Origin of the sequence: Asticcacaulis sp. YBE204 (genome assembly GCF_000495855.1) — a bacterium.
Classification (GTDB): Bacteria; Pseudomonadota; Alphaproteobacteria; order Caulobacterales; family Caulobacteraceae; genus Asticcacaulis.
The window spans coordinates 687,502-730,164 of sequence record NZ_AWGF01000001.1; the positions used below are offsets into that span (position 1 = coordinate 687,502).

39 protein-coding genes and 1 tRNA gene (1 of these 40 only partly in view) are annotated in these 42,663 nt (G+C 61.6%); 28 read left to right on the forward strand and 12 right to left on the reverse strand.

Translation table 11 applies throughout. The annotated features are described in order from the left end of the window. Both AEYBE204_RS23965 and AEYBE204_RS23970 read left to right on the forward strand, forming a co-directional pair. Window positions 1–1,767, forward strand: partial view of a sialate O-acetylesterase gene (locus tag AEYBE204_RS23965; protein ID WP_023460939.1) — the 3' portion only. Its footprint begins 183 nt before the window's first position; 1,767 of the gene's 1,950 nt are visible here — the last part of the coding sequence; its start codon lies beyond the left edge, outside the window; it ends in the stop codon at window positions 1,765–1,767. A 58-nt stretch (window positions 1,768–1,825) separates the two neighbouring features. Then, window positions 1,826–3,055, forward strand: coding sequence for an MFS transporter (locus tag AEYBE204_RS23970; protein WP_023460940.1), 1,230 nt, complete (start codon window positions 1,826–1,828; stop codon window positions 3,053–3,055). A gap of 133 nt (window positions 3,056–3,188) precedes the next feature. On the opposite strand, the gene AEYBE204_RS23975 is transcribed toward AEYBE204_RS23970, so the two are convergent. Continuing rightward, window positions 3,189–3,265: transfer RNA gene (locus AEYBE204_RS23975), tRNA-Met, on the reverse strand. Between the two features lie 90 nt (window positions 3,266–3,355). Beyond that, entirely contained in the window at window positions 3,356–4,405 is a 1,050-nt protein-coding gene (locus AEYBE204_RS23980; protein WP_023460941.1) for a glycosyltransferase, read from the reverse strand. Between the two features lie 166 nt (window positions 4,406–4,571). Between AEYBE204_RS23980 and AEYBE204_RS23985 the strand changes: the two genes are divergently transcribed. From AEYBE204_RS23985 to AEYBE204_RS24000, 5 genes are all read left to right on the forward strand, one after another. Beyond that, window positions 4,572–5,063: an Lrp/AsnC family transcriptional regulator gene (locus tag AEYBE204_RS23985; protein WP_023460942.1), complete on the forward strand. Its 492-nt coding sequence runs from the start codon at window positions 4,572–4,574 to the stop codon at window positions 5,061–5,063. Window positions 5,064–5,147: 84 nt separating this feature from the next. Then, window positions 5,148–6,407 carry a hypothetical protein gene (locus AEYBE204_RS23990; protein WP_023460943.1) on the forward strand — a complete coding sequence of 420 codons (1,260 nt, stop codon included), beginning with the start codon at window positions 5,148–5,150 and terminating at the stop codon, window positions 6,405–6,407. Window positions 6,408–6,756: 349 nt separating this feature from the next. Beyond that, window positions 6,757–6,906, forward strand: coding sequence for a hypothetical protein (locus tag AEYBE204_RS40220; protein WP_023460944.1), 150 nt, complete (start codon window positions 6,757–6,759; stop codon window positions 6,904–6,906). A 197-nt stretch (window positions 6,907–7,103) separates the two neighbouring features. Then, window positions 7,104–7,604 carry a hypothetical protein gene (locus AEYBE204_RS23995; RefSeq protein ID WP_023460945.1) on the forward strand — a complete coding sequence of 167 codons (501 nt, stop codon included), beginning with the start codon at window positions 7,104–7,106 and terminating at the stop codon, window positions 7,602–7,604. A 238-nt stretch (window positions 7,605–7,842) separates the two neighbouring features. Continuing rightward, on the forward strand, window positions 7,843–8,337 hold the full coding sequence (locus tag AEYBE204_RS24000) for a helix-turn-helix domain-containing protein (protein WP_023460946.1): 495 nt from the start codon (window positions 7,843–7,845) through the stop codon (window positions 8,335–8,337). On the opposite strand, the gene mnmA is transcribed toward AEYBE204_RS24000, so the two are convergent. From mnmA to flgK, 3 genes are all read right to left on the reverse strand, one after another. Next, window positions 8,334–9,533, reverse strand: a complete 1,200-nt coding sequence (gene mnmA, locus AEYBE204_RS24005) for a tRNA 2-thiouridine(34) synthase MnmA (RefSeq protein ID WP_023460947.1) — start codon at window positions 9,531–9,533, stop codon at window positions 8,334–8,336. The two genes, AEYBE204_RS24000 and mnmA, sit on opposite strands and share 4 nt — an antisense overlap. Before the next feature lie 509 nt (window positions 9,534–10,042). Continuing rightward, window positions 10,043–10,960, reverse strand: coding sequence for a flagellin (locus tag AEYBE204_RS24010; protein WP_023460948.1), 918 nt, complete (start codon window positions 10,958–10,960; stop codon window positions 10,043–10,045). A 9-nt stretch (window positions 10,961–10,969) separates the two neighbouring features. Then, a complete protein-coding gene (flgK, locus tag AEYBE204_RS24015) occupies window positions 10,970–13,093 on the reverse strand; it encodes a flagellar hook-associated protein FlgK (protein WP_023460949.1) in 2,124 nt (707 codons plus the stop codon). A 458-nt stretch (window positions 13,094–13,551) separates the two neighbouring features. Between flgK and AEYBE204_RS39335 the strand changes: the two genes are divergently transcribed. The 9 genes from AEYBE204_RS39335 to AEYBE204_RS24055 all read left to right on the forward strand — a co-directional run bounded on the left by AEYBE204_RS39335 (window position 13,552) and on the right by AEYBE204_RS24055 (window position 23,473). After that, window positions 13,552–15,213: a flagellar hook-length control protein FliK gene (locus tag AEYBE204_RS39335; protein WP_155908218.1), complete on the forward strand. Its 1,662-nt coding sequence runs from the start codon at window positions 13,552–13,554 to the stop codon at window positions 15,211–15,213. 9 nt (window positions 15,214–15,222) lie between these two features. Then, the gene (locus tag AEYBE204_RS24020) at window positions 15,223–15,897 is read left to right on the forward strand and encodes a flagellar hook assembly protein FlgD (protein WP_023460951.1); all 675 of its coding nucleotides are present in this window, start codon (window positions 15,223–15,225) and stop codon (window positions 15,895–15,897) included. Window positions 15,898–15,955: 58 nt separating this feature from the next. Next, complete coding sequence (locus tag AEYBE204_RS24025; protein WP_023460952.1) at window positions 15,956–17,371, forward strand: flagellar hook protein FlgE; 1,416 nt, start codon at window positions 15,956–15,958, stop codon at window positions 17,369–17,371. Between the two features lie 167 nt (window positions 17,372–17,538). Beyond that, on the forward strand, window positions 17,539–17,820 hold the full coding sequence (locus AEYBE204_RS24030) for a DUF1153 domain-containing protein (RefSeq protein ID WP_023460953.1): 282 nt from the start codon (window positions 17,539–17,541) through the stop codon (window positions 17,818–17,820). Between the two features lie 434 nt (window positions 17,821–18,254). Beyond that, complete coding sequence (gene fliF / locus AEYBE204_RS24035) at window positions 18,255–19,889, forward strand: flagellar basal-body MS-ring/collar protein FliF (protein WP_023460954.1); 1,635 nt, start codon at window positions 18,255–18,257, stop codon at window positions 19,887–19,889. A 12-nt stretch (window positions 19,890–19,901) separates the two neighbouring features. Further along, window positions 19,902–20,921, forward strand: a complete 1,020-nt coding sequence (fliG, locus tag AEYBE204_RS24040) for a flagellar motor switch protein FliG (protein WP_023460955.1) — start codon at window positions 19,902–19,904, stop codon at window positions 20,919–20,921. Between the two features lie 180 nt (window positions 20,922–21,101). Continuing rightward, a complete protein-coding gene (locus tag AEYBE204_RS24045; RefSeq protein WP_023460956.1) occupies window positions 21,102–21,737 on the forward strand; it encodes a flagellar assembly protein FliH in 636 nt (211 codons plus the stop codon). A 24-nt stretch (window positions 21,738–21,761) separates the two neighbouring features. Then, window positions 21,762–22,091, forward strand: a complete 330-nt coding sequence (fliN, locus tag AEYBE204_RS24050) for a flagellar motor switch protein FliN (protein ID WP_023460957.1) — start codon at window positions 21,762–21,764, stop codon at window positions 22,089–22,091. A gap of 11 nt (window positions 22,092–22,102) precedes the next feature. Beyond that, window positions 22,103–23,473 (forward strand): sigma-54 dependent transcriptional regulator, encoded by a 1,371-nt coding sequence (locus AEYBE204_RS24055; RefSeq protein WP_031229737.1) that lies wholly within the window; start codon window positions 22,103–22,105, stop codon window positions 23,471–23,473. A gap of 147 nt (window positions 23,474–23,620) precedes the next feature. On the opposite strand, the gene AEYBE204_RS24060 is transcribed toward AEYBE204_RS24055, so the two are convergent. Further along, window positions 23,621–25,066: a Gfo/Idh/MocA family protein gene (locus tag AEYBE204_RS24060; protein ID WP_023460959.1), complete on the reverse strand. Its 1,446-nt coding sequence runs from the start codon at window positions 25,064–25,066 to the stop codon at window positions 23,621–23,623. A gap of 169 nt (window positions 25,067–25,235) precedes the next feature. Here AEYBE204_RS24060 and flhA point away from each other — a divergent pair, with 169 nt between their 5' ends. The 3 genes from flhA to AEYBE204_RS24070 all read left to right on the forward strand — a co-directional run bounded on the left by flhA (window position 25,236) and on the right by AEYBE204_RS24070 (window position 28,273). Continuing rightward, window positions 25,236–27,350 carry a flagellar biosynthesis protein FlhA gene (gene flhA / locus AEYBE204_RS24065; protein WP_031229740.1) on the forward strand — a complete coding sequence of 705 codons (2,115 nt, stop codon included), beginning with the start codon at window positions 25,236–25,238 and terminating at the stop codon, window positions 27,348–27,350. A gap of 11 nt (window positions 27,351–27,361) precedes the next feature. After that, window positions 27,362–27,667, forward strand: coding sequence for a hypothetical protein (locus AEYBE204_RS40225; protein WP_155908220.1), 306 nt, complete (start codon window positions 27,362–27,364; stop codon window positions 27,665–27,667). A 108-nt stretch (window positions 27,668–27,775) separates the two neighbouring features. Beyond that, a complete protein-coding gene (locus AEYBE204_RS24070) occupies window positions 27,776–28,273 on the forward strand; it encodes a DUF4282 domain-containing protein (RefSeq protein WP_023460961.1) in 498 nt (165 codons plus the stop codon). Window positions 28,274–28,471: 198 nt separating this feature from the next. Here the strand turns inward: AEYBE204_RS24070 and AEYBE204_RS24075 are convergent, their stop codons facing one another. The 3 genes from AEYBE204_RS24075 to fliI are packed head-to-tail and all read right to left on the reverse strand — an operon-like array spanning window position 28,472 to window position 31,282. After that, window positions 28,472–29,518, reverse strand: a complete 1,047-nt coding sequence (locus tag AEYBE204_RS24075) for an endo-1,4-beta-xylanase (protein WP_023460962.1) — start codon at window positions 29,516–29,518, stop codon at window positions 28,472–28,474. 3 nt (window positions 29,519–29,521) lie between these two features. Continuing rightward, window positions 29,522–29,935, reverse strand: coding sequence for a flagellar export protein FliJ (locus tag AEYBE204_RS24080; protein WP_023460963.1), 414 nt, complete (start codon window positions 29,933–29,935; stop codon window positions 29,522–29,524). A gap of 15 nt (window positions 29,936–29,950) precedes the next feature. Further along, entirely contained in the window at window positions 29,951–31,282 is a 1,332-nt protein-coding gene (fliI, locus tag AEYBE204_RS24085; protein ID WP_023460964.1) for a flagellar protein export ATPase FliI, read from the reverse strand. Between the two features lie 114 nt (window positions 31,283–31,396). Between fliI and AEYBE204_RS24090 the strand changes: the two genes are divergently transcribed. The 6 genes from AEYBE204_RS24090 to AEYBE204_RS24115 all read left to right on the forward strand — a co-directional run bounded on the left by AEYBE204_RS24090 (window position 31,397) and on the right by AEYBE204_RS24115 (window position 39,065). Then, on the forward strand, window positions 31,397–31,990 hold the full coding sequence (locus AEYBE204_RS24090; protein WP_023460965.1) for a YfbM family protein: 594 nt from the start codon (window positions 31,397–31,399) through the stop codon (window positions 31,988–31,990). Continuing rightward, window positions 31,987–32,949 carry a phosphodiester glycosidase family protein gene (locus tag AEYBE204_RS24095; RefSeq protein ID WP_031229744.1) on the forward strand — a complete coding sequence of 321 codons (963 nt, stop codon included), beginning with the start codon at window positions 31,987–31,989 and terminating at the stop codon, window positions 32,947–32,949. Before AEYBE204_RS24090 ends, AEYBE204_RS24095 begins: the two co-directional genes overlap by 4 nt. Then, window positions 32,949–34,910, forward strand: coding sequence for a DUF2075 domain-containing protein (locus AEYBE204_RS24100; protein ID WP_023460967.1), 1,962 nt, complete (start codon window positions 32,949–32,951; stop codon window positions 34,908–34,910). The genes AEYBE204_RS24095 and AEYBE204_RS24100 overlap by 1 nt, the downstream gene beginning before the upstream one ends. Window positions 34,911–34,936: 26 nt before the next feature. Then, entirely contained in the window at window positions 34,937–36,352 is a 1,416-nt protein-coding gene (locus AEYBE204_RS24105; protein WP_023460968.1) for a glycoside hydrolase family 28 protein, read from the forward strand. 469 nt (window positions 36,353–36,821) lie between these two features. Continuing rightward, window positions 36,822–37,529 carry a response regulator transcription factor CtrA gene (gene ctrA / locus AEYBE204_RS24110; protein WP_023460969.1) on the forward strand — a complete coding sequence of 236 codons (708 nt, stop codon included), beginning with the start codon at window positions 36,822–36,824 and terminating at the stop codon, window positions 37,527–37,529. Window positions 37,530–37,700: 171 nt separating this feature from the next. Next, complete coding sequence (locus AEYBE204_RS24115; RefSeq protein WP_023460970.1) at window positions 37,701–39,065, forward strand: DUF4861 family protein; 1,365 nt, start codon at window positions 37,701–37,703, stop codon at window positions 39,063–39,065. Between the two features lie 3 nt (window positions 39,066–39,068). Here AEYBE204_RS24115 and AEYBE204_RS24120 read toward each other — a convergent pair whose 3' ends face one another. Further along, window positions 39,069–39,425, reverse strand: a complete 357-nt coding sequence (locus tag AEYBE204_RS24120; RefSeq protein ID WP_023460971.1) for an MliC family protein — start codon at window positions 39,423–39,425, stop codon at window positions 39,069–39,071. A 216-nt stretch (window positions 39,426–39,641) separates the two neighbouring features. Here AEYBE204_RS24120 and AEYBE204_RS24125 point away from each other — a divergent pair, with 216 nt between their 5' ends. The 3 genes from AEYBE204_RS24125 (at window position 39,642) to arsC (ending at window position 40,991) form a co-directional block, all read left to right on the forward strand. Beyond that, window positions 39,642–40,142: a hypothetical protein gene (locus AEYBE204_RS24125; protein WP_023460972.1), complete on the forward strand. Its 501-nt coding sequence runs from the start codon at window positions 39,642–39,644 to the stop codon at window positions 40,140–40,142. A gap of 125 nt (window positions 40,143–40,267) precedes the next feature. Beyond that, the gene (locus tag AEYBE204_RS24130) at window positions 40,268–40,606 is read left to right on the forward strand and encodes a helix-turn-helix transcriptional regulator (protein WP_023460973.1); all 339 of its coding nucleotides are present in this window, start codon (window positions 40,268–40,270) and stop codon (window positions 40,604–40,606) included. Between the two features lie 16 nt (window positions 40,607–40,622). Then, entirely contained in the window at window positions 40,623–40,991 is a 369-nt protein-coding gene (gene arsC, locus AEYBE204_RS24135) for an arsenate reductase (glutaredoxin) (protein WP_023460974.1), read from the forward strand. A 201-nt stretch (window positions 40,992–41,192) separates the two neighbouring features. Here the strand turns inward: arsC and AEYBE204_RS24140 are convergent, their stop codons facing one another. Together AEYBE204_RS24140 and AEYBE204_RS24145 are read right to left on the reverse strand one after the other, a co-directional pair. Beyond that, window positions 41,193–42,038 (reverse strand): protein-glutamate O-methyltransferase CheR, encoded by an 846-nt coding sequence (locus AEYBE204_RS24140; RefSeq protein WP_023460975.1) that lies wholly within the window; start codon window positions 42,036–42,038, stop codon window positions 41,193–41,195. Next, window positions 42,035–42,663, reverse strand: a 629-nt coding sequence (locus AEYBE204_RS24145; protein ID WP_023460976.1) for a CheB methylesterase domain-containing protein, incomplete at its 5' end; no start/stop codon positions are given. The genes AEYBE204_RS24140 and AEYBE204_RS24145, both read right to left, overlap by 4 nt.

The window sequence follows — 42,663 nt, forward strand, 5'->3', positions numbered from 1 at the left end:
ACCTTAACCGTTAGCGCCAAGGCGGGGCCGGACGGACGCTGGACGGCCACCCTGCCGCCGGTGCCCGACGGGGCGCGCGGGACGCTTGAGGTCGCTCTCGCGGGCGGTGCGCCGTTGCGGCTGGACGATGTCGTGGCGGGCGATGTGTTTCTGTGTTCGGGGCAGTCCAATATGGACCTGTCGGTGAACGACACATCCTACCCCAAGCGCACCGCCGAAGAAGGCGAGGGCAAGCCGGTGCGGCTGTTCAAGGTCAAACGCACCGCCAGTGCCCGCGCCGACCGCTTTGTGACGCCGGAACTCGGCTGGGCTCTGGCCGGAGCCGACAGTTTGCCGGACTTTTCCGCGGCCTGCTGGCATATGGCGAAGACGATGGCCGCGTCCAATACCGGCGCGCCGATCGGTCTCATTCAGGCCTCGTGGGGCGGCACCTCGCTCGAAGACTGGATGTCGCCGGACGCCTTGCAGACCCTGCCCGCCTATAGCGCGGACGTGAAGCGTCTGGGGCGCTATGCCGACGATCCCAAGGCCGCGACGGCCGAGTTGATCACGGCGACCGACGCCTGGGCGCAGGCGGTCGATCCCGGCGTAGCCTATGCCGCCGCCGGGTTCGACGATAGCGCGTGGCCGGAAATCCCGCTGCCGGGGGTGTGGGAACGCTCGGGCATTGCGGCCCTGCGCAGTTTCGACGGCCTGATGTGGTTCCGCCGCAGCCTCGACCTGACGGCGGATCAGGCATCCAAACCCGCGATTTTGAAACTGGGGCGCATCGACGAGCGCGATCAGGTGTGGATCAATGGCACCGTCGTCGGCGCGACCCTGCTGGGCAGCGAGGCCCGCGCCTATGCGATACCCGCCGGTGTCCTGAAGGCCGGGCGCAACGTCATCGCCATCCGCGTGCTGGACGAACGCGGGGCGGGCGGGCTGATGGGCAAGGCCGGTGACGTGCGGCTGGAGTTGTCAGGCGCGCCCGCCATCGATCTCAGCGGCCCGTGGCGCTACCGGACCGGAACGGCGCGCCGCGACTGGAAAACCGAGCCGCCCTTCGTGCCGTGGGCCGCACCGCGCGGCGTCAGCATGTTGTGGAACGGCATGGTCGCGCCGCTGGGCGGCTTTCCGATCAAAGGCGTCGCCTGGTATCAGGGCGAGACCAATACCAGCGACGCTGGGCGCTATGGCGAGCTTCTAACCCTTTGGGCGGCGTCGTGGCGGCGCTTTTTCAACGATCCCGATCTGCCGATCGTCATCGCGCAATTGCCCGGTTATGGACCGCGCGCCGCCGTGCCGTCGGACGGCGACTGGCCGAAACTGCGCGAGGCCCAGCGTCTGACGGTGGCCAAAGACCCGCACATGGCGCTGAGCGTGCTGATCGATCTGGGGGTGTCCTACGACATCCATCCGGCACATAAGGACGAGGTGGGCGCGCGTCTAGGCAACGACATGCTGCGTCTGGCCTATGGGCGCCAGATTCTGCCCGCGCCGTCACCCGTCGCCATCGAAACGACCGCCGACGGCATCCGGGTGCGTTTCGGCTCGACCGGCGGCAGCCTGATCGCCTACGGATCGCACGACGCCACGGCGTTCGAGCTGTGCGACGGGGCAGGGGTCTGTCGTTTCGTGCCCGCGCGCGTCGAAGGTGAGAGCATCGTCCTACCCGCAGATGCCAAGGCGCGTCAGGTTCGTTACGCGTGGCAAGGCTCGCCGCCGGTCAATCTCTACGGCAAAAGCGGCCTGCCGGTCGTGCCGTTTGCGATGGCCATACCATAGACAAGGCCTGTGCCTTGCGCCATGATCGCCGCATAAAAAAGAAAACGGGGCGGTATCGATGACGGAAGCGGGCCAGCACCGCGCGCGATGGTGGGTCGTGGGCCTGATATTCATGGCCTGCTGCCTGACCTATATGGACCGTCAGATGTTCGGCCTGCTCAAACCGATGATGCAGGCGGAACTCGGCTGGTCGGAGCTCGACTATTCCGGTGTGGTCATCGCCTTTCATGCGGCCTTCGTCATCGGCTTCCTGACCTTCGGGCCGGTGATGGACCGCTTCGGCGCGCGCCGGGGCTATGCCGTCGCCTTTACGGTGTGGGCGCTGGCGCATACGGCGCTGGGGCTCGCCAGTACCGTCGCGCAGTTCGGCCTGGTCCGTTTCATTCTGGGGGTCGGAGAGTCCGGGACGTTCCCGGCGCGCCTCAAGGCCATTTCGGGATGGTTTCAGCCGCAGGAACGCGCCCTGGCCATCGGGCTGTTCAATGCCGGAGCCTCGTGCGGGGCATTGCTGACCTTGGCGCTGGTGCCCTATCTCACACAGGCGTTCGGCTGGCGCGGCGCGTTTATCGTCACGGGCGCGCTGAGCTTTCTGTGGCTCGGCCTGTGGCTTCTGATCTACCGCCGCCCGCCCGTCGTGGATGCCGAAGCCCCCGCGCCGCGCCTGACCTTTGCGATGTTTCTCAGCCTGATGCACGACCGGCGCGCCTGGGCCTATATCGTCGTCAAGTTCCTGACGGTGCCGGTGTGGTGGCTGTATCTGTTCTGGCTGCCCGACTTCCTTTACCGCAATCACAAGCTGGACCTCGGCGTGTTCGGCCTGCCGCTGCTCCTGATCTTTGTCGTGGCCGATATTGGGAGCATCGCGGGCGGATGGGCATCTTCGGCGCTGATCGGTAAAGGCTTTTCGGTCGGTCGCGCCCGCCTGTCGGTCATGGCGGTGTGTGCGGTGCTGATCCTGCCGCTGGTGGTGGTGCCGTTCAGCCCGTGGTTATGGCTGTCGGTGGCGATCGTCGCCGTGGCCGCCGCCGCGCATCAGGCCTTTTCCGCCAACCTGCTCGCCCTGCCGTCGGACCTGTTCCCGAAAACGGTCGTCGGCAGCGTCGTCGGCATCGGCGGTGCCGCCGGTGCGGTGGGCGCGATCCTGATGGCCTTGTTTTCGGGCGTGATACTGGAGTTCACGCAGTCCTATGTCGCCATCTTCTGGGTGTCGGGGACGATCTATGTGGTGGCGACTCTCTGCCTGCATTTCAGCCGGGTCTATAGCACATCGCGGTCTGAAACGATCTAAGGGCGAGGCGCTTTAAGAGAGAAGTGGTGGTTGGAGGCGGGATCGAACCCCCGTTTGCGTCAGCAAACAAGCCAAAAATGTTTGCGTCAGCAAACAAGCCAAATATCGGCGGTTCGTTGTAAACTGGGGGAATTGGTGGTTGGAGGCGGGATCGAACCGCCGACCTGTGGGTTATGAATCCACCGCTCTAACCATCTGAGCTACCCAACCGTTTTCACGTCCGCAGCGGCTTAAAGCGACGCTCCGATATGAAGAGGCCCGCCTATATCCAAATTGCGCAGCCCGTTCAAGCCCGCTTTTTCAGTTTTGCCCACCAAATGCGTTGATAAGCGCGCTCAAACGCGCCCGACCGGCGATCAGGCCATAGGTTTCCAGCGCGTGGGCCTGCGCATGATAGGCGCGATCGAGGACCGGCATCCAGTCGGCCAGAACCGTTTCGATGGCATCGGCCAGAGCCTCAGGGCTTTCCGGCGGGACAAGCTGCGCCAGTTCGCCGTCCTTCAGGATATGGCGCGGGCCGTCGATGCCGGTGGAAATTACCGGCACGCCCGCCGCCATGGCTTCGGCCAGCACCAGCCCGAACGGCTCGACCCGAGACGACAGGACGAACAGGTCGCACGTCGCCATGAAGCCGTCCGCCGGTTCGATCCAGCCGGGAAAACCGACGAGAGCCTGTAAGCCCAGCTGATCGACCAGCTTATGCAGATTGTCTTTTTCCGGCCCGTCCCCGGCGATGCTCAGATGCACGTCGACGTCGCGGTCGCGCAACAGGCCCACCGCTCGGATCAGCACGTCGAAACCCTTGTTGACGTGCAATCGCCCCAGCGCGCCGATGACGGGTATATCGAGCGGGAACGGTTTGACCGGATGCATGGTCAGGGGCGTGAAGTTTTCCAGCTCGTGTACGTGCAGTTTCGGTTGACGCGTTTTAAGCGCTTCGGCGACGGCGGGCGAGACGGCGATGGCGGCAGCGACCTTGGCAATGTCGGGTTTGAAGCGGAAATTATGCACCACGGCCACGGTTTCTGGGGCCAGATCGGCCCAGCCATGCACGGCCAGGGTGATGGCGCGGTTGCCGTGCGCCAGCACGATATCGGGTTTGAAGGTTTTGGCGATGGCTTTCAGTTTCAGCGCCGCCAGTGGCGAGCCGGTGAATTTCGTATTGAGAACCCTGACCTGATCGCGCGGCAGTTTATCGCACAAAACGCCGTCCGAATGGCCGACACTGAGGATCTCGAACCCTTCGCCTTTCAGCGCCTGATGGTAGCGCAGCGACATGGTTTCCAGACCACCGCGGCCCTTGGCCAGCATGAGATTGAGTACGCGCATATAGGCTCCCGCCGTGTTCATGTTTGATCTAGCCGGTATTTCACAGCACGGAAAGCCTGCGATCTGTGACTTTTGAGACGATTTTTAGGATTTGTGACAGTTTATAGTAAGGTTGGGGTGGATTTTTTTGAAAAATGCGCCTTTATGGAAAAGGTTTTGCGTAAATGTGGTGTGAGGGGAAACGACTGTGTCCGCGGATATTGACGAACTCGATGCGCGTATCCTGACTCTGGTGCAGGAAAACGCCAGCCTGTCGGTCGCCGAGATCGCGGAAAAGGTCAATCTGTCGCCATCGCCGTGCTGGCGCCGCCTGAAGCGACTGGAGGATATCGGCGTCATTCGGAAGCGCGTGACGATCCTCGATCCCGACCTTCTGGGGCTGGGCTTCGAGGTCTATGCGGCCGTCAAGCTGTCCCTGCCGTCGCGCGAAAACCTTGAGGCCTTCGAGGCGCGGCTGGCCGAATGGCCGGAGATCGTCTCGTGCGCCACGGTGACCGGACGCGAGGACTATATGCTGCGTATCGTGACGCGCGACATGCACGCCTATGACGACTTCATGCGCGACAAGCTGCTGGCGTCCGACCTCGTTTCGGCGATCGAGAGTCGCATCGTCATCCGCTCGGTCAAGACGACCTCGGCCCTGCCGTTGAAACTGGTCGTACCTGAGGCGGATGCTTAACGAGCGAAAGTGCGGTGCGCGCCATAATCCAGTCATAATCGGCGGCTTTTTTGCATATGCACATTCACTGCAAAAGGCTCGACGATGAAGGTCTGGACCCCCGTACTGGCGTCATTGGTATTGCTGGCCACCACGGCTCAGGCTCAGAACGTCGATCCGGCCTCCGATCTCGGCAAGTTTCGCGCCCTGCGCGCCGAAGGCATAGCGGCTTTGCAGAAGAACGAACGCCAAAAGGCGCTCGACCTGATCACTCAGGCCGGTGACATTCTGCCGGATTCGCCGTCGATCCTGCTGCTCAAGGCGCAGGTCGAACTGGAAATGAAGCGCAAGACTCTGGCGCGGGCGCATCTGGTCACCTATCTGCGGCGCGGTATGGTCGTCGATCTCAAGCGCTATACGGAATTCGAGGCCGTCTGGGACGCCGAACTGGAATCGATGCAGGTCGAAAACGCGTCAAAAAAAGGCGCCTTGACCATGCGAACAGAAATCGGCGACCTGAACCTGATCGAGGGCGTGGCGGTGGCCGAAGACGGCACGCTGTTCGCCACGGCGCTCCGCATGGGTATCGTCGGCACAGTAGGGACGGGCGGGATCGAAAAGCGGCTGGGCCTGCGCGCCGGGGTCGCCGCCAATGCCATCGGTTTGCGCGACGGCGTCCTGTGGGCTTCGACGGCCCCGTCGCGCCAGACAATCGGTTATAAGGCCGATGCCAAGCTGGCCTCGAAGATCGTCAAGGTCGATCCGTCCAATGGAAAGATACTTGGGCAATATGAGAACAAACGACCCGACCGTCGCCTGTCGGACATGCTGCTCGGTAAAGAGGATTTGTATGTCTCTGACGGCAATACGGGTGAAGTTTTGCGTCTGACCGGTTATCAGGGCACGCTCGATGTCCTGATCCCCGAAGGCTATCTCGGCTCGCCACAGGGGCTGGCGGAAAACGAGGGCGCCACCGCGCTGATCGTGGCGGACTATAGCTCCGGCCTTTATCGCGTCGATCTGGCGGCCGGGACGATCAAGCGCCTGCGTGCCCCGCAAAACGCCGTGCTGCTGGGTCTGGACGGGCTCTATCGCTACGGCAACGATATCATCGCCGTGCAGAACGGCTTCAAGCCGAACCGCATCCTGCGTCTGAAGATGAGCGCCGACTGGGGCGAGGTCGAGTCGGTCGAGGTTCTGCTACGCGGCACCGATGAGATGCTGGAGCCGACCGGCGGGCAGATCGTCGGGGACAAGTTTATCTTCGTCGCGCGCAGCCAATGGTCGGAATTCGACGACAAGGGCAATATCAAGAACCCCACGCCGGAACCCGCGGTGATCGGTGAAATCACGCTGGTGCCTTAAGAACATAGTCCTTCATACTCCCCCGGCGTGCCGGTGGGTATAGCGTCAGCGAAAGTATAGCTTTCGCAAGCGATGGGATGCGAACGGAGTGAGCAGACGGTGGGGGGCTCGCGTAGATACCGCGCGCCAATCTCCGGCCCATTTACTCACCTTAACGACAGCGCAGGCCCCCACCACCACATCTCGCCGACCTTCGGTCATCTCGTGCGGTCCCCCTCCCCAGTAAACTGGGGAGGTATTAGAAAGAAACTCCCGAAAACTTTATCGCCTGTGACGAAATAGCTGGTTGCCAATCCGCTATTGCGAGTTATTCTCATGGCATCGAAGCGCACGGCAACGGAGTCGTCCCATGATCCTGCTCAGCCTGGGGGTTCAGTCCCTGACCCAGCGTCTCAATGCCGATCGGGTGCGTATCGCGCCGTCGCGCGCGGCCGATCGTTTCGCGTCAAAAGGGAACAGTGCGGAAGCCATCTCTCCGTCGGCAGACAGTCGCCGCTGATTTTGACGCATCTGACAAAGATGTGAATTCCCAAAGCAATTCAAACCGCAATCTGGTTAACGAAAGCCCTTTACCCGCGTTAACCTTTGTGCCAGTGATGGCACGGAACCTGCATTAAGACAGGGAGAGCGGCTTTGCCTGTGTAATTGCAGGACAAAAAAGTCGCCGACGTCAAAAAGCGACATAGGAAACGACGGATGTTCAAGGGTTTGGTTCAGGCTGCGGCTGTGGTGTCTCTTCTGTTCGGCGCGGGTAGCGTGTCGGCGGCGGAACTGAAGGCCGATGTCGTGAAAGCGCCCTATGCCGGTCTGGCCGCGCCGCTGAAAGGCGACTTCGATGGCGATGGTCGTCAGGACGATGTCTGGTTCAGCCAGGACGACGATGCCCGCCAAAGCGTCTATATCCGTTTGAACCGCGCCGAAGGTGCCGAAGACCTCAAGGTGATGAGCCTCGATGCCAAGCTGACGCCGCAGGCCCAGCGTGCGGTCGCCGCCGATTACAAGGTCGATTGCGGCGCCTTTGCCGACAATTGCACGGACGGCGTGCGCCTGACGACCGATGGCCTGATCCTGTCGCTGGACGAAGGCATGACGGTCCTGATCCACTGGACAGGCAAGGGTTTCGATCAGGACTTCATCCGTAGTGACGACGTCCGCCTCAGCCGCGCGGTTGCGACCCTGTTCGCGTTAAACCCGTAAGAGTTGCAAGGGGTTAATGCCCGGAAAGCAACTTGTGAAATACAGGTTTCATTAGCCGTATTCCTTAGGGCTTCGTAAAGAGAAGCCCCTTTAAGTCTTGCATCCAGTAGGATGTTGCGACGCAATATCAGTGTTTTTCCAATGAGTTCCAGCGTACCCGACGGCCCGTTTTCCGGTGTCCGGCGCTTGGGCTTTGTGAGGATGGCACTGTCGCGACGTATAAGAAAAGAAAGACTTCATGGGACGTTCGGCCGATTATTCCAAGGAAAAATGCGCGATTGCGGCTTCAGTCGATCTGGTGGGGGAGCCGTGGACCCTGCTGATCATCCGCAACGCCTTTATGGGCCATAAGCGTTTCGAACAATGGCAGAAGAGTTTGGGCGTGGCGCGCAATGTGCTGGCGGCACGGCTCAAACGATTGGTGGCGCTCGATATCATGCGCGCCGAAGCCTATTCCCAGCGCCCGCTGCGTTACGAGTACGTTCTGACGGCAAAGGGGCAGGGGCTGCTCGGCGTCATTATGGCGTTGTATAGCTGGGGCCGCGAACACGTCTATGAGACGGAAGCCGTCATCGAAATGGCGCACGACGATTGCGCGCACGATCTGCACACGACCGCGCACTGTACGCATTGCGACGCGGTCCTGACGTCGCAGAACGTGTTCAAGCTGAAATTCGACGACGAGGCGCTGACCCTGGCCGAACTGTATGAAAAGAAGGGTATCGTTCTTTAATTCAGAACGGCGTGGGTGCGCTCGATAAAGCCGCCGCCCAGTACGCGGTCGTCGTCTTCGGGGTCGTAGAGCACGCAGGCCTGACCGGGGGCGACGCCTTCTTCGCCGTCGCCAAACACCACGCGGATTTGCGCGCCCTCAAGCGCCAGATGCGCGGCGACCGGCGGGCGGGTCGAGCGGACGCGCGCTAGCACCGGGCGCTGGTTTTGCGCCGCCGCGATCAGGCTGTCCTCGTCACCGAGCCAGTTGGTTTCCTTCAGATCGAGCGCCCGCGTCAGCAGGGCTTCGCGCGGCCCGACATAGACCCGGCGCGTGGCGGCATCGAGTTTGATGACGAACAGGGGTTCGCCCACCGCGACATTCAGGCCGCGGCGCTGACCGATGGTGTAGCCGGTGATGCCGTCGTGGCGGCCCAGCACGCGCCCGTCCAGATGCACGATCTCACCAGCCTCGCGACCTTGCGGGCGCAGGCGGTCGATGAGCGTCGTGTACTTGCCTTCGGGGACGAAACAGATGTCCTGACTGTCTGGCTTGGCGGCGATGCTCAGGCCCATTTGGCGGGCGATGTCGCGCACCTGCGGCTTGGGGATACCGGCCAGCGGAAAGCGCAGAAAATCGAGCTGATCGCGTGTCGTGGCGAACAGGAAATAGGACTGATCCCTGCTCTTATCGATGGCGCGGCGCATCTCGACGCGATTACCCGTATCGGCGCGTTCGACGTAATGGCCGGTGGCCATCGCCTCGGCCCCCAGGTCGCGGGCGACGTCGAGCAGGTCGCGGAACTTGACCGTCTGATTGCAGCGGATGCAGGGCACGGGGGTTTCGCCGCGCAGATAGCTATCGGCGAATTCCTCGATGACCGAGTCCTTGAACTTGCTCTCGTAATCGAGGACGTAGTGGCTGATGCCGATCTTTTCGGCGGCGACGCGGGCGTCGTGGATGTCCTGACCGGCGCAGCAGGCCCCGGTTTTTTTGAGCGCCTGACCGTGGTCGTAGAGTTGCAGGGTGACGCCCACGACTTCGTAACCGGCGGCGTGGAGAAGCGCGGCGGCCACGGTGGAATCGACGCCGCCGGACATGGCCGCGACGACGCGCGCGCCGATGGGCAGGCCGACGCTTTGCCGCACGGCCTCGATCGCCGAACCGAGGTCGGCGGTGTCGAAGGCAGGAATGGGGCAGGCAATCGGGGCGTTCATGAGCGCGTAGATAAGCTTTTTGGAGCCAAAAGAGTAGGGGTAGGGCGAAACTATTTGCAGGTTACGAAACGTAATTCCGTTTTCTACTCCCCCGGCGTCCCGGGGGAGGTGGCGCGCCGAGCGCAAGCGATGGCGAGACGGTGGGGGGCCTACTCTGGTGTGACAGCGCATAGATCGGTCAGCAGATGCATGCGCGGCATCTACGCGAGCCCCCCACCGTCTCGCTGCCTGCGGCATCGATCCCATCGCTTGCGAAAGCTGTACTTTCGCCGCGCTATACCCCAGTAAACTGGGGGAGTAGAAGAGGGGCGAGGTATAGGTGAAATCAACAAAGGCTCCGTCTGGCGACGGAGCCTTTTTGCTTTTGCATCCCGAATGGGCGGTTCGTGCCTAGGACGTGAACGGCCGACATTCCGATGGCCCCACACGGGGTCTTTTCATGTGGATCAACCACAACCTCATCATACGCCGTCCGGACACGGAGCAAAACTCACATTCCGGTGAGAGCGCTACCTCAACAGATCGAGCAGCGACGTATTGCGCAGATTGGCGACGACCTGCGCCGAGGCCTGCACCGCCACATCGGCCTGTTCCAGACGCGTATAGGCCTCGGCCATATTGACGTCGGTCTTGTCCGAGATCAGGTTTTCGAGGCTTGAGGCCTGAGACTCCAGCGAGGTCAGGGTGTTTTCAACGCGGTTCTGGAACGTACCGTTGAGCGCGGTGGCATCGACCATCTTGTCGTAGGCGGCCCCCAGCTTGGTCGACATATCCTGCATAAAGGTTTGCTGGGCTTCGGTCATCTTGCCGGTCATCGGCTGATTGGCGTCGGCAAAGGTCTTGATCTGACGGAACAAGTCAGCGGCTTCCCCGCCCAGATCGCTGGCCAGCATCCCCGTTTGCAGGCTGGTCGTGCCGTCGATCTTCGATGTCTTCTTCACCGTGCCGTTGGAAAAGGCCGTCGCCGAGGTCGTCGCGGCCAGTTCGTCGAGATTGTTGGCGGCCAGCGGCAGGGTGTCTTCACGACCGCCGCTGAACAGATACGAGCCCTGATGCTTGTAATTGATGCCGTCGGCAAAGGCCATGTAGCTCGATTGCAGCGAGGTCATCAGCGAGTCGAGGCTGTCGGTGGCAATAGCGTTCTGGATCGCTTCCTTCGCTGTGGTCAGGCCGTCCCCGGCGCGCTCCAGTGCTATGTTCTGGCTGTCGAGGCGGTCCGACACGCTCTTGGCGACCTGCGTATAGCCGTTTGTGCGGGTGAACGACGACTGATAGGCAGCGATGACTTCGGACGTGCGTCCGTAGCCGCCGAGATCCGACGCGATCTTCTGCGACGAGACCTGATTATTGGCCTCGTTCTGACGGTTCTGCGCGGCCATCAGGTTTGACAGGGCCGAGTTCCAGATTTGTCCGGTGGAGATACGCATAATCTACCTCTAAATCATATTGAGCAGGACATCGTACATGTCCTTCGCCGCCTGAATCAGGCGCGAAGAGGCGGTGTAGGCCTGCTGGAACGTGGTCAGGTTGATCAGTTCCTCATCGAGATTGACGCCTTCGGTGGCGCTGCGGCGGGCGGTGGTTTCGGCGGACAGGGCCTGCGCGCCCTCCATCCGGCTCTTGGCGGTCGAGGCCAGCGTGCCGACCTGACCGGCGAGGTCGGCGGCGTAGCGCGTCAGGGTCGAGGTGCCGCCGGCATTATACCCGGCCTTCTGGAAACTGACGCTGGCCGAACCGATGGCGGCCATGGCCTGACCGCCGGTGCCGTCGCCCGACACCAGCGCCGGGGTGCCGGCAGCGGCGTTGAGATTGACCTTGGCCAGGGACAGGCGGTCGAGATTGCTGAGCACCGTCGGGTTGACGGTCAGGCCGCTGGCGCGTTCCGCGGCCACCCCGCCGAAGCCGAAGAAGTCGCTGAACGACGCCCCGCCGCTGCCCAGACGCGCGGTCGTGTCATCGCCGACATTGAGCGTATTGGCCGGGTTGCCGAAGCCCTTGAACGACAAGGCACCGGTCGACGGGTTGAGCGAGAAGGTGCCGTAACGGCCCAGCCCCGAGGTCGAATCGTTCAGGGCATTGACCATGTCGGTCATGCTGCCGCCCGCCGGGAAGCTGACGTCGATATTGCTTAGCTTCTTGCCGTCGCCGCTGGCCAGCTGGAAGCTGACCGTGCCGCTGTCGAAGCCGTGCGCCGCGGTCGGCGTCAGGCCGGTATTGTAGTCGATGGAACCCGCCGACGTTATGATGTCGTTGAGGCCGAAATAGTGCGAGAAGCCCTTGCCGAGCTTGTCCGAGCCGCCGGTGGCTTCGTCGGCGATGGCCACGCCGTAACCCGTGCCCGCCGACAGGCTGAGCTTGCCATCGGCAAAGCTGACCGAGCCGTAGGTCCCCAGAGCGCCACTGACATCGCTCTCGAAACTGGCCGCCGAAAACGGCGTCGAAGCCCCGCCATCGACCGACATCTGCATGGTCGAGAAGTTGAGCTGGACTTCGCGGGCGATCGAGCCGTCTGCGTTGGCGATGACGATATTGGTCGTGCCGGTGAAACCGTTCAGCGCTTCGGGCAGGGTCTGGCTCAGCGCCTTGCCGGTCAGGGACGAGGGCGCGGGGACCGAGGTCGCGGCATTGTGGGCGGCGTTCAGCTTGTCGGCATAGACCGACATATATTCGGACAGCTGATCGGCGACGGCGACCGAATCCTTGTCGCGGACATCGAGCAGACCGCGCAGTTCGCCGGAACCGACCTGATCGGCGAAGTCGCGCTTTTCGCCGTTGGCGCCGGTGACGATGATCGAGTTGAAACTGCTTTCGGCCGTGACCGGGTTGGTCGGGACATAGCTCAGCGACGCCCGCTGATCCCCGGCCAGGGTCATGCCCGACGCCGTGCGCACGGTAACGCCGCCATTGGGATTGGTCGTCACCTGAACGTCGATCAGCTTTGACAGTTGGTCGATATAGGTCGACTGGCTGGTCTGGGCGCCGGAGGCATCGCTGCCGGAAACCATCGCCTGAGAAATGGTCGGGTTGAGGTCCGAGATATTCTTGATCAGTTCGTTGATCGACTTTACCGCCGTCGCGATGCGACCGTCGGCACTGGCGCGCACCGACTGGACTTCGTCCGAAATACGCGCGCCTTCGTCGAGGAAGCTTTTCAGGCTGGACACCACTTCCTGACGTGCAGCGCTGGAATTGGTGCTTTCCGCCGCGGTGGCGATGGCGCTCAGGGTCTGGTCGCCGAGATTGAACAGGCCGTTCTTATTGGTGATGTCGCCGAACTGCGACTGGATCTGGTCGAACATCTCGTAAAAGACCTCGGCCTGCGATGTCGCCGACGAGGCCTTGAGCGAGGCCTGTTGCAGGTACTTGTCCGCCGCCAGGGTGACCTGAGTCGCGGTAACGCCCGCGCCCTTGCCGCCGAGGATCTGGGCGGCCTGACCGCCGACCTTGCGGATATAGCCCGGCGTGTTGACGTTCGAGATATTGTCCGAGACGACTTTGAGCTGGCTTTGCGCCGTCATCAGGCCGGACACGCCGATATTGAGGATCGAGTTGAGCGACATGTTACACCTTTGCTCCCGTTCTGAGAGCTATTGCCGCATCTTTAGGCAAGCCTTGCCCGCGAACCGGCAAAATTTGCCCGTCCTTTGGGATTGTGTCAAAAATTTTACTCATATTTTTCATTGACTTAGACTTTTGCCCAACACGGACTTTTAAAGAGACTGATCGCAGAGGTTCAAATACGGTGCCACGGGGCAAAAGAGCTCGCATGTTTCGGCACCGACATGAGATCGGGCAGGTTTTGGCGGCACCCGGCAAGTTTGATCCGGCGGTTCGGGCGCGCTCCCGGCAAATTTCACCCGGCAGGAAAATAAAAGTTCAATAAAAACAACAAATTTGTGTGTGGCATGGGGCTTGCGAAGCGGACCTGACGATCCGTGGCCGCAAAAGGCGTTCACCCAGACCCTGCCTGACTTGCCGCCAAATGCGCGGTCACGCTCCGTTCGTATGTGATCCCGCCTTGACCACACCCGCCATTCAGATTGCCGCGATCAGCGCCGTCACCGCCCTGCCTCAGGACGCGGGCGCCATGCTGCGCGACGGTCAGGCAATGACGGCGACGGCGTTTGACAACATTCTGGCCGGGGTGATGAAGGGCGTCGATGCCTCGACCGAGACGGTGACAACGCAAACCTATACGACCGCCGAAGCGACGGCATTGAAGGGGCAGGCCCTGTCCCGCCCGCTTATGCTGTGGCAGGCGCAGGAAATCGAAGCGTCCGAGGCGATGACGGGTGCAGAGGCACCTGCCGAAAGCGACGGCGTAGCGAAACCGGCTGTGATTGAAGCCTCGCTGCCCGACCTGAAAGCTTCGGTCGTGGAAGCGGTATCTGAAGCGGCCAGCGCTTCGGTTCAGTTCGATCGGCCTGAAACGGCCAACCTGTCTGACGCCGTGGCCGATATCCGGGCAGTCGGGACGCCATCACTTGCGCCCGCGCCGGTCAAAGCGCCGGGCACGCGGGAAGCCTCGGTAAAGTCGGCTGCGCCCGCTGACGCCCTTTCGAATGAAAAGGTCGTCGCTCCGCCGGTAGCTGACATGCCGATGCCTCGGATCGAGGCGGAGGCTGTCCCAACGACTGAGTCGGCACCCAAGGCGCAGAAGGGTCCGGCTAAAAAAGTCGATGCGCCCAAGACCGAAGGCGCTGAGGCCGATGTCGTGAAGGCAGCGGTCGTAACCCCTGACACGGTTATCGTGGCCCCGGTCATTGTGCCGGTAACCGCTGACGCGACGAAGGTCGAAGCCCCTGAACGTCTCGCCGACCCGATGGCGAAGGTCGTAAAGGCCGCCGACGTCCCATCGGACGAGGCTCAGGCCGCATTGGTCGCGGCGCTGGACAACATCGAACCGACGGACGAGGACGCGCCGAAGCTGGCCGAGCTGGCCGCCCGTGCCACGCGATCCAAGGCAAAAGCGCAGACGAAGGAGACGGCCCCGGTGGAGGTCGCCAAGGATGCGCCGAAGGAGGCCCTTGCTTCGACGAAGTTGACGAGCCTGCTGGCCAACCTGTCGTCGGGCCTGACGACGGAAATCGCCCCGGCGAACACGCCGGTTCAATCGACCGCACCGGCGGTGTTTCAGCCGCAAATCGTCGCCGATAGCGGCCTGAAATTCGCACCCGCCACTCACAAGGAGGCGACCGCGCAGACCTATTCGCCGTCACAGCTGGCGCAACACACGATCGAAAACATTGCCACTCTGAGCGCCCAGATCACGCGCAAGGTCGGTCAGAAGACGACGACCTTCGACATGGAGCTGCGTCCGACCGATATGGGCCGCGTCGAGGTGAAGCTGGAAATCGGCACGGACGGCAAGCTGTCCGCCGCCCTGAACTTCGACAGTCCGATGACCGAAAGCCAGTTCCGCGACCGTCAGGACGACCTGCGCCGTCAGCTGGAGCAGGCCGGGTTCCAGCTTGAAGACGGCGCGCTGAGCTTCTCGTCGCGCGAACAGGGGCAGCGCCGCGAACACACTCAGGCCGACACCGACACAAACACCAATTCCCTGATCGGGGCGCAAATCGAGGCCGAAGGCCAGACCGCCACCGATCCCACCCTCTATGCACACCTGAACGCCGGCCTCTATGGCGGCGCGCAGACCCTGTCGCTCAGCGTACTGGTTTAGGAGCTACCCATGGTAACCGCCGTCAGCAATTCGACGACCACCACGACGACCACCGATACCTCGGCGGCCACGGCCAGTTCGCTGGCCACGACCTACGAAACCTTCCTCGGCCTGCTCACCGCGCAGATCAAGAATCAGGATCCGCTGTCGCCGATGGATTCGACCGAATGGACGAACCAGCTGGTGCAGTATTCCAGCGTCGAACAGCAGCTCAAGTCGAACGAGTATCTGAAATCTCTGGTGGGCCTCAGCTCCGGCAGCATCGCCAACTCGGTCAACATGATCGGCAAGACGGCCATCGCCGATATCGACACCCAATCCTTCACCGATCAGGCCCTGACCTGGCACTACGAACTGGCGGCCACCGCCTCAAGCGTGCAGGCCGAAGTCCTCGATGCCGACGGCAATACGATCTGGAAAGGCGACGCCTCGTCCATGACCAAGGGCGACAACACCTTCACCTGGGACGGCACGGATTCGTCCGGCAAGACCGTGGCCGAGGGCAATTATACGCTCAAGATCACCGCTACCAATTCATCGGGCACGACCATCGCCAACGCGATTTCGGTGCAGGCGCCCGTGACCTCGACCGAGCTGATCGACGGAGAAATCGTCCTCAAGATGGCGCAATCGCTCATCGCCCTAAGCTCTATCTCCGGCGTCAAGGCAACGACCGACGCTTAACCCGACCCCTATCCCCATCCCTGTTTCCCCCCCCCTTTCCGCATATATGGAGCCTTAAATGTCTGGTCTGAACGCTGCCATGCAAGCCGGTGTGTCCGGTCTCGCCGCCTTCTCCACTTCGCTCTCGGCTATCTCGAACAACATCGCCAACGTCAACACCACGGGCTATAAGCGCGTGCGGACCGACTTTCAGGCGATCGTTACCGCCTCTTCGACGCCGACCGGTTATAATGCGGGCGGCGTCATCGCCACGACGCGCCACATGATCTCGCAACTGGGCACCCTGCAAAAGGCCGCTACCGATCTCGACCTCGGCATCGACGGGCAGGGCTTCTTCGTTACGACACAAAAAGCCGATGCCACCGCCGAAGACACCCATCTGTTCACGCGCGACGGTTCGTTCTCGCCGGACAAGCAGGGTTACCTGCGCAACTCCGCCGGTCTCTACCTTCAGGGATGGCCGATCGCGGCGGGCGGCAGCGCCGTTCTGTCGGCGGCGGACCTCAGCCAGCTGACCGCCATCAATGTCGATCAGATCGCCGCTTCGGTCGAGCCGACGACCTTCGCCGGCGTCAGCGGCAACCTCAATGCCGCTCAGGCCGTGTCGAACAATGCCGCGCGTTACGTCACCGATCCGACGACCTATCCGATGTCGAAATACGACGCCTCGACGGTCAATACCTCGGTCGCTACCGGCCCCGACTACGAAATCAGCATCCCGGTCTCCGACTCGCTGGGCGGCGAGCGCAACCTGACCATGTCGATGATCAAGCTGGCGCCCGATGCCACGGCCACCCCGCCGATCGCCGACAATACCTGGGCCTACGAAGTGTGGTCCGACGACGTCGACAGCGGCACGCCGGTCGATAATATCGTCACCTCCGGCCGTCTGGTCTTCAACTCGTCGGGCAAGCTGGAATCGATCACCCAGGGCGGCGTGACCCAGGTCGACGCCAATGGCGACCCGGTGACCAATTTCAAGTTCAATGTCGACTGGAAGGCTTCGACCGGCGTCGCCGATCAGGAAATCACCCTCGACTTCAACAGCGCCGCCACGCAACTGACGCAGCTTAACGCCGCCTCGACCAGCCGCGTCGATCCGAACGGCACGCCGTTCTCCGGCGTCGACTCGATCAAGATCTCGGACAGCGGCATGGTCACCGCCGTGTTCAAGAACGGCTCGACCCGCGACATCGCGCAACTGGCGCTGGCCACCTTCGTCAATGCCGACGGCCTGACGCCGGTGTCGGGCAATGCCTACAGCGTGTCGAACACCTCGGGCCCCTTCACACTCAAGGTGCCGGGCGTTTCGGGGTCGGGCCTGCTCAGCGTCGGAACGCTCGAAGCCTCGGGCGTCGATCTGTCGGAAGAGTTCACCAACCTGATTACCACCCAGCGCGCCTATTCGGCCAATTCAAAGACGATTACTACGGCGGATGAGATGTTGCAGGAATTGCTTCAAATCAAGCGATAAGTATTAATCTGAATTAATGATGAATAACTGGCGTAAAGCATGATGAATGGGAAGTTAATATCCTGAACCGTTGTTATTAGTAATATATTTACTAAGGCAATTAAGCGGATGTTAGACTCCTGATGCTACCTTACCGTTATGTGATGGTAAGAGAGGCGTGAAGAATCATGCTGCAAGAACAGCGCCGCGATAGCAAAGGCGAAAAATACGTGATTGGACCTACGGGTGCGAAACTGACCCTGAACGACCTGCCGCCGCCGGGAACGGAGCGTTGGGTCATCCGCCGCAAGGCCGAGGTTGTCTCGGCGGTGCGCGGGGGTCTTCTGAGCTTCGACGAGGCGTGCGAGCGTTATCGCATCACCTCGGAAGAATTCCTGGGCTGGCAAAAGGCGATCGACAGCCACGGCATGGCCGGTCTGCGTACCACGCGGATTCAGCAGTACCGTTAATACGGTAAAGCCGGGGTGCGCCCGCACCCAAGCAACAGGAAACGACCTCAGGCCCTGCTCCGCGATTGCGGGCAGGGCCTGTGTGGTTTAGGTCGTCGAATACGGAGTGCGCGGCGTCTGCGTAATACCCCTCCGTCAGTCCGCTTCGCGTCCTGCCACCTCCCCATCATCGCCTAAAGGCTCGATAGGGAGGAGGAAGCGTAACGAACACCTTCCTCCCTAGCTTTGCTGGGGAGGTGGCGACGAACGAAGTGAGGCGACGGAGGGGTATTCCTTTGGCCGGGTCGCACGCTGAAGGCGTCAACCTCACGCCCCGTCCATTAACCTTTACCCGAAATCTTTACCCATCTTAACGCGGCGTTTACGCTTCACTGGGAAATTACTGCCTAGTGAACCGCGCACGTCGCGCGTAAGGGTAATGGGTAGTCGGGATCGTGGAGTTCCTTAAACAGTTCGGTATCACCCGCCTGGCCGTGATTATCGGCGTGTCGATCGGCGTCGCCGCCGTTCTGGCCGCGATCTTCCTGAACATGGGCGGCAAGCCTCAGGCGCTGCTCTATTCCAATCTCGACCTCAAGGAAGCCTCCGAAATCACCGCCGCGCTCGATCAGGCGGGCGTCAAGTACGAGGCCAAGGGCGACGGCTCCACGATCATGGTCGATCGCGACCACGTCGGCGAAACGCGCCTGATGCTGGCCTCGAAGGGGCTGCCGACCGCCGGTTCGGTCGGTTACGAACTGTTCGACAACGCCCCGGCGCTGGGCCAGACCGAATTCGTGCAGAACCTCAACAACCAGCGCGCCCTCGAAGGCGAACTGGCGCGCACCATTTCCTCACTGAAAGGCATCAATTCGGCGCGGGTGCATCTGGTCATGCCCAAGCGTGAACTGTTTCAGGAAGAGGCCGCCGCCCCGACGGCGTCGGTGGTGGTCGGCCTGAGCAATGGCGACCTGAGCGGCGATCAGGTCCGCGCCATCCGTAATCTCGTGGCAGGCGCCGTGCCGAACCTCAAGGCCAATGCCGTGACTCTGGTCGACGACAAGAACCGTCTGCTGGCCGCCGGGGGCGAAGACGACGCGCTTCTGGGCGCCGGCGGGGCCGAGCGCAAGAGCGAGATCGAAGAGTCTCTGCGCAAGCGCGTCAAAGACATCGTCGAGGGCGTGGTCGGGCCGGGTGCCGCGCGCGTCACGGTGACTGCCGAGCTGGACCTCAACTCGATCACGCGTGAGCAGACCCAGTACGATCCTGACGGTCAGGTCGTCCGTTCGACGCGTACCAATTCTTCGGCGGACCGCGCCAACGAAGCCACGCCCGACGGCACGGTGACGGCGGCGGCCAATATTCCCGGCGGCAATCCCAATGCGGGGGCAGGCGCGACCGGCACCCAGAGCGAGACGACGGACGAACTGACCAACTACGAAATCTCCAACACCAAGACGACCGAAGTCGTGGCGCCGGGTGCGATCAAGAAGCTGGCCGTGGCGGTGGTGGTCGACGGCGTCTCCACCCCGTCCGCCGATGGCAAGTCGCCGCCCGCCTATGCGCCGCGCTCCGCCGAGGACATGCAGCGCCTCGATCAGCTGGTCCGCGCCGCCATCGGCTTCCAGCAGGACCGCGACACGGTCGAGGTGCTGAACGTCCGCTTCAACCGCGACGCCAATGCCGTCGGCGGCACCGAGGCCAAGGCGGGCATGTTCGATTTCACCAAGGACGACATCATGTCGGCGGTGCAGTGGCTGATCCTTGCCATCGTCGCGATCCTGGTCCTGTTCTTCGTGGCACGGCCCCTGATGAAGTTCGTCAATGGACCCGGCGCGGGCGGCGGTGTGGCGGGTCTCAGTGGGCCCGGTGCCATGGGTGCGCTCCCGGCGGGGATGTCGGCGGGCGCTCTGGGCTATAATGGCGAGCCGGGGACGGATCTTGCGGTTTCGGCCATCGATCCGCGTATCGATATCGCCAAGATCGAGGGTCAGGTGAAGGCGTCTTCGGTCAAGCGCGTGTCGGAATTCGTCGACCGTCACCCGGATGAATCGATCTCGATTCTCCGCGCGTGGCTGCACGATAATTAGGGGTAGGGCAGAATGGCCAAGAGCATCATCGATGATCCCAAGCGACTGAGCGGCGTCGAAAAGGCCGCCGTGGTCATGCTGGCGCTGGGCGAAGACCATACCGAGCTGTGGGCACAGCTCGACGAGGAAGAGATCAAGGAAATCTCTCAGGCCATGTCGTCGCTCGGCTCGGTGTCGTCGAACGTCGTCGAGGAACTGCTGGTCGAATTCGTGTCGGGCATGTCGTCGTCGGGCACCATCATGGGCTCGTTCGAACAGACCCAGCGCCTGCTGCAATCCTTCCTGCCGGCGGATAAGGTCGACGCCCTGATGGAAGAAATCCGCGGACCGGCGGGCCGGACCATGTGGGACAAGCTCGGCAACGTCAACGAGGCGGTGCTGGCCAACTACCTGAAGAATGAATACCCGCAAACCGTCGCCGTCGTCCTCAGTAAGATCAAGGCCGATCACGCCTCGCGCGTCTTGTCCTCCCTGCCCGAAGACTTCGCGCTCGAATGCGTGCAGCGGATGCTGCGCATGGAGCCGGTGCAGCGTGAAATCCTCGACAAAATCGAACAGACCCTGCGCGTCGAGTTCATGTCGAATCTGGCGCGGACCTCAAAGCGCGACTCGCATGAACTGATGGCGGAAATCTTCAACAATTTCGACCGTCAGACCGAAAGCCGCTTCGTCGCGGCGCTGGAAGAGCGCAACCGCGAGTCGGCGGAACGCATCCGCGCCCTGATGTTCGTTTTCGAGGATCTGTCGAAGCTCGATCCGGGCGGGGTGCAGACGCTTTTGCGCGCTGTCGAAAAGGACCAACTCGGTCTGGCGCTCAAGGGCGCGTCGGATTCGTTGCGCGATATGTTCTTCTCGAACATGTCCGAGCGCGCGGCCAAGATCATGCGCGACGACATGGACTCGATGGGGCCGGTGCGCCTGAAAGACGTCGACGGCGCGCAGATGGCGATGGTGCAGGTCGCCAAGGACCTTGCGGCCAAGGGCGAGATCATGCTGGCCGGTCAGGGAGGCGACGATGAGCTTATTTATTAAGGTAACGCCCTCCTCCCTGTCGCGCCGCGATGGGGAGGTGGCAGCGAGCGTAGCGATGCTGACGGAGGGGGATAACTCAAACGTCTCAGCGCGCGGATCGGCATGGCGTTGCCCCCCTCCGTCAGTCTGCTTCGCAGCCTGCCACCTCCCCACGCAAAGCGCAGGGAGGAGGGCGTTTCAATGACCCAACCTCCCCAATACAAGAAATTCGACTTCGGCACGGTCTACGACACCGGCGGGCGCGTCACCGCGACCACCCCGAAGGAAAAGAAGTTCTACACCCCCGAAGAGGTCGAGGCGATCCGCCAGCAGGCCCACACCCAGGGCGAACTGTCGGCCATGGCGCGCGCCCAGATGGCGCAGGCTCAGGCTGTGCAGGCTCTGGCCGAAGCCGCCGGGGTCGGGCTTGAGGCATTGAACGGCGTGCTCAGTCAGCACAAGGAAGAGTGCGTGCAACTGGCGCTGGTCTGCGCGCAAAAGATCGCGGCTCAGGCGCTGGAACTGTTCCCCGAAGCGCCGGTCAAGGCCGCTCTGGAGGCGCTGGGCGAGGAAATTTCCGGTGCGCCGCGTCTGGTCATCACGGCCGCATCGCCGGACGCCAATATGCAAAAGGCCGTGCGCGAAGCCGCCGCCCTGACCGGGTTTTCCGGCGCGATCGTCTTCCGCGATCAGCCGGGTGGTCATCGCGGCGCGTTTGAAATTCAATGGCCGGAAGGCCGGGCAGCCTACGACCCGGACAAGGTTTTCGAGGCTTTACGCGGCGCGCTCAAGGAAGTGCTGCTGGCGGAAGCCTATCACAAGCAAAAAGCCGGCTAAGGCCGAATGTAAGGATGCCACACCATGGCTGACAATTTCGAACTGGAAGACTTCGGCGACGGCACCGCCGCTGCCGTGACCGACGAGGACGGCAACAAGTCCGCCGTCGATCTGGCGCCCGTCTTCGACGTGCCGGTGAACATTTCGGCCGTGTTGGGCAAATCCTACATGTCGGTGTCGCAGTTGCTGAAACTGGGGCAGGGCAGCGTGCTGGAGCTGGACCGCAAGGTCGGCGAGGCCATCGATATTTACGTGAACAACCGTCTGGTCGCCCGCGGCGAAGTGGTGGTGGTGGATGAACGTCTTGGGGTGACCATGACGGAAATCATCAAGTCCGAAGACAGTGCGGGTTAGGGAGTAGAGACATGAGACTTTTGGTTGTCGGACGACTGAGCGGTCAGCTCTCTGCGGCGGTGAAGATGGCGATGGATACGGGGGCCAAGGTCGCCCACGTCGATACCATCGCGCAGGCCACCGAAGCCCTGCGCAAGGGGCAGGGCGCGGACCTTTTGATGGTCGATTATGAACTGGATATCGCGGGCCTGATCGAGGCCAATGAGCGCGAACGCATCCATGTGCAGATCGTCGCCTGCGGCGTCAATCCCGATCCGCGCAAGGCCGCCTACGCCATTTCGCAAGGCGCGAAGGAGTTCATCCCGCTGCCGCCCGATGCCGAACTGATCGCCGCCGTGCTGGCCGCCGTATCGGACGATTCGCGCCCGCTGGTCACCCACGACCCGGCCATGCAGGCGGTGCTGAAACTGGCCGATCAGGTGGCAGGGTCCGACGCCTCGATCATGATCACCGGCGAAAGCGGCGTCGGTAAGGAAGTCATGGCGCGCTACCTGCACGAAAAGTCGAAGCGCGCGCAAAAGCCGTTCATCTCGGTCAACTGCGCCGCCATCCCCGACAACCTGCTGGAATCGGAGCTGTTCGGTCACGAAAAAGGCGCTTTCACCGGGGCCATGGCCCGCCGCGTCGGCAAGTTCGAAGAGGCCGATGGCGGTACGCTGCTGCTCGACGAAATCTCGGAAATGGACGCCCGCTTGCAGGCCAAGCTGCTGCGCGCCCTTCAGGAACGCGTCATCGACCGCGTCGGCGGCACCAAGCCCGTACCGGTCAATATCCGCGTGCTGGCGACGTCGAACCGCAATCTGGTTCAGGCCGTCAAGGACGGCGTCTTCCGCGAAGACCTGCTCTACCGCCTCAACGTCATCAATCTGGCTATCCCGCCGCTGCGTGAGCGTCCGGCGGATATTCTGGTCCTGTCGGAATTCTTCGCCAAGAAATATGCCGAGGCCAACGGCCTGCCGCTCAAGCCGATCTCGACCGAGGCCAAGCGCCGTCTTCAGGCGCACGGCTGGCCGGGCAATGTGCGCGAGCTGGAAAACGCCATGCACCGCGCCGTCCTGCTGTCGCCGGGGGCCGAAGTCGATGCCGAGGCCATCCGCCTGCCGGACGGTCAGCCGCTCAATCCGGTCGCGCCCATCGGTATGGACTATATCAACCACGCCGCTCAGGCCTCGATCAGCGCCGCCCGCACCTTCGTCGGTTCGACCGTGGCCGAGGTCGAGCAGAAGCTGATCCTCGATACGCTGTCGCACTGCCTCGGCAACCGGACCCATGCGGCCAATATCCTCGGCATCTCGATCCGGACGCTGCGCAACAAGTTGAACGAATATACGGCAGCGGGTTTGAGCGTGCCCGCGCCGCAGTCGGGGGCTTCGGCGGCTTAAAGTGCATTACAAAAAGTGTGCAGCGGTTTTTGGATTAAATGCACGACTGAAAAGAGATTAAGACTCCGGGGCCAGTTGGCCCCGGACCCCGTAACCGGGAGCGCGTGGCCGTCATGGGTGCAGGGGCCATGTCCCTGCGCTTGCCTTTTACCCTTTCACCGGCATGGGCACCGGGCCGTCGTGTCCCGGCATGGCGGGCATTTCGGGCCTTTCCAGCCCGCTGATCAGGCTGTCGATACGCACCGGCTGGCCGGTTTCGAAACAGCGATTGGCGGCGGCACCGATCAGGATCGAGGCAGCCCCCCCGCGTTCGTCCGCCGCGCGCATCAGCGGATCGGCCGGAGCCGCCGGATTGAACAGATCGTTCAGCATCACCGCATCGCCGCCGCCGTGACTGCCCGCGCCGGTGCGTAGCGGAATGATCTGCGCCGCCTGACGCAGCGGGATGAGGCGGATGACGCCGCGCTCGGTTTCGCTTTGCGGCGCGCCTGACCCGGCGGTGGTCGCCTGTTCGTTCAGCGAATGCTCCAGCCGCCCTTTGGTGCCGTTGAAGGCGATATTATAGCCTTCCCAGGCATTGAAGGCATTGAGGCTATAGTTCAGGGTCGCGCCACCGCCATAGCTGACCGTGACATTCATCGTGTCCTCGATATTGATGTCGGGGCGCCAGACGCAGCGGTCGCGGAAATATCCGTCGTATTTTTCATTGTCGAGATAGAGCGCCTTTAGTCCGGCATCGGCAGCCAGATCCAGATGGAAGCTGCACGCCGCCTTTTCCGGACAGGTCAGGCAGCGCTCGTGCGGTCCGGACAGTCCCATCCGGCGGGCCATCTGCGGGGTATAGAAGTCGCGCTTGCCGACCGCCGTGACCGAGACCGGCATATCGGACAACCACCAGTTGACAAGGTCGAAATGGTGCGTCGCCTTATGCACCATCAGCCCGCCGGATATGGCCTTGTTGGAATGCCAGCGGCGGAAATAGTCGGCGCCGTGCGAGGTGTTGAGCAGCCACTGAAAATCGACCGACAGGATGTCGCCGATCGCGCCACTCATCAGCAACTCCTTGATCTGGCTGCGGAAGGGCGCATAGCGATAGTTGAAGGTGACGCGGATATGGCGGCCGGTGCGCTTGACGGCATCGAGGATTTTCTGGGCCTTGGCAGCGTCCGTCGTCATCGGCTTTTCCGTCACGACATCCAGCCCGGCCTCCAGCGCCTTGAGGATATAGTCGACATGATAGGCGTCCGGCGTGGTGACGATGACCGCATCGGGTTTGGTTTCGCGCACCATCTTATCGAAATCGTTGGCCAGATAGACGCCGGGGACGGGCGCGCCCGCGCTTTTGGCCCGCGCGGCGACGTAGGCCAGACGACCCGGATTGGTGTCGCATACGGCGACCAGCTGATTGTGATCCTTGTGCGCGCCCCAGATGGCCGTCTGGAACATGCGGGCGCGGCTGCCGCAGCCGACAATGGCGTAGCGTTTGCGTGTATCGGCGGCGTGGGCGTTTGATGTTGTGGCGGCGAGCAGACCGGCGGCGGCACCGGACAGCACGGCCCGGCGACCCGGACCTTTGGCGGGGTGATGTGTCATAGGGTTTCCTCGGTATATATTATGGTTGGCTATTACATACCGCCGAATTCCCCGTCTGACCACAGGCTCTTCTTAACCGGCCTTAACGCTTTCTTCACCACGCAGCGGGTAAATTTTGCCTAGCTGTGACTATGCGTCATCGGCGCGTAAAGGTTGCGGGAGAGCGTTCTTGGCTGAGGCGGCAGCGGCAAATTCGGGCATGGCCCCCTTCAAGCTGTCCGAAATCGCGGGCTGGCTGAAGCGCGGCGAAGTCGTCATGGCCGTCGGCGTCATGATGATCATCGTCTTTCTGATCATCCCCATCCCGTCGATGCTGCTCGACGTGCTGCTGTCGCTGTCGATCGTGACCTCGGTCCTGATCCTGATGACCTCGATCCTGATCCAGAAGCCGCTGGAATTTTCATCTTTTCCGACCGTTCTGCTGATCACCACCCTGTTCCGGCTGGCGCTGAACGTCGCTTCGACGCGCCTGATCCTCGGTCACGGTCACGAAGGCCACGCCGCTGCCGGTGCGACGATTCAGGCCTTCGGCAACCTGATCATGCAGGGCAATTTCATCATCGGGCTGATCATTTTTGCGATCTTCATCCTGATCAACTTCGTGGTCATCACCAAGGGGTCTGGCCGTATCGCCGAAGTGGCGGCACGCTTCACCCTCGATTCCATGCCTGGCAAGCAGATGGCCATCGACGCCGACCTGTCGGCGGGCATCATCGACATGGAAGAGGCCAAGCGTAAACGTAAGGAAGTCGAGCAGGAGTCGAGCTTCTTCGGCGCCATGGACGGTGCCTCGAAGTTCGTGCGCGGCGACGCGGTCGCGGGCCTGATCATCACCGCCATCAATATCATCGGCGGCATCCTGATCGGTATCCTGAACCACCAGATGCCGGCGGGCGAAGCGGCCTCGACCTATATCCAGTTGACCGTCGGCGACGGCCTCGTGACGCAGATCCCGGCCCTGATCATCTCGATGGGCGCGGGCTTTCTGGTGTCCAAGGCGGGCGTCGACGGTTCCGCCGACAAGGCGCTGGTGGCGCAGCTGGCGACCAACCCCGTCGTGCTCGGCATGGTTTCGGCCTCGGCGGGCGTGCTGGGTCTGGTGCCGGGGATGCCGATCCTGCCGTTCGCGGTCATCGCCATCGGGGCAGGGTTCCTCGCCTTCCGGCTGGGGCGAAAGCCGAAACCACCGACCCCCGCCGAGGTGGCCGCCGCCAATGCTGCGGCTACCGCCGCAGCCGCCCCGCCCGAAGAAGAAACCATGGCCGCGACGCTCGCCATCGACGACGTTAAGGTCGAGCTGGGGCTCGGCCTTCTCGGTCTGATCAACGACAACGAAGGCCGCAAGCTGACCGACCAGATCAAGGCCCTGCGCCGAACTCTGGCGCAGGAATACGGCTTCGTCATGCCGTTCGTGCGTCTGATGGACAATATGCGTCTGGCCCATCAGGGCTATACGATCCGCCTCAAGGAAATGGAAGCCGGGGCGGGCGAAGTGCGTCTGGGCCATTTGATGGCGATGGACCCGTCGGGTCGTCAGGTCGAACTGCCCGGCGAGCATATGAAGGAACCGGCCTTCGGGATTCCGGCGACCTGGATCGACAACGCCCTGCGCGAAGAAGCGACCTTCATGGGCTATACGATCGTCGATCCGGCGACGGTCATCACTACGCACCTGACCGAACTGCTCAAGGACAATATGTCCGAACTGCTGTCCTATTCCGAGGTCGCCAAGCTGCTGAAAGACGCCCCGGAAGGCCAGAAGAAGCTGATCGACGACCTGATCCCGTCGGTGGTGACGGTGGCGACGCTACAGCGCGTCTTGCAGGCTTTGCTGAAAGAGCGCGTCTCGATCCGCGACCTGCCCGCCATCCTCGAAGGCCTCGGTGAAATTGCCCCGCACACCAAGTCGGTGACGCACATGGTCGAGCACGTGCGCGGGCGTCTGGGGCGCCAACTGTGCTGGCAGAACCGTTCCGAAGACGGGGCCCTGCCGATCGTCACCCTGTCGAACGACTGGGAAAACGCCTTTGCCGGGTCGCTGGTCGGCGCGGGCGAAGAGCGGCAACTGTCGATGGCCCCGTCTCAGCTTCAGGACTTCATCCGCGCGGTGCGCGACACCTTCGAGCGCGTCTCGATGAACGGTGAGGTCGCGGTGCTTTTGACCAGTCCCGGCATCCGGCCCTATGTGCGCTCGATCGTCGAGCGCTTCCGCGGCAATACGACGGTGATGAGCCAGAACGAAATCCACGCCAAGGTGCGTTTGCGGACCGTGGGGCAGGTGTAAGGCGAACACATATGCAACCGGACAGAGCCTTTCCCTTCTTTGGTACGGCGTCGATATTCTTCGCCGTCATCAACGATTTTGTGCCGCTGAAGTGTGTACTGTTTGTTGTTGGCGTGATCCTGCTAGGTATTTTTCTGCTTCGGCTGTGTCCGCGTTGCAGGCTTAATGTAAATGTGAGTGGAGATGTGCCGAGTTGGAAGCCGATATCGTCCACCTGCATTCGCTGCGGTCGGAACCGTAAAGGCGTTTGGCCGCTGCAATTTGTGTTTAAACCTGAACCCTGGGACGGCGTTCGAAAAGATAAGCCGTCTGAATAGGGGATAAAACGCCCCTTATCTCCTTAACGATTCTCGGGTATCACTTGACAAAAGAGGCCGTTTTCCGGCTTTAGGACCAAAACGCATCGGCGTTTCAAAGGAACCAACATGGGCGGCCTCATCAAGACAGCGTTCGGCAGCAGCAAGCCTAAGGACATCTTTCAGGGTATCCTGACCTTCGACCGCCTGCTGACCAAGCCGGTCATTCACCTGATCTACTGGGCCGGACTGGCGCTTCTGGTGCTGGGTCTGTTCGCCGTCGTCGGCGGCACGATCGGCATCGCCTTCAAGGAAGAAATGCCGTGGGGCCTGTTCCTGGCCCTGCCGTTCCTGATCGGCGGGCTGGTGTTTTTGCTGGCGGCGCTGCTGCTGTGGCGTTCGTTCTGCGAGCTTTATGTGGCGCTGTTCCGTATTGCGGAAGACCTGCGTTTCCTGCGCACCGCCGCCGAACAGGGGCAAGGCGCGCTCGCGCCAGCCCCGGTCGCGAATCCGACGTTTCAGGCACCTGTGCCCGACACGACTGGCACGCATCTGTCGGCGGACGACGCCAAGGTCGGCGACGCGCTGGACAACCCGTTCTTTCCGGGCCGTCGGATTGTAGATTGATAACCTCCGATGTAGCCGATTAAACGCCCTCCTCCCTGCTTTGCGGGGAGGTGGCAGCGAGCGAAGCGAAGCTGACGGAGGGGTATTTCGGACGTCTCAGCGCACTTTCTCGTCGGAGGTATGCCCTCCCGTCATTCTCGCAAGCTCGAATGCCACGGCACGGGCCGCCCCGCCTCCCGCAAGCAGGAGGGAGAGAGCTTAACGCAGCGCCTTCACAAACGCTTGCCCCAGCGGCTTGAGCGCGCCGGTGTCATCGAACAGCAGAGGCTCGTCGGCCAGCAAGCCCTTCTGGTCGCGGTTATACCACGAATCCTTGTCGCGCAGGCCCCAGATGGTGATGCCGAACTGCTGTGCCACGGGCAGAGACAACCACGCCTCGGCCAGTTCCTCGATCTGACGCATTTGCTGCGCGCGATAACTCCTGAAATCGAGCGCGTTTTTGGCCGCTTCTTTCAGGCTGACATCGACTTCCGACACGTGGATTTTCAACCCCGTCGCCGCCAGATCGCGCAGGGTCGCCTTCAACGCGCCGGGCTCTAAAGCCGCGGAAATATGGGTCTGCGTTCCCAGCACGTGCAGCGGTACGCCGCGCTTTTGCATATCGTCGACCAGCTTCAGAAACTGTTTCCGTTTGGCCGGGGTGTGTTCCAGATTATAGTCGTTCAGCGCCAGCGGACAGGCCGGATCGGCCTCATGCGCGGCCTGATAGGCGATGTCGATATAGTAGTCGCCCAGCACGTCGCGCCACAGGCAATCGCGCAGACCCGACCCGTCGTCGAGGATCGGCTCATTGACGACGTCCCAGCCGTCGAACTGACCTTTATAGCGCCCGACCACGGCGTGCACATAGGCGCGATAGGCGGCTTCGAAACGCGTCTTGTCGTCGCGCAAATTCTGGAAATAGGCCCCGTCCTGCGCGTACCACACCAGCGCGTGACCGAAGAGACCCTGACGGTTCAGTTTCGCCTGACGCAGCAGGCGGTCGGGGGCCTCAAACCGGTGGGAGCCGTCGGGCTGAAGGATATATTCCATCTTCATTTCCCATTCCGGCGTCAGGCGGTCGAAATGGGTGGCGGTGAGGGCCTGCCACTGAGGATCGGCAAACTCCGCCGTCATGGCGGCAACGCCCAGCGGTGCGGTCAGGAAGGATTTGAGAGGAGCGGCATCCGTCGTGGCCGCTTCGCCGGTACAGGCCGATAAGATCGCCGCCGACAATCCGGTAAGGGCGGTCCTGCGGTCGATCATGACTTACCCGGCTTTTTTGAAGCGCAGGGCGGCTTCGTCCATGGCGGCGTTTTCGCGCTTGAGGTCGGCGGCGACGCGCGACAGGCGGGTGACTTCGGCGACGTGCTCGAACTTCTTCAGTTCCTCGAACGCGCTGGTCAGTTCGTCACGGATACCGGCCTCTTCGTGGGCGACCAGTTCCAGATCGGAGACCGCCTGCTGACGACGCAGGGTCCAGCCCATCTTATAGGCCGGCATGTGCTGGGTGATCAGGATGTCTTCGGAGGCGCGGGCGATTTCAAGCTGAAGCTCGGCATCGAGCGTGGCGATCTTCATTTCCATGTGCGTGCGGCGGACACCAACTTCGGCGAGGCGCTTTTGCAGGGTCTCGACCTCGAAGGTCGAAATACGGATCAGAGACTTTACCCACTTGGCCATGACGCTTCTCACACATTAATCAGAAGCTAAAATCTGAGCCAAAAGAGTAAAGGAGTCGTCAAGACTGGTCGCCTCATCAGGGGATTGCGTTAAAAATTCCTCGATGTGCGGATTGAGGTCGATGGCGCGGTCGACCAGCGGATCGGCACCCGTGCGATAAGCCCCGATGCGGATCAGTTCTTCCATGTTCGAATAGGCCGACATGACCGCGCGGGCGTTTTTGACGACGCCGCGTTCGGGGATGGTCTGACACCCCGGCATGGTCCGGCTGATGCTTTTCAGCACGTCGATGGCGGGGAAACGCCCGCGTTCGGCGATGCTTCGGCTCATCACGATGTGACCATCCAGAATACCGCGCACGGCGTCGGCGATAGGCTCGTTATGGTCGTCGCCGTCCACCAGAACCGTGAACAGGCCGGTAATCGGTCCCGTCTGCGTGCCGTCTTCGCGCATCGGTCCGGGACCGGCGCGCTCCAGCAGTTTCGGCAGTTCGGCGAAGCAGGTGGGCGTATAGCCCTTGGTCGTCGGCGGCTCGCCGGTGGCCAGACCGATCTCGCGTTGGGCCATGGCGAAACGCGTCACCGAGTCCATCAGGCACAGGACTTCCAGCCCCTGATCGCGCAGATATTCCGACAGGGCCAGCGTCATATAGGCGGCCTGACGGCGTTTCAGGGCGGGTTCGTCCGATGTCGCGACGACGACGATGGCGCGCGCGATCCCAGCCTCGCCAAGGGTTTCTTCGACGAATTCGCGTACTTCGCGACCGCGTTCGCCGATCAGACCGACCACGACCGCATCGCAGGCCGCTTCGCGCGCCAGCATCGACAGCAGCACCGATTTGCCGACGCCCGAACCGGCAAACACGCCGAGGCGCTGCCCGCGGCAGCAGGTGGTAAAGACGTTCATCGCCCGCACGCCGAGGTCGAGCCGTTCACCGACGCGGGCGCGCGAATGGGCGGGCGGCGGCGCGGCCTTGAGCGGGTAGCCGATCCCGCCCTTGGGTAGCGGCCCCAGACCGTCGATAGGATCGCCGAACGAGTCGATGATCCGCCCCAGCCACGCCGTGGTCGGATAGACCTTGGCCCCTTCGTTCGAGATACGGATTTCGGCCCCCGGTGCCACGCCTTCGACGGGACCGAACGGCATCATCAATGCACGGTCTTCGCGGAAGCCGACGACTTCGACGGGCAGGGGCGTCTGATGGCGGCGGATGATCTCGCAGCGCGAGCCGACCTCCATGAACGACATGCCGCCCTTGGCTTCGATGAGGAGGCCGTTGACGACGGCCACGCGGCCAAAGACCTGCATGGGCTCGATATCGGCGGCGGTTTTGAGAAGGTCCTGCATGGCTGCCATTATGGTGAATGACGGCTTAAGAAAGGTTAACGGCGGGTCGATATTGGCATCTTGCCTTTTACCGGCTTCCTTTTAAGTTGTGTCGTCAAAAAGGGGGTAATCGATATGGGTATGGTTCTGGTCTTGAAACGGGCGTCCGATGAGGATCAGGCGCGACTTCACGCCTGCCCGAAGGCGATTCATCGATTTGTCAGCGACGACGAGGACGATGGAGATGCCGATCTGGGCGACGCGGGCGGTTGGCTGGCGCGTCTGTTGCAGCCGTTCAAAAAGCCGGAACCCAAGGCCAGCGATGTCGTTTTCGATTCCTACGCCTTTGACGATGAGTTCGATGCCGATAAGGCGTGGCACGGGCTCTATTTCCTTTTGACCGGCACGGCATATGAAGGCGCGGCTCCTCCACGTTACCTGTTGAACGCGCCTCCCATAGGCAAGGAAGACGTCGGCTATGGTCCGGCCATGTCTATCAGCGCAAATCAAACCGCGGAATTAAGCCGGCATCTGAACGGATTGGATCGTGGGGCTGTTTTGGCGCGGTTCGATGCGAAGCGCATGACTGAACTCGATATCTACCCGGATATCTGGGAGGAGAGCGAGATCGAGTTGAAAGACTATCTGGGCGGTGGCTTTGACGGGCTGAAAGCCTATTGCCAGAAATGCGCTGATCATGGTCTCGGCATGTTGAGCTATATTATATGATGAGTTGGCGAAATCTGGCCGCGTTATGCATCGGATTGATCGTCGGCCTGTGGCTGTTTCTCTATATTTTCGCAGGCGGTATACTGCTGCATAGAGGATTGGGGCGGTCAGGCTGGCCGGAAATGGCGCGCTACGATTTTCGCATCGCCGAACCCATGCGGCTGGCGCTGGCGCATCCCAAGGCTCCGGTCACACCGGGTGAACTGGTCTGGCGGCAGGTTGCGCCGGGTTATGAGGTCGCCGAACTGCCGGTGCTGATGAACGGCGAGGAGGTCGATCGTCTCCTGCTCAACCGTATCGATCCGAAGCTATATATTTTCTCGGTCCAAACCCAACCGCATAAACGCTGGACGATCAGCGACTGGGAGCGCGAATTACCGACGGCGGCGTTGATTGTGAATGGCAGCTATTTTGGTCACGACCGTTTGCCGGATACACCGACGATCAGCAATGGCATGGTCATGGGACCGAAAAGCTATGACGCGAAGGCCGGGGCCTTTCGGGCAGACGCGAACGGTGCGGCGATTATCGATTTGAGCGCTGGGCCGGGCGGTATGCCCGATTTCACTGGTGCCGATACCGCCTTTGCCTCCTATCCGCTGCTGATCGGCGATGATGGCGCAACCCATATCAAACGCCCGAGCGAATGGCTGGCTAACCGTAGCTTCGTCGCCGAGGATCACGAGGGACGGATCATTGTCGGCAGCACTCAAACCGCCTTCTTTTCCTTGACGCGACTGGCGGATTTTCTGGTGGCCGCGCCGCTAGGTTTGAAACGCGCTCTGAACCTCGACGGAGGGCCTGTGGCCTGTCAGAGCGTTCGAGTCGGTGACTACCGCCGTCATCATGTCGCGCGCTGGGAAGCACAGGTAACTGGCCCGAAAATCAATCTGCTCAACTGGGCGGTGGGCGAAGCCGATATGCCGGTGGTGCTGGTCGCCACGCCGAAGGCTAAGTAATGCGCGCCTACTATACCGCCGACCGGGCGAAGTTTTTCAGCGACAGTGACGACCATATTCTAGGTGAACTGACACGCGGGCATAGTTTTGCGTTGGAAATGACCCAGCGCGACGCGTGGCGGCAGCAGGTGACGATCCTGCGGCAGGCGCTCGACGACCAATTGACCTTTACCCTCTATCTGGAGTTCGCCATTCCGCGCATGGGCAAGCGCGCCGACGCGGTCGTGCTGATCGGCGACGGCGTTTTCGTCGTTGAATTCAAGGTCGGTAGTGAGGTCTTCGACCGTGCGGCCGTCGAGCAGGTCGAGGACTATGCCCTCGATCTGAAGAATTTCCATGCGGGCAGTCATGATCTGGCCATTGTGCCGATACTGGTGCCGACCAAGGCCAAGGCGTCGGGTATCATCCAGTTCGAACTACCCGGCAATCACGTCGCCAAGCCTCTATGCGTTTGTGCCAACGATCTCGGCTATGTGCTGAAAATGTTCAGCGCCGGGCATGACTCGCGGTTCGATGCGGACCGATGGGCCGCCAGCGGTTACCGCCCCACACCGACGATCATCGAAGCGGCGCGGGCGCTGTATGATCGGCATGATGTGAAAGACATTGCGCGATCCGACGCCGGGGCGCTCAATCTTAGCCGCACACAGGACGTCGTCTCCGGCGTTATCGAGACCTCGAAATCAAATCACCAGAAGTCGATCTGCTTTATTACCGGCGTGCCCGGCGCGGGTAAGACTCTGGCGGGCCTGAACATCGCCACGCAGCGCAGCGACGTCGACCGGTCGAGCCACGCGACGTTTCTATCGGGTAATGGCCCCTTGGTCGCCGTTCTCAGCGAGGCTTTGATCCGCGATCAGGCCGCGCGCACCAAGGCGCCAAAAACCGCCGTGGCGCGCAATGTCCACGCCTTTATCCAGAACATCCATCACTTCCGCGATCATTATCTCAGATCGGAAGAAGCGCCGTCGGACCATATCGTCATCTTCGACGAAGCCCAGCGCGCCTGGACCCGCGCCAAGGCCGCCAGCTTCATGCAGCAAAAGCGCGCGGTGGCCGATTTCGACATGTCGGAACCGGAGTTTCTGCTTAGCGTCATGGACCGTCACGACGACTGGTGCACGGTGGTTTGTCTGATCGGCGGCGGACAAGAGATCAATACCGGCGAGGCCGGGCTATCCGAGTGGATGGCGGCGATCCGCGATCACTTTCCGCACTGGCGCGTCCATGCCTCGGCGCAGATCGCACAGCCCGATTACGACCTGAACCACGAGGCGCGGGCGTTCATAAAGCAGGATCAGGTGACCCTGCACGACGACCTGCACCTTAGCGTGTCGATGCGCTCATTCCGCGCGGAAACCGTGTCGGATTTCATCTCGCATATGTTGAACGGTGAGGCCGCAGCGGCGCGAGCGGCGCATGAGAAGCTGACCCAGTATCCGATTTACCTGACGCGTAATCTCGATGCCGCGCGGGCTTGGCTGCGTGAGACGGCGCGCGGCAGCGAGCGCTACGGGCTGGTCGCGTCATCGGGCGCCTATCGGTTGCGACCGGAAGGTCTGCATATCAAGGCGGGGATCGAGCCGTCCAACTGGTTCCTCAATGACCGTAGTGATGTGCGCTCGTCCTGGTATCTGGAGGACGTGGCGACCGAATTCGACGTGCAGGGGCTGGAATTGGATTGGGCCGCGGTGTGCTGGGATGCCGACTTCCGCTATGTTGATGGCGCGTGGCGGTCCCACAGTTTCAAAGGCACAAAGTGGCAGTCGATCAATGACCGATTCCGCAAGCTGTATCTGAAAAATGCTTATCGCGTCATCCTGACCCGCGCCCGGCAAGGCATGGTGATCTTCGTACCCGAAGGCGATGACCGCGACCCCACGCGCCCCCGGGCCTTTTACGACGAAACCTACACCTTTTTGCAGGCCTGCGGATTGTCAGAGATCGGCGGATCGGATTAGGTGCGCTCCGATCAGGGAGACGCATCATGATTTCGGTCAAGGATTTCGGCGCGACGGGGAATGGCGCCACGCTCGATACGGCGGCGATCAATGCCGCCATCGAAGCCGCGCACCATCGCGGCGGCGGCGAGGTCGTTCTGCCGGAAGGCCGCTATCTCAGCTTTTCTATTCGGCTTCTGTCTGGCGTGACATTGCAGTTGAACAAGGGCGCGGTGCTGATCGCCGCCGATCCGGCGCAGCACCCCGGCGAATACGATCCCGCCGAAGACAATCCGTTCGATCTCTATCAGGACTTCGGCCATTCGCACTGGCACAACAGCCTGATCTGGGCCGAGAACGCTGAGAATATCGCCATCACGGGCGAAGGGCTGATTGACGGCGAAGGCCTGACGCGCGAAGGGCCGGGCTCGCAGTGGAAAAAGCAGGCGGGTGAGTTTCCCCTGTCCATGCGCGGCCTGTCGGCGGAGGTCATGGCTGAGCTGGCACCGGAGGTTTCGGCGATGAAGGGGCTAGGCAACAAGTCGATTGCGTTCAAAAACTGCCGCCATGTGACGCTGAAAGACTTCACCATAAAGAACGGCGGGCATTTTGCCCTGCTGGCCACCGGCGTCGACGACATGACGATCGAGGGCCTGACCGTCGACACCAATCGCGACGGGCTCGACATCGACGCTTGCCGCCGCGTGACGATCAGCCATTGCCGCGTCAATACGCCGAACGACGACGCCATCGTGCTGAAATCGAGCTACGCTTTGGGCGAGGCGCGGGCCTGCGAAGATATCAAGGTCGAAGGCTGCACCGTGTCGGGCTACGATCTCGGCACCCTGCTCGACGGCACCTTCGGGCGCACGCAGGAACGCTCGCCGGATCAGGACCGCGTCACCGGCCGCATCAAGATCGGCACCGAGTCCAATGGCGGTTTTACGCGCATCCGCGTCCGCGATTGCCGGTTCGAGCGCTCGCGCGGGCTGGCGCTGGAAATGGTTGATGGCGGCTGGATCGAGGACGTGCTGTGCGAGAACCTGATCCTGACCGAGATTACCACCGCGCCGATCTTCCTGCGCGTGGGGGCGCGGCTGCGCGGGCCGGAAGGCACCGTGGTTGGCGGCATTCGCAACGTCACCATCCGCAATGTGACGGCCACCGATATCCTGCCGGACTACTGCGCCCTGATCATGGGCCTGCCGGACAGCCCGATCGAGGATGTGACGCTTGAAAATATCTCGCTGACCTATCGCGGCGGCAAAACGGTTGCCGATGTCGCGCCGTTTATCGACGATCTGCCGACCGCCTATCCGGAGCCGTCCATGTTCGGGATCACCCCGGCGCGCGGCCTGTGGGCACGACACGTCAAAGGCCTCAAACTTGATAATATTCAGGTCGTCAGCAGCCCTTCGGATGACCGTCCGGAAACCGTTTTGTGCGCCGTAGATACTATTTAAGAACGCTGGCTTACGAATTTTTTTAATTTATTTGTCGCGAATAAGGCAAATTCGTAAGGCGCGATTTTGGCGTCGCTGCCCGTTTAAGTTTAAGATTTTCTTAAGCTTTCTGACATGTCCGCTTTTGATCATGATTAGACAAAAATCGGTAAAAAGCCTTTAAATACAATTTGTCATTGGATTTTTACGCGGCTGAACCCAGACTGTGTCTCTCGCCGGAAGCGCGACGGATGCCTTCAATAGTGGGCGAAATGAGACTCAATCTTAAAAAAGGGTTAAAAAAAGTTCGGGAAAAGACTCATGTCTTGACTCGCGACTCTTGTCAGCGATTCGCAAATCAGCGTACCCCTTTTTGAGAAATGGTTAGGCTTAACGAATCTTAAGGGATTTCCGGTTTAGCTAGTTAAATCTTAACGGACGCACGCCTCCTGCCTGTGTCCATGTGTTTGCCGTAGCCGGGAGGGGCTTTATGCGCGTACTGCTGATTGAAGACGACAGCGCCACTGCTCAAAGCATTGAGCTGATGCTGAAATCCGAAGGGTTCAACGTCTATACGACGGACCTGGGCGAAGAAGGCGTGGATCTGGGTAAGATCTACGACTACGACCTGATCCTGCTCGACCTGTCGCTGCCCGACATGTCCGGTCTGGAAGTGCTGCGCCAGCTGCGCGTCGGCAAGGTCAATACGCCGGTCATGATCCTGTCGGGGTCTTCGGAAATCGAAACCAAGGTCAAGACGCTCGGCGGCGGTGCCGACGACTACATGACCAAGCCGTTCCATAAAGACGAACTGATCGCCCGCATCCATGCGGTCGTGCGCCGCTCCAAGGGCCATGCGCAATCGGTCATCAAGACCGGCGACATCATTGTCAACCTCGACGCCAAGACGGTCGAAGTCGCGGGCAACCGCGTTCACCTGACCGGCAAGGAATATGAGATGCTGGAGCTTCTGTCGCTGCGCAAGGGCACGACGCTCACCAAGGAAATGTTCCTCAACCACCTTTACGGCGGTATGGACGAGCCGGAACTGAAGATCATCGACGTCTTCATCTGCAAGCTGCGCAAGAAGCTGGCCGTCGCCAACGAAGGCAACTCCTATATCGAAACCGTCTGGGGCCGCGGCTACGTCCTGCGCGACCCGCACGAAGCGGCCAACGGCGGTATCGTCGCCGCCTAAGACTTGGCGGATATAAGAACAAAAAAACGCCTGCCGTCCTCTCACGGCAGGCGTTTTTTTTTGTTCTGAATGCAATCGATATTGCCTGATGGTTTTCGATTTTTCTCTATAATTTTCGCTTTATTGCCTGTAGCCTGATCGACATAAAAAACGATATCAGGAGGAACGGCGATGAAGGCAGTTATGCTGGCGGGCGCTTTACTGGCCGCAGGGTCTGCACAGGCACGCGACGCGGACCCGTGGTACACCCAGCGCGAATTCGTGCCGGTCGAGCGTGTCGAAATCCGCCTGCACAATCCGCTCAATACGCCGCGCCTCAACAGCCCGGTCATCATTCCACGCGCCGCGGTGCCACAACTGCATCATACGCACGAGTTATGGATGACGCTGGTCGATCCGTCGAAGCCGGGCATCGGCGTGCCGGACGCCAAGACCCGCGCCAGGGAGGGGCCGCACGGTCGGCTGGAAGAAACCAACGGTCACGCCATCGACTATCAGTTCGATGACCTCGATCAGGATGGCCTGTGGGACGAACTGTTCCTGATGACCGACTTTGCACCGAACGAAACCAAGGTCATCTACGTCTATTTCGGTAAGCAGATGCGTGGCTGGAACCCGCACCGCACCCATGCAGCGACCGGCAGCTATATGCGCCATACGGTGCCGTTCTGGGAGAGCGAGAACATTGGCTGGAAGCTGTGGTTCCCTGATGCCGCCGACGTCTATGGCAAACGCAAGCCGCAACTGATGTCGAACCGGCTCTATGGTGAAAACCTCGACGGCTATGCGGTGTCGCTGATCGATCCGGGGCTGGGCTCGGACATCATGTCGGTCGATGATTCCTTCGGAGGCGGCGGGATTGCCGTGATGGACGATCCCAAGGATGCGAATGCCGTGTCGCGGGCGCGCTTTACGCCGGGCGCCAATTTCGATGGGCGCTTCAATGGCGACCCGACCAAGGATACGCGTTACGCCTATACGGTGCTGGCCAACGGGCCGCTGCGTTCGATGGTGCGGGTGCGCATCCTGAACTGGGACAGCGGCCACGGGCGCTACGCGGCGGATCAGGTCTACACGGCCTATGCCGGCGAAGATTACGCCACGGCCACGGTGCAATTCACTGAATTCGCGCCCAAGGCTTCTGCGCGCTTTGTTGCCGGTATCCGCAAGCACGGCGGCCAGACCTTCTTCCGTCAGTCGGGCGGCATGGTCGTCACGGCGGGACCTGAAGTCATCCGCAATCCAGACGATGTCGAGGCCTTACAACCCGACATGAAGGTCGATTTTGCCGGGGCGGCGCTGGTCGTTAAAGACCGATACAAACCCCGCTACCTGTTCTCCGAGGCGCGGCAGGGCAATCACCTGATGGTCATCGAACCGACGGCGGACCGCCGTTTCGAATATCTGATCGCCGCCGGATGGAGCGAAGGCGCGCAACGCAAGACCGCCGAAGCCTTCGGCGACTATGTGGCGCGCGTGGCCAGGGAATATAACGCCCCGATCGAGGTCAAGGGCGCGGTGCTGGAAAAGAAGTAGGGTTTAATCCGTAACGCACTGGGTCGGCACCATCTTGCCGACGGTCCAGGTGGCGTTGCGGCCCTTGCCGCGGAAGTCGTGACGGCCCGAAGAATACCAGATGCCTGACGCGGCGACCTGCTGCGGCAGGATAAGCTTCGTGCCGTCGCTGAGGGTCACGGTGGCGGCATTTTCGCTGAAATAGATATTGAAGGTCGTGCCGTTGGCACAGGTATAGACGATGCCCGTGCTGGCTTCTGCCGAAGGCGGCGGGGGAGGGGGCGGAGGTGCCATGCCACCGTCATCGGCGGGCAGAGTGGCGCAAGCGCTTAGGGTCAGGGCGGTAGCAGACAACAGTAGAAACGGGGCGTTCAGGCGCATGGTTCCCTCCATAGGTGGGCTGACCTTAGCCGGTTTCCCGCCTTTCGGAAATAAGCTCACGATAAGGTTTACCGTGAATTTTTATCAACACCTCCTTAACCGCGTTTATAAACCGTAACCTAATCGGTGCGTGATAACGTGGTTCTCAAGAGGGCTGCGTACAGACCCTCCGCCGCAGTCAGGCCGCAGGGGACGTGGGGCCGGGGAGAAGTATATATGATCAACGTACTGTTCATGGCCGAACGCAATTCGTCGCGCTCGATTCTGGCCGAAGCCCTGCTCAACCGTCTGGGTGCCGGGCGTTTCGAGGCCTTTTCGGCGGGCGTGACCCCGGCGGTCGCCATCAGCCCCTATGCCATCGCGCTGTTGCACAAGATCAATTACAAGATCGAGATGCTGTCGCCCAAGTCGGTCGAGGACTTCGGCCACGATGCGGCGCCGCCGATCAATATTGTCTTCCGCCTGTCGCATCACCTGCCCAAGGGCAAGATGCCGATTTTTCACGGCGATCCCATGATCATCGACTGGTTCCTGCCGGACCCGGAAGACGTGGCGGGCTCGCCGGCGCAGATCGCCACGGCCTATGCCGACCTGTTCGGCGCCCTGTGCAACCGCATCGAGGTCCTGACCCACATGCCGGTCGAGCACGTCTGTTCGCCGGTCGCGCGTCTGCGTCTGGAGCGCATGGGCGAGGACTATATCCGTTTGGCGTCCTGATACCGCCAATCTGGCGGACAGACGGCTCTTTCTTTTATCGAATTCTTACAAGCGACCGTTAAAAAACAGCCGTTTGCTGTGATTGCAGGTCTTCCGCACACCCTTGTTTCGTGTATGCTTGAGATATGGAACTCGATGACGCCGTAGTTGCTCTGTTCGCCCTGGCCCATCCCGGCCGGCTGGAAGTGTTTCGCACCATCGTGCGGGCCGGACCCGGCGGTATGCCCGCCGGTGACGTGGCGCGGGCCATCAAGGCGCCCGCAAACACGACCTCGACCCACCTCAGCATCCTGACGGGAGCGGGGCTGCTCAAGGCCTATCGTCAGGGGCGCTCGATCATCTACAGCGCCGAATTGACGCATTTGTCGAGCCTGACGGCCTATCTGCTTGAGGATTGTGCACAGGGTCAGCCGGAGGTCTATAGCCAGTTGACGCGGCTGCCATCCGGCAAGAAGTCGGCCTGACGGATATCTGAAAGACATGTCTGACTTCCCGGTGGTGATCTATCACAACCCGCGCTGTTCCACGTCGCGGACGGCCCTGTCTCTGTTGCAGGACAATCGGTATAAACCTGAAATCGTTGAATATCTGACGGCCGGCTGGACGGAACAGACACTTCTGTCTCTGGCGGCAAAGACGGGTGGACTTAAAGGTCTGTTGCGCGCCAAAGAGCCGTTGGCGGTTGAGCTTGGTTTATTGAAACCGCGCGTGCGTGAAGCGACGATTCTCAAGGCGATGATCAAGCATCCGATACTGGTTGAACGCCCGATTATCGACACGCCGAAGGGTGCCGTCGTGGCAAGGCCAATAGAGCGGATCAATGAGGTTTTGGATCGGGCGGTCGTATAAAAATCATACTCCCCCAGTTTACTGGGGGAGGTGGATCGGAGCCGATAGGCGACGAGACGGAGGGGGGCTCGCGTAGATTCCGCGAATATATTTGCGGCCCGACGAGCACGTCAGAACGACAGCGTAGGCCCCCACCACCACATCTCGCCATTTTATGGCTCGTGCGGTCCCCCTCCCCACGGTGTGGGGAGGTATTAAAGATCAGGTTCCGAACCGGCGTTGAGCTGTTGCTGTGGCGGCAGTATTCTTCACATACAACCCACGCATCCCGGTCATCGGCTTGAACGCATCGGTGATGCCCAGCACGGTTTCCGCCGCGCCGAGGAACAGATACCCGTCGTCGGCCAGCAGATTGGCGATCTGCTCCAGCACGCGCTTTTTCGTCTCAAGATCGAAATAGATCAGCACGTTGCGGCAATAGATGACGTCCTGACGGCCGACGCTGTGCAGGTTGTCGAGCAGGTTCAGCTTACGGAAGCGGATGGCCTGACGGATCTTGGGTGACAGACGCCACATCTCGTCGACCTTCTCGAAATACTTGACCATCATCTGGATCGGCAGGCCGCGCTGGACCTCGAACTGTGTATAGAGGCCGGACTGGGCCTTTTCCAGACAGCGCTCCGAAATGTCGGTGCCGAGGATGTCGAGATTGATGCGCGGATACTGATGGCGCATGTCTTCCATCATCATGGCCAGCGAGTAGGGCTCCTGACCGGTCGAGGCGGCGGCGCACCAGATCTTGATATCGCCCGACAGGCGAGTTTTCGCCAGCGCGGGCAGGACGTCGGACTTGAACTGATCGAACGGTGTTTTGTCGCGGAAGAAGAAGGTCTCGTTGGTCGTCATCGCGTCGGTGACGGTATAGATCAGCTTCTCGTCGCGGCGGGTGCGCAAGCTGGTCAGCAAGGCCCCGACATTGGCGAAGCCTTCGCGGCGCGCGACCGGCGCCAGACGGCTCTCGATCAGATAGGTCTTGTCCGAGCCGAGGATCAGCCCCGACCGTTGTTTCAGCATCGCCGCCAGATGTTCGGTGTCTTCGGGGGTCATAGTCTTTCACCTCTGGCGATGGCTTTGCAGGTCTGCGACAACCCGTCTATCGGTTTTATGAATTCCGCGAGACCGGCTTCGGCCACGGCGCCGGGCATCCCCCACACGACGGAGGAGGCCTCGTCCTGCACCATGACGGTGGCGTTGACATCGACCAGGGCGCGCGCGCCGTCACGGCCGTCGTGGCCCATGCCGGTCAGCACGACGCCGACGATGTTCTTGCCGTAAAGCTCGGCACCCGAGCGGAACAGCGGATCGACGGCGGGGCGGCACCAGTTGACCTGAGGCCCCTGATCCAGCTTGATCACCGGCGCGCCGGGCGTACCTTTCAGCGTCATATGGAAGTCGCCGGGGGCGATATAGACGTGGCCGCCGCGCAGGGGCGTACCGTCTTTCGCTTCGACCACGGTCTGCGGCAGGGCCTTATCGAGGTGCTCGGCGAGGATGGCGGTAAAGGTCGCGGGCATGTGCTGCACGATCAGCACCGGGATCTTCCAGTCCGGCCCAAGGCCCATCAGGAAGGCGCGCAAGGCGGGTGGACCGCCGGTCGAGGCACCGACCAGCAGCACGTCGCAGCGACGCGGCCCAGGGGTGCGCACGCGCGTCGGCGCGGCGACGTGACCCA

Bases quoted from the DNA above. Each gene is read 5' to 3' on its own strand.
- AEYBE204_RS23970 (WP_023460940.1), top strand. From the start codon at position 1,826: ATGACGGAAGCGGGCCAGCACCGCGCGCGATGGTGGGTCGTGGGCCTG.
- AEYBE204_RS23980 (WP_023460941.1), bottom strand. From the start codon at position 4,405: ATGAACACGGCGGGAGCCTATATGCGCGTACTCAATCTCATGCTGGCC.
- AEYBE204_RS23990 (WP_023460943.1), top strand. From the start codon at position 5,148: ATGAAGGTCTGGACCCCCGTACTGGCGTCATTGGTATTGCTGGCCACC.
- AEYBE204_RS40220 (WP_023460944.1), top strand. From the start codon at position 6,757: ATGATCCTGCTCAGCCTGGGGGTTCAGTCCCTGACCCAGCGTCTCAAT.
- AEYBE204_RS23995 (WP_023460945.1), top strand. From the start codon at position 7,104: ATGTTCAAGGGTTTGGTTCAGGCTGCGGCTGTGGTGTCTCTTCTGTTC.
- AEYBE204_RS24000 (WP_023460946.1), top strand. From the start codon at position 7,843: ATGGGACGTTCGGCCGATTATTCCAAGGAAAAATGCGCGATTGCGGCT.
- mnmA (WP_023460947.1), bottom strand. From the start codon at position 9,533: ATGAACGCCCCGATTGCCTGCCCCATTCCTGCCTTCGACACCGCCGAC.
- AEYBE204_RS24010 (WP_023460948.1), bottom strand. From the start codon at position 10,960: ATGCGTATCTCCACCGGACAAATCTGGAACTCGGCCCTGTCAAACCTG.
- flgK (WP_023460949.1), bottom strand. From the start codon at position 13,093: ATGTCGCTCAACTCGATCCTCAATATCGGCGTGTCCGGCCTGATGACG.
- AEYBE204_RS24020 (WP_023460951.1), top strand. From the start codon at position 15,223: ATGGTAACCGCCGTCAGCAATTCGACGACCACCACGACGACCACCGAT.
- AEYBE204_RS24025 (WP_023460952.1), top strand. From the start codon at position 15,956: ATGTCTGGTCTGAACGCTGCCATGCAAGCCGGTGTGTCCGGTCTCGCC.
- AEYBE204_RS24030 (WP_023460953.1), top strand. From the start codon at position 17,539: ATGCTGCAAGAACAGCGCCGCGATAGCAAAGGCGAAAAATACGTGATT.
- fliG (WP_023460955.1), top strand. From the start codon at position 19,902: ATGGCCAAGAGCATCATCGATGATCCCAAGCGACTGAGCGGCGTCGAA.
- AEYBE204_RS24045 (WP_023460956.1), top strand. From the start codon at position 21,102: ATGACCCAACCTCCCCAATACAAGAAATTCGACTTCGGCACGGTCTAC.
- fliN (WP_023460957.1), top strand. From the start codon at position 21,762: ATGGCTGACAATTTCGAACTGGAAGACTTCGGCGACGGCACCGCCGCT.
- AEYBE204_RS24055 (WP_031229737.1), top strand. From the start codon at position 22,103: ATGAGACTTTTGGTTGTCGGACGACTGAGCGGTCAGCTCTCTGCGGCG.
- AEYBE204_RS24060 (WP_023460959.1), bottom strand. From the start codon at position 25,066: ATGACACATCACCCCGCCAAAGGTCCGGGTCGCCGGGCCGTGCTGTCC.
- AEYBE204_RS40225 (WP_155908220.1), top strand. From the start codon at position 27,362: ATGCAACCGGACAGAGCCTTTCCCTTCTTTGGTACGGCGTCGATATTC.
- AEYBE204_RS24070 (WP_023460961.1), top strand. From the start codon at position 27,776: ATGGGCGGCCTCATCAAGACAGCGTTCGGCAGCAGCAAGCCTAAGGAC.
- AEYBE204_RS24075 (WP_023460962.1), bottom strand. From the start codon at position 29,518: ATGATCGACCGCAGGACCGCCCTTACCGGATTGTCGGCGGCGATCTTA.
- AEYBE204_RS24080 (WP_023460963.1), bottom strand. From the start codon at position 29,935: ATGGCCAAGTGGGTAAAGTCTCTGATCCGTATTTCGACCTTCGAGGTC.
- fliI (WP_023460964.1), bottom strand. From the start codon at position 31,282: ATGCAGGACCTTCTCAAAACCGCCGCCGATATCGAGCCCATGCAGGTC.
- AEYBE204_RS24090 (WP_023460965.1), top strand. From the start codon at position 31,397: ATGGGTATGGTTCTGGTCTTGAAACGGGCGTCCGATGAGGATCAGGCG.
- AEYBE204_RS24095 (WP_031229744.1), top strand. From the start codon at position 31,987: ATGATGAGTTGGCGAAATCTGGCCGCGTTATGCATCGGATTGATCGTC.
- AEYBE204_RS24100 (WP_023460967.1), top strand. From the start codon at position 32,949: ATGCGCGCCTACTATACCGCCGACCGGGCGAAGTTTTTCAGCGACAGT.
- AEYBE204_RS24105 (WP_023460968.1), top strand. From the start codon at position 34,937: ATGATTTCGGTCAAGGATTTCGGCGCGACGGGGAATGGCGCCACGCTC.
- ctrA (WP_023460969.1), top strand. From the start codon at position 36,822: ATGCGCGTACTGCTGATTGAAGACGACAGCGCCACTGCTCAAAGCATT.
- AEYBE204_RS24115 (WP_023460970.1), top strand. From the start codon at position 37,701: ATGAAGGCAGTTATGCTGGCGGGCGCTTTACTGGCCGCAGGGTCTGCA.
- AEYBE204_RS24120 (WP_023460971.1), bottom strand. From the start codon at position 39,425: ATGCGCCTGAACGCCCCGTTTCTACTGTTGTCTGCTACCGCCCTGACC.
- AEYBE204_RS24125 (WP_023460972.1), top strand. From the start codon at position 39,642: ATGATCAACGTACTGTTCATGGCCGAACGCAATTCGTCGCGCTCGATT.
- AEYBE204_RS24130 (WP_023460973.1), top strand. From the start codon at position 40,268: ATGGAACTCGATGACGCCGTAGTTGCTCTGTTCGCCCTGGCCCATCCC.
- arsC (WP_023460974.1), top strand. From the start codon at position 40,623: ATGTCTGACTTCCCGGTGGTGATCTATCACAACCCGCGCTGTTCCACG.
- AEYBE204_RS24140 (WP_023460975.1), bottom strand. From the start codon at position 42,038: ATGACCCCCGAAGACACCGAACATCTGGCGGCGATGCTGAAACAACGG.